Annotated in this window: 49 protein-coding genes and 3 pseudogenes (1 of these 52 running past the window's edge); 22 read left to right on the top strand and 30 right to left on the bottom strand. The window is 70.0% G+C overall.

Going from position 1 to position 54,534, the window contains the following annotated elements; translation table 11 throughout:
* Positions 1-51: 51 nt before the first annotated feature.
* From NON19_RS03260 to NON19_RS03225, 8 genes and pseudogenes are all read right to left on the bottom strand, one after another.
* Positions 52-363, bottom strand: a complete 312-nt coding sequence (locus NON19_RS03260; protein WP_255924994.1) for an SCO5918 family protein — start codon at positions 361-363, stop codon at positions 52-54.
* 59 nt (positions 364-422) lie between these two features.
* Complete coding sequence (locus tag NON19_RS03255) at positions 423-743, bottom strand: CBS domain-containing protein (protein WP_255925025.1); 321 nt, start codon at positions 741-743, stop codon at positions 423-425.
* 112 nt (positions 744-855) lie between these two features.
* Positions 856-2,331: a DEAD/DEAH box helicase gene (locus NON19_RS03250; protein ID WP_255924993.1), complete on the bottom strand. Its 1,476-nt coding sequence runs from the start codon at positions 2,329-2,331 to the stop codon at positions 856-858.
* A 180-nt stretch (positions 2,332-2,511) separates the two neighbouring features.
* Positions 2,512-2,715 (bottom strand): cold-shock protein, encoded by a 204-nt coding sequence (locus NON19_RS03245; protein WP_069815976.1) that lies wholly within the window; start codon positions 2,713-2,715, stop codon positions 2,512-2,514.
* Between the two features lie 332 nt (positions 2,716-3,047).
* A pseudogene (locus tag NON19_RS03240) lies at positions 3,048-3,197 on the bottom strand (MFS transporter); the annotation flags it as partial.
* 219 nt (positions 3,198-3,416) lie between these two features.
* Positions 3,417-3,710 (bottom strand): DUF1330 domain-containing protein, encoded by a 294-nt coding sequence (locus NON19_RS03235; protein ID WP_255924992.1) that lies wholly within the window; start codon positions 3,708-3,710, stop codon positions 3,417-3,419.
* A gap of 33 nt (positions 3,711-3,743) precedes the next feature.
* Positions 3,744-5,177 (bottom strand): MFS transporter, encoded by a 1,434-nt coding sequence (locus tag NON19_RS03230; protein WP_255924991.1) that lies wholly within the window; start codon positions 5,175-5,177, stop codon positions 3,744-3,746.
* Positions 5,174-5,536 (bottom strand): MarR family winged helix-turn-helix transcriptional regulator, encoded by a 363-nt coding sequence (locus tag NON19_RS03225; protein WP_308213646.1) that lies wholly within the window; start codon positions 5,534-5,536, stop codon positions 5,174-5,176. Before NON19_RS03225 ends, NON19_RS03230 begins: the two co-directional genes overlap by 4 nt.
* 185 nt (positions 5,537-5,721) lie before the next feature.
* Here NON19_RS03225 and NON19_RS03220 point away from each other — a divergent pair, with 185 nt between their 5' ends.
* Positions 5,722-5,997 carry a transposase gene (locus NON19_RS03220; protein ID WP_255924989.1) on the top strand — a complete coding sequence of 92 codons (276 nt, stop codon included), beginning with the start codon at positions 5,722-5,724 and terminating at the stop codon, positions 5,995-5,997.
* A gap of 128 nt (positions 5,998-6,125) precedes the next feature.
* Here NON19_RS03220 and NON19_RS03215 read toward each other — a convergent pair whose 3' ends face one another.
* Both NON19_RS03215 and NON19_RS03210 read right to left on the bottom strand, forming a co-directional pair.
* Positions 6,126-6,533, bottom strand: coding sequence for a (2Fe-2S) ferredoxin domain-containing protein (locus tag NON19_RS03215; protein ID WP_255924988.1), 408 nt, complete (start codon positions 6,531-6,533; stop codon positions 6,126-6,128).
* A complete protein-coding gene (locus tag NON19_RS03210) occupies positions 6,530-8,512 on the bottom strand; it encodes a heavy metal translocating P-type ATPase (protein WP_255924987.1) in 1,983 nt (660 codons plus the stop codon). Before NON19_RS03210 ends, NON19_RS03215 begins: the two co-directional genes overlap by 4 nt.
* A gap of 112 nt (positions 8,513-8,624) precedes the next feature.
* On the opposite strand from NON19_RS03210, the gene NON19_RS03205 reads away from it, so the two are divergent.
* The 5 genes and pseudogenes from NON19_RS03205 to NON19_RS03190 all read left to right on the top strand — a co-directional run bounded on the left by NON19_RS03205 (position 8,625) and on the right by NON19_RS03190 (position 15,331).
* Positions 8,625-9,047: an ArsR/SmtB family transcription factor gene (locus NON19_RS03205; RefSeq protein ID WP_255924986.1), complete on the top strand. Its 423-nt coding sequence runs from the start codon at positions 8,625-8,627 to the stop codon at positions 9,045-9,047.
* Between the two features lie 54 nt (positions 9,048-9,101).
* Positions 9,102-9,284: pseudogene (locus NON19_RS33890) on the top strand (hypothetical protein); the annotation flags it as partial.
* A gap of 500 nt (positions 9,285-9,784) precedes the next feature.
* Positions 9,785-12,580, top strand: a complete 2,796-nt coding sequence (locus NON19_RS03200) for a SpoIIE family protein phosphatase (RefSeq protein ID WP_372513977.1) — start codon at positions 9,785-9,787, stop codon at positions 12,578-12,580.
* Positions 12,581-12,744: 164 nt separating this feature from the next.
* Positions 12,745-13,701, top strand: coding sequence for a hypothetical protein (locus NON19_RS03195; protein WP_255924985.1), 957 nt, complete (start codon positions 12,745-12,747; stop codon positions 13,699-13,701).
* Between the two features lie 178 nt (positions 13,702-13,879).
* Positions 13,880-15,331, top strand: a complete 1,452-nt coding sequence (locus NON19_RS03190) for an amino acid permease (RefSeq protein ID WP_303653210.1) — start codon at positions 13,880-13,882, stop codon at positions 15,329-15,331.
* On the opposite strand, the gene NON19_RS03185 is transcribed toward NON19_RS03190, so the two are convergent.
* Positions 15,289-16,251 carry a helix-turn-helix domain-containing protein gene (locus tag NON19_RS03185; RefSeq protein WP_255924983.1) on the bottom strand — a complete coding sequence of 321 codons (963 nt, stop codon included), beginning with the start codon at positions 16,249-16,251 and terminating at the stop codon, positions 15,289-15,291. The two genes, NON19_RS03190 and NON19_RS03185, sit on opposite strands and share 43 nt — an antisense overlap.
* Positions 16,252-16,448: 197 nt before the next feature.
* Here NON19_RS03185 and NON19_RS03180 point away from each other — a divergent pair, with 197 nt between their 5' ends.
* Positions 16,449-16,901 carry a VOC family protein gene (locus NON19_RS03180; RefSeq protein ID WP_255924982.1) on the top strand — a complete coding sequence of 151 codons (453 nt, stop codon included), beginning with the start codon at positions 16,449-16,451 and terminating at the stop codon, positions 16,899-16,901.
* Positions 16,902-17,055: 154 nt separating this feature from the next.
* Here NON19_RS03180 and NON19_RS03175 read toward each other — a convergent pair whose 3' ends face one another.
* Together NON19_RS03175 and htpG are read right to left on the bottom strand one after the other, a co-directional pair.
* On the bottom strand, positions 17,056-17,838 hold the full coding sequence (locus tag NON19_RS03175; protein ID WP_255924981.1) for an Fpg/Nei family DNA glycosylase: 783 nt from the start codon (positions 17,836-17,838) through the stop codon (positions 17,056-17,058).
* Between the two features lie 128 nt (positions 17,839-17,966).
* Positions 17,967-19,892 carry a molecular chaperone HtpG gene (gene htpG, locus NON19_RS03170; RefSeq protein WP_255924980.1) on the bottom strand — a complete coding sequence of 642 codons (1,926 nt, stop codon included), beginning with the start codon at positions 19,890-19,892 and terminating at the stop codon, positions 17,967-17,969.
* A 278-nt stretch (positions 19,893-20,170) separates the two neighbouring features.
* Between htpG and NON19_RS03165 the strand changes: the two genes are divergently transcribed.
* The 4 genes and pseudogenes from NON19_RS03165 (at position 20,171) to NON19_RS03150 (ending at position 22,978) form a co-directional block, all read left to right on the top strand.
* A complete protein-coding gene (locus tag NON19_RS03165) occupies positions 20,171-21,184 on the top strand; it encodes an SMP-30/gluconolactonase/LRE family protein (RefSeq protein WP_255924979.1) in 1,014 nt (337 codons plus the stop codon).
* 249 nt (positions 21,185-21,433) lie between these two features.
* Positions 21,434-21,610 (top strand): annotated as a pseudogene (locus NON19_RS03160) (ArsR/SmtB family transcription factor); the annotation flags it as partial.
* Positions 21,611-21,761: 151 nt separating this feature from the next.
* Positions 21,762-22,169, top strand: coding sequence for a MerR family transcriptional regulator (locus NON19_RS03155; RefSeq protein WP_255924978.1), 408 nt, complete (start codon positions 21,762-21,764; stop codon positions 22,167-22,169).
* A gap of 104 nt (positions 22,170-22,273) precedes the next feature.
* Positions 22,274-22,978, top strand: coding sequence for a class I SAM-dependent methyltransferase (locus NON19_RS03150; RefSeq protein WP_255924977.1), 705 nt, complete (start codon positions 22,274-22,276; stop codon positions 22,976-22,978).
* A 69-nt stretch (positions 22,979-23,047) separates the two neighbouring features.
* Here NON19_RS03150 and NON19_RS03145 read toward each other — a convergent pair whose 3' ends face one another.
* From NON19_RS03145 to NON19_RS03135, 3 genes are all read right to left on the bottom strand, one after another.
* Positions 23,048-23,746, bottom strand: coding sequence for an SMI1/KNR4 family protein (locus NON19_RS03145; RefSeq protein ID WP_255924976.1), 699 nt, complete (start codon positions 23,744-23,746; stop codon positions 23,048-23,050).
* 76 nt (positions 23,747-23,822) lie between these two features.
* Positions 23,823-24,560: a class I SAM-dependent methyltransferase gene (locus NON19_RS03140; RefSeq protein ID WP_255924975.1), complete on the bottom strand. Its 738-nt coding sequence runs from the start codon at positions 24,558-24,560 to the stop codon at positions 23,823-23,825.
* A gap of 119 nt (positions 24,561-24,679) precedes the next feature.
* Positions 24,680-26,029: a glutamate-cysteine ligase family protein gene (locus tag NON19_RS03135; protein ID WP_255924974.1), complete on the bottom strand. Its 1,350-nt coding sequence runs from the start codon at positions 26,027-26,029 to the stop codon at positions 24,680-24,682.
* Between the two features lie 289 nt (positions 26,030-26,318).
* On the opposite strand from NON19_RS03135, the gene NON19_RS03130 reads away from it, so the two are divergent.
* The 5 genes from NON19_RS03130 (at position 26,319) to NON19_RS03105 (ending at position 29,129) form a co-directional block, all read left to right on the top strand.
* Positions 26,319-26,558, top strand: coding sequence for a helix-turn-helix domain-containing protein (locus NON19_RS03130; protein WP_255924973.1), 240 nt, complete (start codon positions 26,319-26,321; stop codon positions 26,556-26,558).
* Positions 26,559-26,560: 2 nt separating this feature from the next.
* Positions 26,561-27,106 (top strand): Clp protease N-terminal domain-containing protein, encoded by a 546-nt coding sequence (locus tag NON19_RS33060; RefSeq protein ID WP_372513976.1) that lies wholly within the window; start codon positions 26,561-26,563, stop codon positions 27,104-27,106.
* Between the two features lie 317 nt (positions 27,107-27,423).
* Positions 27,424-27,612 carry a hypothetical protein gene (locus NON19_RS03115; RefSeq protein WP_255924972.1) on the top strand — a complete coding sequence of 63 codons (189 nt, stop codon included), beginning with the start codon at positions 27,424-27,426 and terminating at the stop codon, positions 27,610-27,612.
* A gap of 433 nt (positions 27,613-28,045) precedes the next feature.
* Positions 28,046-28,459, top strand: a complete 414-nt coding sequence (locus NON19_RS03110) for a DUF3052 domain-containing protein (protein ID WP_255924971.1) — start codon at positions 28,046-28,048, stop codon at positions 28,457-28,459.
* A gap of 262 nt (positions 28,460-28,721) precedes the next feature.
* On the top strand, positions 28,722-29,129 hold the full coding sequence (locus NON19_RS03105; RefSeq protein WP_255924970.1) for an STAS domain-containing protein: 408 nt from the start codon (positions 28,722-28,724) through the stop codon (positions 29,127-29,129).
* A 79-nt stretch (positions 29,130-29,208) separates the two neighbouring features.
* Here NON19_RS03105 and NON19_RS03100 read toward each other — a convergent pair whose 3' ends face one another.
* The 4 genes from NON19_RS03100 to NON19_RS03085 form a co-directional block, all read right to left on the bottom strand.
* Positions 29,209-30,294: an ABC transporter ATP-binding protein gene (locus NON19_RS03100; protein WP_255924969.1), complete on the bottom strand. Its 1,086-nt coding sequence runs from the start codon at positions 30,292-30,294 to the stop codon at positions 29,209-29,211.
* Positions 30,291-31,871: an ABC transporter permease gene (locus NON19_RS03095; RefSeq protein WP_255924968.1), complete on the bottom strand. Its 1,581-nt coding sequence runs from the start codon at positions 31,869-31,871 to the stop codon at positions 30,291-30,293. Before NON19_RS03095 ends, NON19_RS03100 begins: the two co-directional genes overlap by 4 nt.
* On the bottom strand, positions 31,868-32,929 hold the full coding sequence (locus NON19_RS03090) for an iron ABC transporter substrate-binding protein (RefSeq protein WP_255924967.1): 1,062 nt from the start codon (positions 32,927-32,929) through the stop codon (positions 31,868-31,870). The genes NON19_RS03095 and NON19_RS03090 overlap by 4 nt, the downstream gene beginning before the upstream one ends.
* A gap of 307 nt (positions 32,930-33,236) precedes the next feature.
* Positions 33,237-34,490, bottom strand: a complete 1,254-nt coding sequence (locus tag NON19_RS03085; protein ID WP_255924966.1) for an MFS transporter — start codon at positions 34,488-34,490, stop codon at positions 33,237-33,239.
* 222 nt (positions 34,491-34,712) lie between these two features.
* Between NON19_RS03085 and pgm the strand changes: the two genes are divergently transcribed.
* A complete protein-coding gene (gene pgm, locus NON19_RS03080; RefSeq protein ID WP_255924964.1) occupies positions 34,713-36,359 on the top strand; it encodes a phosphoglucomutase (alpha-D-glucose-1,6-bisphosphate-dependent) in 1,647 nt (548 codons plus the stop codon).
* Positions 36,360-36,484: 125 nt separating this feature from the next.
* Here pgm and NON19_RS03075 read toward each other — a convergent pair whose 3' ends face one another.
* A complete protein-coding gene (locus NON19_RS03075) occupies positions 36,485-37,090 on the bottom strand; it encodes a GTP-binding protein (RefSeq protein WP_255924963.1) in 606 nt (201 codons plus the stop codon).
* A gap of 386 nt (positions 37,091-37,476) precedes the next feature.
* Between NON19_RS03075 and NON19_RS03070 the strand changes: the two genes are divergently transcribed.
* Complete coding sequence (locus NON19_RS03070) at positions 37,477-41,388, top strand: Pls/PosA family non-ribosomal peptide synthetase (RefSeq protein WP_255924962.1); 3,912 nt, start codon at positions 37,477-37,479, stop codon at positions 41,386-41,388.
* Positions 41,389-41,410: 22 nt separating this feature from the next.
* Here NON19_RS03070 and NON19_RS03065 read toward each other — a convergent pair whose 3' ends face one another.
* The 3 genes from NON19_RS03065 to NON19_RS03055 all read right to left on the bottom strand — a co-directional run bounded on the left by NON19_RS03065 (position 41,411) and on the right by NON19_RS03055 (position 44,170).
* Positions 41,411-42,586, bottom strand: coding sequence for a wax ester/triacylglycerol synthase domain-containing protein (locus NON19_RS03065; RefSeq protein WP_255924961.1), 1,176 nt, complete (start codon positions 42,584-42,586; stop codon positions 41,411-41,413).
* A gap of 338 nt (positions 42,587-42,924) precedes the next feature.
* Positions 42,925-43,368: a hypothetical protein gene (locus tag NON19_RS03060; RefSeq protein WP_255924960.1), complete on the bottom strand. Its 444-nt coding sequence runs from the start codon at positions 43,366-43,368 to the stop codon at positions 42,925-42,927.
* Positions 43,369-43,555: 187 nt separating this feature from the next.
* Complete coding sequence (locus tag NON19_RS03055) at positions 43,556-44,170, bottom strand: class I SAM-dependent methyltransferase (protein ID WP_255924959.1); 615 nt, start codon at positions 44,168-44,170, stop codon at positions 43,556-43,558.
* A 56-nt stretch (positions 44,171-44,226) separates the two neighbouring features.
* On the opposite strand from NON19_RS03055, the gene NON19_RS03050 reads away from it, so the two are divergent.
* A complete protein-coding gene (locus tag NON19_RS03050; protein WP_255924958.1) occupies positions 44,227-45,093 on the top strand; it encodes an AraC family transcriptional regulator in 867 nt (288 codons plus the stop codon).
* Here NON19_RS03050 and NON19_RS03045 read toward each other — a convergent pair.
* Positions 45,023-45,916 carry a sigma-70 family RNA polymerase sigma factor gene (locus NON19_RS03045; protein WP_255924957.1) on the bottom strand — a complete coding sequence of 298 codons (894 nt, stop codon included), beginning with the start codon at positions 45,914-45,916 and terminating at the stop codon, positions 45,023-45,025. The genes NON19_RS03050 and NON19_RS03045 overlap by 71 nt on opposite strands.
* A gap of 99 nt (positions 45,917-46,015) precedes the next feature.
* Here NON19_RS03045 and NON19_RS03040 point away from each other — a divergent pair, with 99 nt between their 5' ends.
* Positions 46,016-47,131 carry an alkene reductase gene (locus tag NON19_RS03040; protein ID WP_255924956.1) on the top strand — a complete coding sequence of 372 codons (1,116 nt, stop codon included), beginning with the start codon at positions 46,016-46,018 and terminating at the stop codon, positions 47,129-47,131.
* A 120-nt stretch (positions 47,132-47,251) separates the two neighbouring features.
* Here NON19_RS03040 and NON19_RS03035 read toward each other — a convergent pair whose 3' ends face one another.
* On the bottom strand, positions 47,252-48,784 hold the full coding sequence (locus tag NON19_RS03035) for an FAD-dependent monooxygenase (RefSeq protein ID WP_255924955.1): 1,533 nt from the start codon (positions 48,782-48,784) through the stop codon (positions 47,252-47,254).
* Between the two features lie 69 nt (positions 48,785-48,853).
* On the opposite strand from NON19_RS03035, the gene NON19_RS03030 reads away from it, so the two are divergent.
* Together NON19_RS03030 and NON19_RS03025 are read left to right on the top strand one after the other, a co-directional pair.
* The gene (locus NON19_RS03030; protein ID WP_255924954.1) at positions 48,854-49,609 is read left to right on the top strand and encodes a TetR/AcrR family transcriptional regulator; all 756 of its coding nucleotides are present in this window, start codon (positions 48,854-48,856) and stop codon (positions 49,607-49,609) included.
* Positions 49,606-50,547, top strand: a complete 942-nt coding sequence (locus NON19_RS03025; RefSeq protein ID WP_255924953.1) for an NAD-dependent epimerase/dehydratase family protein — start codon at positions 49,606-49,608, stop codon at positions 50,545-50,547. Before NON19_RS03030 ends, NON19_RS03025 begins: the two co-directional genes overlap by 4 nt.
* Before the next feature lie 76 nt (positions 50,548-50,623).
* Here NON19_RS03025 and NON19_RS03020 read toward each other — a convergent pair whose 3' ends face one another.
* The 4 genes from NON19_RS03020 to NON19_RS33055 form a co-directional block, all read right to left on the bottom strand.
* Entirely contained in the window at positions 50,624-51,868 is a 1,245-nt protein-coding gene (locus tag NON19_RS03020) for a cation:proton antiporter (RefSeq protein WP_255924952.1), read from the bottom strand.
* Positions 51,869-51,881: 13 nt separating this feature from the next.
* On the bottom strand, positions 51,882-53,624 hold the full coding sequence (locus tag NON19_RS03015) for an NAD(P)/FAD-dependent oxidoreductase (protein WP_255924951.1): 1,743 nt from the start codon (positions 53,622-53,624) through the stop codon (positions 51,882-51,884).
* 64 nt (positions 53,625-53,688) lie between these two features.
* Entirely contained in the window at positions 53,689-54,015 is a 327-nt protein-coding gene (locus NON19_RS03010) for an SCP2 sterol-binding domain-containing protein (protein WP_255924950.1), read from the bottom strand.
* Positions 54,016-54,456: 441 nt separating this feature from the next.
* On the bottom strand, positions 54,457-54,534 hold the end of the coding sequence (locus NON19_RS33055; RefSeq protein ID WP_303653209.1) for an Ig domain-containing protein. It continues 1,851 nt past the right edge of the window; only the last 78 of its 1,929 coding nucleotides appear in the window; its start codon lies beyond the right edge, outside the window — the gene reads right to left on this strand; its stop codon occupies positions 54,457-54,459.

The raw sequence follows: 54,534 nt of genomic DNA, 5'->3' as shown, positions 1-54,534 counted from the left end.
CTCGGCCCCACCGGGCTCCTGAGGGCGTTCACCTCGCCCGTCCTCACAGGATCAGGGGGCCGGTGCCGGCCGGCGGGGCTGGCGGGGTCCAGAGCGGATGGCACCACCCGCGTCTACCGGCGCGACCTCGGGACGGTCGTGACAGGTGAATCCCAGGCGCGTCATGGTTCGGGTGACTTCGCGGGTGGTGAAGTCACGCGGGTCCTGTCGCGTGATGACTTGGCCCACTTGCTTGACGGGGTAGCGGCGGCGGCCGATCGTCACGGACGCTCCCGTGACGAGCTCGGGCCTGACGCCCTTCATCGAGGCCAGCACCCCGGCCTTGGTCAGCTCGAATGGGTACTGGGCGATGACGCAGCGCATGATGCCTCCCAGGGGAGAAGTCGCGGGGGAAGGAAACCGGGCTGTCCGGGCGAGCCGGATCAGTGGGAGAGGACGAGGAGGCTCGGGACTCGGCCGTGCTCACCCACGCCGCCGGGGCGGGTGTCCGGCCTGGGGAGCGATCCGTCAAGGACGTCCCGCAGACGGATCCGGTCCGTGTACGTGGGGCTGTCGCGGAGGATCGCGAGCTGAGCGAAAGTGACCGAGTCCGTGCTCTGGTCATCCCCGTCGCACACGATCAGGTACTCGACACGGGCGCTCGCCATGACGGCCAGAGCCACCTCGACGGTCATGTCGTCGCATACCCGAGGTCCATCCGTCTCGCTGCCGCTGGTCACGGGCACGGGGGCAGGGTCCATCATGGGGTACTGCGTCTGGATCGACGTCAAGGGTGCCTCCTGCGGTGAGAGCTGTTCGGTTCGTTGACCATGGCGATCCCAGGGAGACCGCGGTTGTCCGGACGCCGCGCCAGAGCTAGGCGCCCGACTCGTTGCCGGGCCGCCGCTGCGCGCTGCGGCGCTTCCTCGCGCCGGCGGAGCGGCCCCGGCGGCTCCGCGATGGCGAAGAGGCGCGGCGGGCGCGTTCCACGGTGGACTCGGTGATGACCACCGGGACGCCGGAGGGCGACCGGGCGCCGGTGATGCGGCTCAGCTCCGCCTCGCCCGAGCGGACCGCGGTGATGTGCGGGGTGATGCCGGCCGAGGCCATCAGTCGGCTCATACCGCGCCGCTGGCCGGGAGTGACGAGGGTGACGACGCTCCCGGACTCGCCGGCGCGGGCCGTACGGCCGCCACGGTGCAGGTAGTCCTTGTGGTCGCTGGGCGGATCCACGTTGACGACCAGGTCGAGGTTGTCGACGTGGATGCCGCGGGCCGCGACGTTGGTGGCCACCAGGACCGTGACATGACCGTCCTTGAACTGCGCCAGGGTCCGGGTGCGCTGCGGCTGGGACCGGCCACCGTGCAGGGCCGCGGCACGGACACCGCTGTTCAGCAGGTGCCTGGTCAGCCGGTCCACGGCATGCTTGGTGTCCAGGAACATGATGACCCTGCCGTCCCTGGCCGCGATCTCGGTGGTCGTACGGTGCTTGTCCGCGTCGTGCACGTGAAGTATGTGGTGCTCCATCGTGGTGACCGCACCGGCCGGCGGGTCGACGGAGTGAACCACCGGGTCGGTGAGGTAGCGGCGGACCAGCAGGTCGACATTGCGGTCCAGGGTGGCCGAGAAGAGCAGCCGCTGTCCGGCAGGGCGCACCTGGTCGAGCAGGGCGGTGACCTGGGGCATGAAGCCCATGTCGGTCATCTGGTCGGCCTCGTCGAGAACCGTGATGCCGACGTCGGCGAGCCGGCACTCGCCCCGGTCGATGAGGTCCTTGAGCCGACCAGGCGTCGCGACGACCACCTCCGCGCCGGCGCGCAGCGCCCCGGCCTGCCTGCCGATGGAGGTTCCGCCGACGACGGTGGCCAGCCGCAGGCACGCGGCGCGGGCGTAGGGAGCGAGCGCGTCGGTGACCTGCTGGGCCAGCTCACGGGTGGGAACGAGGATCAGGGCCAGTGGGCGGCGCGGCTCGGCACGCTGGCCGGCCGTACGGGCCAGTACCGCCAGGCCGAAGGCGAGAGTCTTGCCCGAGCCGGTGCGGCCGCGGCCGAGTACGTCACGGCCGACCAGGGAGTTCGGCAAGGTTGCCGCCTGGATCGGGAACGGCACAGTCACGCCCTCACGGCCGAGCGTGGCCAGCAACGGAGCCGGCATGGCCAGGTCGGCGAACGACGCGGCAGCGGGCAACGCGGGCGTGACCGTCTTCGGCAAGGTGAACTCGCCCTGCGCGGACTGTCGGATTCCGGAACGGTTGGAGCGGCGCTGAACGCCGGAGCGGCCCGCAGCGGCACTCCCTCCGAAGCGGTCGAAGGGGCGATTGGTGCGTGCGCGAGTGGTACGTGTGTGGTTCATGCGGAACCTTCCTCGATGCGGGCGCGTATCAAGGAATTCCCGCAGCAGAACAAGCGGCGCTGAGAATCGCGAGAACGAGCCGGAAATCACAGGGTCGAATCACCCTGGGAATGATGCGAGCTGGGGCCCGCACCCCAAGGTGCGGGCCCCAGCTGCGGAGTATGCGTCAGTGCCGGTGTGTCAGGCCGGAACGATGTTCTCAGCCGTCGGGCCCTTCTGGCCCTGCGCGATGTCGAACGACACCTTCTGACCTTCCAGCAGCTCACGGAAGCCCTGGGCGACGATGTTCGAGTAGTGGGCGAAGACGTCGGCGCCGCCGCCGTCCTGCTCGATGAAGCCGAAGCCCTTTTCCGCGTTAAACCACTTCACAGTGCCAGTAGCCATTTTGTTTCTCCTCGGGGACGGTCTCAGGAAAACGCCCTGCGCGCATTCCATGTCGCCGTGATGATCAGCCGCCGGAAAAACCGTCTGGCAACCACACCTGCAACCGGTAACGACAGTAGCACGTCGACGCGGCCCGTGCCCGGTAAATAATCCAGCACGGCCTGTCACCCCAGGAATATTTCTCGCGCGCCGCGACGATTTCTCACGTGGCCACCACAGATATTTTTCCGCCGGATCGTGTTATAGCTGCCCGGCGGTTCCACTCACAGCCCTGCGACCTGCTTCGACGAGCGCCCAGGCGTCGATCCCGCTCGCGCAGGCGTGGGGCGGCCAACGGAGGTGACCCGGCCAAGATAGGCCGGGTCCGCCGCCGTCTGTATGAGGGCGTTGCCCAGACTGCCGAAGACTCCCGCACACAGTCCGATAACCGCAGCCAGCGCCACGGCGAGCCACAGGGTAGGCACCAGCGCGACGGCGATCGCGAGCAGCGCGGCGCTGGCCGCGGTGGGGTTGCTGGCGCGGGCGACCCGCGCGGTCAGCGGCGGGATCTCCGATCCGGGCTGGGGCTGGAGGGATATATCGGGCTCCCCGGGAACATGGGCATCATGTTCCTACGAGCCTGACGCAACGCCACGATCGTTAACTGCCCGTCCTCAAGACTCCCGACAGCGTCCTTCAGTGAAGATCCGACTGAACCTCGGTCAGTCGATGCCTTCGACGATGCGGAAGTCGCGCTCGACGCCGTCGGAGAGCGCGGCCAGCGCCTCCTGGTAGGCCGCACTCTCGCGTGCCGCGACGGCCTGTTCGAAGCTGTCGAACTCGATCAGGATGGTGCGCTCGGCGATTCCGGCGTCGTGTGCGGCGACCCGACCGTCACGGGCGAGGAGCCGCCCGCCCCCGGCCCGAACGGCCGGACCGGCCAGCTTGTTATAGGCAGCCAGCTTCTCAGGGTCCGAAATGGTGCGGTAGACGCTGACCCAGTAGCCCTTGGGCACGGAACCTCCAGTGTTGGGATGAGTGCATCTGACTTACGAGTTGGTCTCGGACGAGCGTCGGCGGGCGAGAGCGAGGCTTGTCAGCGTCGTGATCGCCATGGCGCCGATGCCGACCAGCGCCGCGGTGGTGTAGGCGCTGTCGTCGGGGAAGAGGTGGCCGGGGCCGGTGCCCGCGGCGAGGATCAGGCCGCCGATGGCGCTGCCCAGGGAGTACCCGACGCTGCGGACGACGTAGTTGAAGCTCATGGCGCTCGACGTCTCGCTCTTGGGGGTGACGGCCAGGATGACGCCGGGCATCGCGGCCGAGAAACCGCCGACGCCGAAGCCGAGCACGCCCATCGCCGCGAACAGTTCGGCCAGGTCCGACCGGGCCGCCGCGAACAGGGCGAACCCGCCGCCCACCACGACGGCGCTGCCGGCCAGGAGCAAGGGGTCGGCGATCCGCGTCCGGACCCGCGGGGTGAGCTTGCCGGCGACGAACCCCAGCACCGAGAACGGGATGAGGACCAGCCCGGCGACGAAGGTCGTCAGCCCGAAGCCGTAGCCGGCGCCGTGCGGCGTCTGCGCGTACCGGGTGATGAGCGTGAGCAGGAGGTACATGCCGATCCCGCCGACGAACATGGCGAGGTTCGCCCCGGCGACCGCCGGGTGCCGCACCGCCCGCACATCGACCAGGGGCGTCGTGCTGCGCAGCTCGATGACGGCCCAGACGCAGAGCAGCACCACCGCGACGACGGCGAGGCCCGCCGCCACGGCGAGGTGCCGGCTCCACAGATTCCGTTCGCCTGCGAGGAACAGCACCAGGAGCAGCGCAGCGGCCAGGACGACCGCGCCTGCCACGTCCACGTGGGCGGAGCGGCCTTCGGGGGCTTCGGGCATGGAGCGCCACGCGGTCAGGAGGGCGGCGGCGGTGACGACCAGGCCGAGGCCGTAGGCGGCTCGTACCCCGCCGAGCTCGGCGAGCAGTGCGGCCAGCGGGTAGCCGACGCCGGCCCCGATGATCGAGACCACCGAGATCAGGGCGATCACGGCCGCGCTGCGCTCCTCGGGGAGGTGGTCCCGGGCCACGCCCATCATCAGCGGCGTCAGCCCAAGCCCGACGCCCTGGGCCGCCCTGCCGGCCAGCAACCACGCGAACGGCAGCGGCAGCACGGTGAGCGCGCTGTCGGCGACGACGACCGCCAGAGTGGCGAGGATCGCGGCCCGTCGGTGCGGGCCGGCTCCGAACCGGCCCAGGACCGGCGTGGCGACGGCGCCGCTGAGCAGCGCGACGGTCAGCGTCCACTGCGCGCTGCCGAGCGAGACGTGGAACGAGGTCGCCACGCTGGTGATGAGCGGCGTCCCGAGGCTGGCGACCGCCGCCACGACCAGAGCGATGAACATCAGGGCGGGGACCAGCAGCCGCGCCTCGGAACGCGCCACCGGGAACGCCTTCACCGCGACCCCGCCGACCGGCTGCCCGGTCACTGCTTCGGCCCTTCGCGGCCCTGGCTTTCGAGCTCTGCCAGATGCTTCAGCGCCGGAAGGGCCGCCACCAGCGCCTCGACCTCGTCGCCGGTGAGCTCGCCGATCAACCGCTCGAACGCGTGGACGCCCGCCTGGCGCCGCGTCCGGACATAGGAGGCGCCGGCCTCGGTCAGGCACACCAGCGTGACCCGCTTGTCGGACGGGTCGCCCCGCCGCTCGACCAGGCCGGACTCCTCCATCACCCGGACCAGGGCGGTCATCGCGGGCTGGGTGACGCCCTCGACCGCGGCCAGATCGGTGATGCGCCGCGGGCCTGTCCGGTCCAGCGTGGCCAGGGTGGCGGCGGACGTCAGGCTCATGTCCCGGGGCAGGCGTCTGGCGGCCCTGGTGGCCAGGCCGTAGAGGGCTGCCCCGATGGCGGCGGACGCGCCAGGAGCGGTGTCTTGACGACTCACGCTCGAAGCATAGCATTTTTATATTTATAGTTTATGGAAATGGGTTCGGGCCCGGGTGCTCCTCGCGCCTGCGGGGGATGGTCCCGAGGATGAAACCCTCGTACTCCAGGTGGCCGAGTGCTCCCCGCGCCTGCGGGGGTAGGTCCCAAGATCGTGCGGCAGCTGCTGGAAGAGGCTGGACGATCGAGCCGGAGGAACTGACCCACATCTCGCCGTACCTGACCGAGCACATCAACCGGTTCGGCGAATACTCCACACACGAACTCGGCATCCAGCCCGAGGCACACGACCCCAAGCTGGACGGCGACTTCGCGCCGCTGCGCGAGCAGGATCTGGCCGCCGCCGACTTGAGCACGGCCGCCTGAACCAGGCCCAGGATTCAATGACGGCGCCGCCTGCTCAGCACCACCCGCAAGGACGGGCAACCGGGTCGTCTACGGCCTGCGCCACAGCCATCTGCACCTGTGGTGACGCGGTTACCGGATCGGTCGGGTCATGGTTCGACGGCTTGGCGGATGCGGCGGGACGGGGTGAAGGCGTACAGGTCGAGGACGCCGGGCGGGTCGGCAAGTCCCGGCCCGCCGGCTTCGACCCAGGCCGCGATGTCGTTGGCGGCGTCGCGGTCGTTGACCAGGCCGAGCCAGACGGGCCGACCGCCGGCCGCGCGTCCTGCGGCAGAGGGCTGGATGACGATGACGTTGGCGTGCTCGCAAGCGTCCAGGCAGCCGGTGATGCGTACCTGGGCGAGCTGTGCGAGGGATGAGCGGAGCTGGTCGAGCTGGGCGGGGTGGTCCAGGCCGGGGATTTTGGCCGTGCCGCAGCAGCAGCCGCGGCAGACGGTGACCGTGCAGCGGGCCGCCCCCGCATTCGCGGGGGCGGCTTTGCGGCCGCGGCGGCTCACTGGCCGTTCCCGCTGCGGGCACGGCGCCAGGCGCCGTCGGCCAGCAGGCGCAGGCCGTTCAGGCCCACGATGACGGTGGAGCCCTCGTGCCCGGCAACACCAAGCGGCAGCGGGAGGGTCCCGGCGAGGTCCCAGATGACCAGTCCGGTGATGAACACGGCGGCGATGGCCAGGTTCTGCACCACCAGGCGCCGGGCGCGGCGGGAGAGCGCGACGACGGTGGGGATGGTGGCGAGTTCGTCGCGGACCACGACGGCGTCGGCGGTCTCCAGGGCGAGGTCGGATCCGGCCCGGCCCATGGCGATGCCGGTGTGGGCGGCGGCGAGTGCGGGGGCGTCGTTGACGCCGTCGCCGACCACCAGCACCTTGCGTCCGGCCCGCTCCAGTTCCTGGACGGCGGTGACCTTGTCCTGCGGGAGAAGGCCGGCGCGGATGTCGGTGATGCCGACCTCTTCGGCGAGGCGGGCGGCGGCGCGCGGGTTGTCGCCGGTTACCAGCACCGGCGCGGTTCCGGTCAGGCCGGTGAGGGCGGTGACGGTGGCGGCGGTCTCCTCGCGCAGCCGGTCGGCGATACCCAGCACCCCGACCGGGGTGTTCTCGATCTCGACCAGGACAGCGGTACGGCCCTCGTCCTCCAGCCGGGCGGCCACCACGGCGGCCGCGTGCCCGGTACGCCCGTTCAGCAGCCGGGCGGGGCTGCCGACCGCTACCGCCTTGCCCTCGACGGTGGCCGTCACGCCGGTGCCGGGGGCGGAGGTGAAGTCCTCCACCAGCGGGATGGCCAGGCCGCGGGTGCGGGCGGCGTCCACGATCGCGCGGGCCAGCGGGTGCTCGCTGGGGTGCTCGGCCGTCGCCGCGATCCGCAGCAGCTCCTCCTCGCTCAGGCCGGAGGCGGCCATCGGGCGGATGTCGGTCACCCGCGGGGTGCCCTCGGTCAGGGTGCCGGTCTTGTCCAGCGCCACCGCGTCGATCCGGCCCAGCTGCTCCATCACCACGGCGGACTTCACCAGCACGCCGTGCCGTCCGGCATTCGCGATGGCGGACAGCAGCGGGGGCATGGTGGCCAGCACAACCGCACACGGGGAGGCCACGATCATGAACGTCATCGCCCGCAGCAGGGTGGGCTGTAGCGCGGCGCCGAAGAGCAGCGGCAGTGCGAACAGCGCGAGCGTGGCGGCGACCATGCCGAGGCTGTAGCGCTGTTCGATCTTTTCGATGAACAGCTGGGTGGGGGCCTTGGTCTCGGAGGCTTCCTCGACCATGGCCACGATTCGGGCGATCACCGAATCGGACGGGTCGCGCTCGACCTTCACCCGCAGCGCGCCGGTGCCGTTCAGGGTGCCGGCGAACACCTCGTCCCCGGCTTCCTTGGCTACCGGAAGCGGTTCGCCGGTGATGGTGGCCTGGTCCACCTCGCTCGCACCGTCCAGGACGCGGCCGTCGGCGCCGATCCGCTCACCCGGGCGCACCAGGATGGTGTCGCCCACGGCCAGCTGCTCGGTGGGGACCGTCTCCTCGGTGCCGTCGTCGGCCAGGCGGGTCGCGGTGGTGGGGGCGAGGTCGAGCAGGCCGCGCACCGAGTCGGCGGTGCGGGCGGTGGCGATCGCCTCCAGGGCGCCGGAAGTAGCGAAGATGACGATCAGCAGCGCGCCGTCCAACACCTGCCCGATCGCCGCCGCCCCCAGCGCCGCGACGACCATCAGCAGGTCCACATCCAGCGTCTTCTCCCGCAGGGCCTGCAAGCCGGCCCAGCCGGGCTCCCATCCGCCGGTGGCGTAGGTGAGGGCGAACAGCGGCCCCCACGCCCACGCCGGCGCCCCGAGCAGGTACAGCGGCAGTCCGATCAGGAATAGCGCCAGCGCCGCGGCGGCCCAGCGGGTTTCGGGCAGCGCGAAGACCTTCGTGCGCCGCCGCGGCGGCCCAGCGTCGCGCACGGCCGCGTCGCCAGCGGGCGCCGGGCGGGTGAGGGTGGAAGACATCGAAACAGGGGTCCTTTGCGCAGCCGTGAGCGGACAGCGTCCAACCCCACCACCGTAACAGGAACGCATGAACATTGATTCATGCGTTCATCCGGCCGCGTACGATGGGCGCATGGGTCATGGAGCTCCCCCCGCCGACCGGGTCCCGCGCACCCGCCTCACCGCTGACCACGCCGCGAAGGTGGCCGCCACGCTGCAGGCGCTGGCCACCCCCTCCCGGCTGCTGATCCTCGCCCGGCTGCGCGAGGGCCCGCTCCCGGCGACCGAGCTGGCCGCCGAGGTCGGCATGGAGCAGTCCGCCTGCTCCCACCAACTGCGCCTGCTGCGCAACCTTGACCTCGTGGTCGGCACCCGCAAAGGCCGCTCGGTGGTCTATTCCCTCTACGACAACCACGTCTGCGAACTACTCGACCAGGCCCTGTACCACGTCGAGCACCTCCGGATCGGCCTGAGCGACACCGCAACAGCCACTGCCGAGCTGGCACAGGAAGCGGTGGCTGCGCCGAGCGCCGCCGCCATCGAACAGTTCGGCTGACCCACCTGCTCCGCACCCGCCGGAAGCACCTGCCGCACCCGCGGCGGCAAGGTCGCCCCGAAGTACCGCACCCCGCGCTTCATGCTCGTCCCCCAGCTCCGCGCCGAACTCGAAACCGACAGGTCCGCGGCCGGGGCCACCAGAGGTGCCACCCAGGTGGGCACACCCAAGCGCAGCGCCAGCATCCGCACGTTCCCAAAGCCGAACAAGAACGTGAGGCCACCACAGCAGCCATGATCACCGTAACGGCGCGCAGAGTAGTCGCCTGCTCGAAGGAGGCTCCAGCGTCGCGAACGGTAGTCGGTGACCTCTTCGCAGCCGCCATCACCGGGCCCCGCCCCTCGTCGTGGGGTGGAACCGCCCCTCCACGATGAGCCGCCCAGCAGGAAGCCGCAGGCCAGCCCCTCGTCCTTCTGCATGCAGGTTTTCTCGGGGCACCAACCTGCGAGCGGTCCACCGGGGGCATGGCCCCGAACTGCTGTGGACGCCGACGGGCCCTGGACCCAGTGGCCCGGCCATCTACCCCACCACCAGGCGGGTTCGCCGCACGAGCGCGTGTGTGTAGTGGTCGTGTCGGACCGCCGAGATGCCAGACCGCCGCCGCGCTCCAAGATCACCCCGGCGCCCCCCTGACGGGGGAGAGAACGCCCGCATCGCGGCGTGGCCAGGGGTCGAGACAGGTCAACGCATGGCGCGTATCGTTCGCGGCGCCGGGAAGGTCGGGGTAGACATGGGGTATGGCCCGAAAGCGGGGCCGCTCTTGGGGGCCCTCGGGCCGCTGGTTCTCCGGTCGGCACCCAGGTAGCCGACGTGAGCGGCGAGAACGGCGCCGCGGCTCACGGGCGGCGTCGGCGCGACGTGTGTGGCCGGTGGCGAGCATCCGCAGTGTCGCCGGTCAGATGTTCGTGCTCCAGGTGCTGATCGTGGTGCTGCTGGTGGTGGCCGCGGTGGCGACGCTGCTGCTGCAGTCGCGCAGCGACAGGTTCCAGGCCGCGCGCGACCGTTCGCTGGCCGCTGCCGAGGCGTTCGCCTACTCCCCCGGCCTGGTGAACACCCTGCGCGGTCCCCATCCCTCGGCGGTGCTGCAGCCGCGTACCGAAGCGGCCCGCCTGCGGGGCGGGGTCGACTTCATCGTCGTGATGAACCGGCAGGGCATCCGCTACACGCACCCCAAGCCCGAGGAGATCGGGAAGAAGTTCGTCGGCACGATCGGGCCATCGCTGCAGGGCCGGACCACCACCGAGACCGTGCACGGTCCCCTCGGTGAGGAGGTCCAGGTCGTCGTCCCGATCTTCGACGCCCACGGCGGGGTCGTCGGCATGGTCTCGGCCGGGATGAAGGCCGCCAACGTCAGCAGCGCGGTCGACCGGCAGCTGCCGGTCGTGCTCGGCGCCGGAGCCGCCGCGCTGTTCCTGACGACGGCCGGAACAGCGCTGGTCAGCACGCGGCTGCGGCGGCAGACCCATGGCCTCGGCCCCGACGAGATGACCAGGATGTACGAGCACCACGACGCGGTGCTGCACGCGGTCCGCGAGGGCGTGGTGATCGTCAGCGGCGACGGCCGGATCCTGCTCACCAACGACGAGGCGCGTCGGCTCCTCGAGCTGCCACCGGACGTGGAGGGACACCGGGTCAGCAGCCTGGGCCTCGATCCCAGGATGGCGGACCTGCTGGCCTCCCGCCGTGTCGCCACCGATGAGCTGCTGCCCGTAGGAGACCGGCTACTGGCGGTGAACAACCGGCCGACGGACCGTCGCGGCGGCCCGCGCGGCAGCGTCGCGACGCTGCGGGACTCCACCGAACTGCGCGCGCTCGCCGGAAAGGCCGAGGTGGCCCGCAGCCGTCTGAACCTGCTGTACAACGCGAGCATGGCCATCGGCACGACCCTCGACATCAAGCGCACCGCCGAGGAACTCGTCTACGTGGCCGCCCCCCAGTTCACCGACTACGCCACCGTCGATCTCGCCGACCCCGTCCTGCGCGGCGAGGAGCCGCACGTACGGGTGGGCAGCGACGCGGCGCAGTTGCGCCGGGTCGCCCTGCATGGCGCCAGGGAGGACCATCCCCTGCACCGGGTGGGGGAGCTGGTCGCGTTCACCTCATCCGCTCCGCAGGCGGACGGCTTCCTGAGCGGGCACCCCGTGCTCGTACCGGACCTGCGGTCCGCCGAGGGCTGGCGCCTCCAGGAGCCGGAAGAGACCCAGGCGGTGCTCGACTACGGGCTCAGCTCGCTGATCACGGTTCCGCTCAAGGCCCGCGGCGTACTGATGGGGATCGTCAACTTCTGGCGGACGCGGGAGAGCGAGCCCTTCGAGGACGACGACCTGTCCCTCGCCGAAGAGCTGGCGGCCCGCGCCTCGGTGTGCATCGACAACGCACGCCGGTTCACGCGAGAGCACGCGATGGCCGTCACCTTGCAGCACAGTCTGCTGCCGCGGGCCCTGCCCAGCCAGGACGCGCTCGACATCGCCTACCGCTACCTGCCCGCCCAGGCGGGAGTGGGTGGTGACTGGTTCGATGTGATCTCCCTGCCGGGCGCCCGGGTCGCGCTGGTGGTCGGTGACGTGGTCGGCCATGGCCTGCACGCCGCGGCCACGATGGGGCGGCTGCGCACCGCCGTGCAGAACTTCTCCGCCCTCGACCTGTCGCCGGACGAACTCCTCGGGCACCTTGACGAACTCGTCGGCCGCATCGACCAGGAGGCGGCCGACGAGGACGGTGAGGCGGCGGTCGTCGGCGCCGCCTGTCTGTACGCGATCTACGATCCCGTGACCGGCAACTGCCAGCTGGCCCGGGCAGGCCATCCGCCGCCCGCGGTCGTCCGTCCCGACGGCAGCGTGGACTTCCCGGAAGTCCCCGTCGGGCCTCCGCTGGGAGTCGGCGGGCACCCGTACAAAGCCGCTGAACTGCACCTGCCCGCGGACAGCACCCTGGTCCTGTACACCGACGGCCTCATCGAGGACCGCACACGGGACATCGAGACGGGGTTGGAGATCCTGCGCGGCACGCTGGCGCGCCCCAACCGCACGCCGCAGGAGATCTGCGAGGCGGTGCTGGAGACGCTGCTGCCCGCCCGGCAGAGCGACGACATCGCCCTGCTGGTCGCCCGCACCAAGGTCCTGGACGCCGACCAGATCGCCAGTTGGGAACTGCCCTGCGACCCCACGGTCGTCTCGCGCGCCCGCGCCGAAGCCACCGAGCAACTGACGCGGTGGGGCATGGACGAGGAGACGGTCTTCACCACCGAGCTGATCCTCAGTGAGCTGGTCACCAACGCGATCCGCCATGCCTGCGGCCCGATCGGGGTGCGCCTGCTGCGTAATCGCAATCTGATCTGCGAGGTGTCCGACACCAGCAGCACCTCACCGCACCTGCGGTACGCGGCGGCCGAGGACGAAGGCGGTCGCGGCCTGTTCCTGGTCGCCCAACTCGCCGAGCGCTGGGGCACCCGGTACACCTCGGAGGGCAAGGTCATCTGGGCCGAACAGCCCCTCCCGGGGGCCGGACGCACACTCCGAGAGACGCCCAACTAGCCGCTCCACCTTAAGAATTCGTGCGTTGTTTCAGTTCCACTTGATGCTGAGTAGGGTGAGGCTGACGCCGGGGCCGCGGTGTGGTCCGGCGCAGTTCGACGCGGATGGGACGGGGTGCGTGTGGGCGAGGTCGGCGGCGAGGCCCGCCGGATGGGCGGCGGAACGTGACCGCGGGATCGTTCCCCGGACACTACGTGTGGCATCCGGCCGCCGACGACCGCGAGTTGGCGCGTGCCTGCGTGGATGTGCGGGCGGGCCGGCACTTCAGCGCGTACGAGGTGCTCACCGAAGCCCGGGCGGACTTCGCTACCCTGGCCCACCGCTCGTTGGTACTGGCGTCGGAGGCGGCCGACTCCGATCTGGCGGAACGCTGGCTGGCCGAGGAGCCGAGCCCGCAGGCCGCGCTACTGTGGGCACGGGTGGCTACGCTACGCGCGTTACGTGCGGCCGACGCCCACGACCGGCGGGCTCCCGCCCTGCTGCGCATCGCGGTCGCGGCCGGTGAACGGGCGGTTCGGATGTCACCGGAGGACCCCACCCCGTGGGTGGCACGGCTTTCGCTGACTCGCCTTCAGCGCTGGTGTGATCCCGCGCCGCGGGGGCTGCTCACCGCTGCCCCCGGTCCCTGGTCCCTGTTCGCCCGAATCCTGCGGCTCGATCCCTGGCACCGCGAAGCGCACCACCGCTTCCTGGCCTTCTTCTTCGCCCGCAACGGCGGTGCGGCCAACGCGGCCTGGGATGTCGCCGCGTTCCTGGCGCAGCGCGCCCCGGCCACCTCCGCGCTGCGTCTGCTGCCACTGGTGGCCCTGGTCGACGACCACGACCCGTCCTCTCCGCTGGCCAACAGCGTCTGGGAGCAACCCCAGTGGCGGGCAACGGCGTTGGCCGTCTACCAGCACTGGTTCCCGCACGTCGCGGATCACCGTTTCACCCCGGTGCTGGACCTGTCGTACCTGGCGCACGCGCTGTTCATGGCCAAACGTGACCGGGAGGCACGGGCCGTCTTCGCGGCCATGGGCCCGTACGCGTCCCGCATGCCCTGGAGCGCTTTCGGCGACCCCCAGGAGCAACTGACCAGAGCCAGACGCCTGTGCGGGCTGCCGGTACCAGGTGCCGCCTGATATCGGGCACGCCGCAGCCGAATTCGCCAGCCGCCCTCGCGGCGCGAATCCTTGACAACGCCTTCTGCCCCCACCAGAAAGGTCAACAGCTGTGTCCGAACCCGTGAATCCCGCTCGTTCCAGAACCCGGCGGCATGCCACACCACTCCCGCTCGACGATGACGCGACGCTGCACGCGATGGGATACCCCCGCAAACTCACCCGCCGCTTCCAGGCGTTCGACAACTTCGCGATCTCGTTCACGATCATCAACATCATCTCCGGGATCTTCTCGTCGTTCGGATTCGGGATGAAAGCGGGCGGGCCACGGATCCTGGTCTTCGGCTGGATCGGTGTTTCGGTCATGGTGCTGTTCGTCGGGGCCGCGATGGGAGAAATCGCCTCGGCCTATCCGACGAGCGGCGCCCTGTACTTCTCGGCGGGAAAGCTCGCCAAACGGCACCGCGGTGCCTGGTCCTGGTACACGGGCTGGTTGAACTTCGCCGGTCAGGTCGGCGGAACGGCCGCCACCGACTACGCCGCCGCCACCTTCATCCAGGCGTTCATCGCCCTGCAGTGGCCGTCCTACCAGGTGACACCGCAGCACACGGTCGCCATCACGGCGGCGATCCTGCTTGTGCAGGCGCTCGCCAACACCTACACGGTGCAACTGGTCGCCGTGCTGAACCGGATATCCGTGTGGTGGCTGCTGATCGGCATGGTGGTGCTCGTCACCGCCTTGGTCGTGCTGCCCGCACACCATCAACCGCCGTCGTTCGCAACGCATTTCGCCAACGACACCGGATTCACCAACGGCTTCTACGGCGCGATGCTCGGCCTGCTCGTCACGAGTTGGACCTTCACCGGGTTCGACGGCAGCTTCCATATGTCCGAGGAAACCGTGCGGGCCACCGTCAACGCCCCGAAGGGCATCATGCGGGCCATCGCCTGCTCGGCGCTCACCGGGCTCATTCTCATGCTGGCCCTGATCTACGCGATCCGCGACTACACCGCCGAGGCGGGCGCCTCCGCGCCGCCCGTCCAGGTCCTCATCGACGCGCTCGGCACCGGCACCGCGAAAGTCCTTATGCTGATCGTCATCGGCGCCATGCTGTTCTGCGGTCTGGCCAACATGACCAGCAACACCCGGCAGATCTTCGCCTTCTCCCGTGACGGGGCGATGCCCGGCTCGCGTTGGTGGCATTCGGTATCGCCGCGTACCCGCACCCCGGTCAAGGCGGTATGGCTGGCCGCCGCCTGCTCCCTGGTGCTGGTCGCTCCCGGCTGGTGGTCCGACACCGCCTTCACCGCGGTCGTCAGCATCAACGTCGTCGGCCTGTTCCTCGCCTACGGCGTGCCGATCTTCCTGCGGCTACGCCTGGACAGCTTCCAACCCGGCCCATGGAACCTGGGGCGCCACGGCAAGCTGGTCGCCGCAGTCGCGGTGACGTGGATCGTGATCAGCAATGTGCTGTTCATGCTGCCGCAGTCCGCCCCGATCAGTGCCAAGACCTTCAACTACGCGCCGATCGCGCTGGCGGTGGTGCTGCTCATCGCCACCGCATGGTGGTTCACCACGGCCCGGCGCCGCTTCCAGGGGCCGGTCAGCTACGGCAGTCCCGACGAGGTGGCCGCCATGGACCTGATCTGACCGGGCCCACGTGGCCCGACGAGGCGGGTGGGCGTGCATCCCGCGAGGATCCGGAAGTCCCGGTTGAGGTGAGCTTGGTCGGTGTACCCGCACACATGCGCCACCTGCGCGATGGACTGCTCCGGGGCCGTCAACAGCAGATGTGCCGCCCGCTGGAACCGCCAGATCCGTGCCACCGTCTTGGGCGGCAGACCCGTCTGTTCGCCGAACTTCTTCTCCAGGTGCCTGGGGCTGCAGCCGATCTCGTCCACCAACTGCCCGATGCGCAGCCTGCCGTGGGTCCGTGCGATCCGCTGCCACGCCAGCACCAGGCTCTTGTCCGGGGTACGGCCGTGGGTGCAGCCCGGGACCAACACCTCGTCGAGGACCGCGAACCGCTCGTGCCAGGTGCGGGCACCGGCGAGTCGCTCGGCGAGCCGGTCGGCCCGCCTGCCCATCAGGTCGGACAGCGCCACGTGCGTGTTGGCCAGGGCGTGCATGGCGACGCCGAACAGCGCGTAGGCGCCAGGAGGGGTGAGCGCCACCAGCAGCGTCGACCCGGAGGTGGCGCGGCGGTCCACCACGTAGAAGCTGTCGTGCAGGCCGGTGACACCAACCACCGGCAGCGCGGCCGGACCCTGCGCCGCGTTGACCCGGCCCGGGGAGGCTCCGGAGAGTGAAACGGTCAGCATGACACCGCATTCGGGCGGAACCCGCTGTGCGTACGGCGCGTCGGGTCCGGCGTTGCGAATGCCCGTGTAGCTCAGTACGTAACCGCGTAACCGGGGGTCCGGCTCACCGAAGACCAGCGCGTGTGACCGCCCCTTGACGACGTCGCGCCCACGCGGGTCGGCGAGGCTGGGCCACCACTGCTCCGGTGCAGCGGCCGTCGACAGCAAGCGGTGCGCGGTCGACGGCTGCGGCCCCTCTTCGATGAACATCTGCGTTCACTCCGATCCGGTCGAGACGGCTACGCCCATCATCTCCAAACCGCCGTCCAGTTGGCATCGCCGTTCAACGCGTACCCGCCCGGGCCGCATGCTCCTGTGGCCGCCACACCGACGGCCAGCCCGTGGACCGGGCCGACGAAACCCGCGAGCCCCTTCACCTTTGGGGTCCAGGGCCTGATCATGGGCGGATGACTGCCTTCTACCATCTGTGCTTCGCGGTCCCGGACATCGAGCGGGCGATGGCGGACTTCGAGCGCTCGGCTGGGGTCAAGTGGAACGCTCCCCTGTCCGACCGGCTCGGCGAGTGGGACTTCCGCATCGTCTTCTCGGCGGACGGCCCTGCGTTCATCGAGCTCATCGAGGGGCCCGCGGGCAGCCCCTGGGACGCCTCGCAGGGCGCCAGGTTCGATCACATCGGCTTCTGGTCCAGCGATGTCCGGCAAGGCTCCCGGCGCCTGGAGCAGCAGGGCCTTCCCCTGGACTTCTCCGGCTGCCCCTATGGCAGGCCGTTCGCCTACCACCGCATGGACAGCATCGGGGCCCGCATCGAACTCGTCGACGTCAGCCGACAGCCCGGGTTCCTCAGCCGGTGGCATCCGGACGGCACCGCGATGCCTGCCATCGAGGAGCCCGACTGCTGAGCCCCACCGCGGTTCCCAGGTCGCCGCCCGAGGAGTCGCCGCGGCTGTTGCCGCGGTTCGGAAGCGGTCTGAAGGGGCGCGGGGAACTGCGCGACCCGCCACAATGGCGCCGCGGACGACCTACGGCACATCGCCGCACTCCCAGCGGAAGCGCCTAACACCCGCCCGGCTGGCATCGCGGGCACCACACCGTCCCCCGTCCGGCGACCCGTCCCGTGCACAAGGGGCTTGCGCACCGCGGGCAGTGCGGATCCTGCTCGTACCGCCGCCCGGTGAGCCAGGAGGGCCGCCCGGGTACGTGCCCCACCCGTACCGACGCCCGGAGCACCTGCCGCATCTGCGTGTGCAACCGGCGCAGTCGCGCACCCTCAACCTCGCGGACCGGACAAGCCGGATGCACCCCGGCGCGCCACAGGATCTCGTCGGCGAGGAGGTTGCCCAGCCCGGCGATCAGCGACTGGTCCAGCAGTGCCGCCTTGATCCGGCCTCGCCGCCGGGACATCGACCGCTCGAACTCATCACGCCCCACGGCCATCGCGTCCGGCCCCTGCGTCGCGAGCACCCGCTTGGCCTCCGCTTCGTCGCCGAGCCGAATGCCCTGAAGTTTGCGCTGGTCACGGAAGCGAAGCTCACCGTCGTCCAGGACGAAGACCACACGGTCGTGGGGGTCCGGCGGATCATCGGGTGTGCCCGGGACCAGCGCGCCGGTCATCCCGAAGTGCATGAGGAGCACGGGACCGTCGGTGCGGGCGATCAGCCACTTGCCGTGGCGTTCCGGCGTGTCGAACCGCTTCCCCACCAGCTCACGCCGCAGTCCGCGCGCCGACACGCCACGCAGCACACCCGGGTCCGCCACTGTGACGTCCGCTATGCGCCGCCCCTGCCCGTGGGCGGCCAGCACCCTGCGAAACCCCTCGACGTCCGGCAACTCGGGCATACCTCTACGGTACGCACCTCGGCGGCATCAGGGCATGACGGTGATCTCCCGGGCACGACACGGAGACACGCTGTGCGACATCTTGGCCGCACAGCGTGTCGAAACTCAGTCGTGCCGCCGCTGTGCGATCACAGCGTGCGCTCCAGGCGGTCGGCCATCAGTTTGACGAAGCGTGAGCGGTCGCTCAGCTCGCCGCCCTCGGCCAACAGGGCCATGCCGTAGAGGAGTTCGGCGGTCTCCTGCAGGCCGGTGTCGCCCGCGCGCTCGGAGTGTGCCCGGTTCAGGCCGCTGACCAGCGGGTGGCTCGGGTTGAGTTCGAGGATGCGTTTGACGTGCGGAACGGCCTGGCCCATGGCGCGGTAGATGTTCTCCAGGGCCGGGGTCGCGTCGTGGGTGTCCGAGACGATGCAGGCGGGCGAGACGGTGAGGCGTGAGGAGAGCCGTACGTCCTTGACGTTCTCGCTCAACTGGTCCTTCATCCAGGTCAGTAGGCCCGCGAACTCCTGCTGGTGCTTCTCGCGCTCGGTCTCCGCCTCCTTCTTCTCGTCCTCGGTACCGAGGTCGACCTCGCCCTTGGCCACCGACCGCAGTTGCCTGCCGTCGAACTCGGGCACCGAGTCGACCCACACCTCGTCGACGGGGTCGGTCAGCAGCAGCACCTCGATGCCCTTGGCTCGGAACGCCTCCATGTGCGGTGAGTTCTCGATGGCCTGCCGGGACTCACCGGTGAGGTAGAAGATGTGTTCCTGGCCGTCCTTCATCCGCTCCACGTACTCGCGCAGCGTGGTCGGCTTGTCCGCGTCGTGGGTCGTGGCGAACGAGCAGACCTCGAGGATGGCGTCGCGGTTCTCGAAGTCGCTCAGCAGCCCCTCCTTGAGGACGCGGCCGAACTCCCGCCAGAAGGTGGCGTAGCGCTCCGGGTTCTTGGCCATCATGTCCTTGACCGTCGACAGCACCTTCTTCGCCAGACGGCGGTGCATCAACTGGATCTGGCGGTCCTGCTGGAGGATCTCACGGGACACGTTGAGCGACAGGTCCTGTGCGTCCACCACACCCTTGACGAAGCGCAGGTATGGCGGCATCAGCGCTTCACAGTCGTCCATGATGAAGACGCGCTTGACGTACAGCTGCACACCGCGCTTGTGGCCCTGGAGGAACAGGTCCTGGGAGGCATGGGCCGGGACGAACAACAGCGCCTGGTACTCGAAGGTGCCTTCCGCCTGGAGGCGGATGGTCTCCAGGGGGTCGTTCCAGTCGTGGCTGATGTGCTTGTACAGCTCGTGGTACTCGTCGTCCGTGACCTCCTCACGCGGGCGCGCCCACAACGCCTTCATCGAGTTCAGCGTCTCGGGCTCGCGCGGCGCGTCGTCGGACGCCGACTCGGAGGTGCCTTCGGCCGCGGGCTGCGCGGCCATCCTGATGGGCCAGGTGATGAAGTCCGAGTACCGCTTGACGATCTCCTTGATCTTCCACGGCGAGGTGTAGTCGTACAGCCGGTCCTCGGTGTCCACCGGCTTGAGCCGCAGTGTGACCGCGGTGCCCTGCGGGGCGTCGGCGACGGTCTCGATGGTGTACGTGCCCTCGCCGGTCGACGTCCAGCGGGTGCCTTCGGTCTCGCCGGCGCGCCGGGTCAGCAAGGTGACCTCGTCGGCCACCATGAAGCTGGAGTAGAAGCCGACGCCGAACTGCCCGATCAGCCCCTCCGCCGCGGCCGTGCTGTCGGCCTCCTTGAGCTGCTGCAGGAACTTGGCGGTACCCGAGTTGGCGATGGTCCCGATGAGCTCCACCACCTCATCGCGCGACATGCCGACGCCGTTGTCCCGCACGGTGAGCGTACGGGCGTCCTTGTCCGTCTCGATCTCGATGTGGAGGTCGGACACATCCGCGCCGAGCGAGTCGTCGCGCAGCGCTTCGACACGAAGCTTGTCCAGCGCGTCGGAGGCGTTGGAGACGAGTTCGCGCAGGAACACGTCCTTGTTCGAGTAGATCGAGTGAATCATCATCTGCAGAAGCTGGCGTGCTTCCACCTGAAACTCGAACGTCTCAGTCGACATACTCCGTGATTCCTTCTCAGGTCACCAAGTGACGGGCACTGACCACGGGCACTGTAAACCAGCTGGTCACTCCGTCAATCCCCTACCCCGGCACTATCCGGGCCACCCGGGACAACGTCACGACGGCGCTGTGGGTTCCGCGTAGCGCCAAGCCACTGCCGCGCGCCTTCGCCGCAACACAGTTGACTCTCCCTTGGGCGAAATCTACGCCGAAACACGTTACGTGCCCCGCTCCCCGCCCTACTCTGCCGCGAGGAGCACGTCCGTACGGAGGCATCATGACGTCGACCGACAAACCCGACCTACGGCCCGTGGCCTGGCGTCCGCCGGTTCGGCCGGGTCGCTCGCGTGGGCAGCGGGTGCCCGTGGCCGCCCCACGGATGATCCCGCTCGACGGGGTCGGGCCCGAGCACGTGGTCTTCGACGCTTCGGGGCAGCTGCTGACCGGCGTCGCCGACGGCAGGATCCTGCGCGTCGATCCGCACACCGGCCAGGTGGCCACCATCGCTGACACGGCAGGACGGCCCCTTGGCCTGCAACTCATGCCCGACGGTGGGCTGTTGGTGTGTGACGCGCGACGCGGACTGCTGCGCGTCGCGCTCGACACGGGGAAGTGCGAGGTGCTGCTGGAGTCGGCGGGCCACGAGCGGCTTGGCTTCTGCAGCAATGTCGCGGTCACTCGCGACGGCACGATCTACGTCAGTGATTCCAGCCGACGCTTCGGCATCGACCACTGGTTGGGCGATCTGCTCGAACACTCCGGCACCGGACGCCTCATCCGCATCACGCCTGGCGCCGCCGAGCCCGAAGTCGTCCTGGATGGACTGTACTTCGCCAACGGTGTGGCGCTCCCGGCCGACGAATCGTTCGTCCTCGTCGCGGAGACCGGGGCATACCGATTGACCCGGCTCTGGCTGTCCGGCCCGCAGGCCGGGCACCGGGACACCTTCCTGCAGGGCCTGCCAGGCTTCCCCGACAACCTCACCACCAGCCCGGACGGCCTGATCTGGATCGCCTACGCCGCACCGCGTGATCCGTTGCTGGACTGGCTGCACCGCACTCCCCCGGTACTGCGCCGTGCGCTGTGGCGGCTGCCGGAGTCGCTGCAGCCGGGTCCGCGCCGAACGGTCCGGGTCACCGCGGTCGACAGCGCGGGACGCACCGTTCACGACCTGCGCTGGCCTCGTGCCAGCTACCGGATGGCCACCAGCGCGTGCGAACACGATGGGCGGCTCTACATCGGCAGCCTCGTGGAGAGTGCCGTCACCGTCATCGACCTACCGCGGGACTGACGAACCACGCCGTCGTGACCGCATACCAACCCACTACGGCCCGGCGGCGCGGTCGGTCTCCGGCAGGAGGCGTTCGCCCAACGTGGAAAGTCCGGTCCCGATGGTCGGCCACTGGCACAACCTGTCGGCGCTCAGAGACCTTGCTGGTGGAGGCTCTCCAAGGTGGCCAACTCGTCCTCGGACAAACGCAACGCGCCAGCCGCCACGTTGGCGGCCAATGGATTCAGGCATGGGTGAATTGATCGGGGAAGCCCGGCCTCCACCACCGAACTGGCCCACCGCACAGGCCTCTCCCCCGCCGGGGTCTCCCAGAACCTGACCGCGCTGCGCACCGCGGGCCTGGTCAGCGCCCACCGCGTCGGCCGCTCGGTGCTGTACGCACGTACCTCCATCGCGGAGTCCGCCCTGGCCGCCGCCTGTCCATAGGCCGGAGGGTCAGCGGAAGTCACTCGGGACGTACGCCCTGGTCCAGTGCGAGTAGGCGGCACGGTCAGACGCAGCTCCGGGCCTTTTGGGAGGACCGACGACGGCCCCCAACTCTTGCCCGCGCAGCCTCGGTTGGGGTCAAGTTGAGTCCATGAACGATCTCACCGGGATCCGCGAAGTGGCCGACGAACACGGCTTGGCGCTGTCCACCTTGCACTACTGGGAGCGCCGTGGACTGATCACCGCCCATCGCAGGTCCGGGCAGCGCTACTACGACGCCGACCAGCGGTACCGCATCGCACTCATCCGACTGTGGCAGTCAACCGGGTTGATGAGCCTGGACGAGATCGACACCGTGCTACGCGGACGGACCAGAGCCACCGACTGGCGCGAAGCCGTCTCCCATCGCATCACGGCGATAGACAGCCAAGTGGAACAACTGCGCACCGCCCGCGGCTACCTCGACCATCTGCTGTCCTGCCCTCGTGACAACCCCGCAGCGGAATGCCCTGAACTGCGTCGGGAGATCACCGGGGCCGCCAACACCGTGAGCCGCTGACTTCTCACCTCATGAAGGCACTCCCGACGCACGGTGTTGCGCTCAACTCGGGTTGAGCCGCTGCAATGGGCGCCACGTCTCATACCCCACGACGAGGAGCGTCCATGACCGGGAACGTCAAAACCCAACACGACTGGCAGTCAGCGGAGTACGTCAAGCAGTGGATCGACTTCGCCGCTTCGGCCGGGGAGCAACGCCAACTCCGGTTGCGGCGCGCCGCATCGCTGCTACCGCTGTCGCGCTCGCACCATGTCCGCGTACTTGACCTGGGCGGCGGCTATGGTGAGTTCGCTCGCCAGGTGCTCACCGAGTTCCCGGCGGCCACCGTGTGCCTCCAGGACTACTCGGCACCCATGATCGACCGTGCCAGGGAAGTTCTCGCCGAGTTCGGGCAGCGGGTGGTGTACCGGCACTGTGATCTGCGTGATCCCTCATGGGTCAAGGAAGTGGACGGGCCGTTCGACGCGGTGGTGTCCTCGCTCGCGGCCCACAATCTGGGTGATCCGGTGACTGTCCGCAAGGTCTACGGTCAGGTGCACTCGCTGCTGCGTCCCGGCGGCTGGTTCTTCAACCTCGACCTGGTGCTGGATGTGGTGATGTCACCGCCCAACTCCCCACTCGCGGCGCTCTACGCCCGGGGACACGGCCAGCGGCGCGACGCCCACGAGGACACGCACAGCCGTGAGCGGTTCACCGAACTGACACTGGAGGGGAATCTGGGCTGGTTGCGCGAGGCGGGATTCGACGATGTCGACTGCGTGCGCAAGGAATTCGACCATGTCTTCCTCGCCGCACACCGGCGTACGTGATCGGTGCTCCCCCGAACCGCGCAGCAAGGCTCCCTGGGCCTTGACGGATTGGCCGATGGCCTTGTGAGTTCAGAGCTTGCCGGCCGGTGTCCGGCTTGAGGTGAACCCGACCCGTGGCGGAGGTTCGGTCGTCGTGTCCCAGGCGCGGCGCTCCGCGTGGTCGAGCCAGTCCAGATACCACTGCGTGAACGACACGTGCCCGGTTCGGCCCGCGCGTGGTTCGACGGGAACCACGCCTTCACCGATGGCGCGTACATCGTTCCACATGGTTCCGCGCAGCGGGCCGGTGACGGCGAGGAGCGAGTAGTATCCGCACCCTTGATGGTTGATGCAGAGGGTGCCTTCCGTGAAGGCGTCGTGCAGTTCGTCGCGGCGGACGTCCCAGGCCGCGTAGGCGGCGAAGAAGGCGTCGTCATCCGGGTAGTAGGCCCGCTGGGGCTCCTCACGTTCGAGCTCGGCCGTGAGCTCGGAGCGAAACGGCAGCGCGCAGTGATCGGTGACGGGCGGGGCATCGGGTTCCGGGGGCCTGATCGGGAACAGTCCGTAGTCAGGCCCCGCGCCGCCCGCACCCACCTCCAGGAGGAACGCGCGGTACTCCTCGGGCAGTTCGGTTCCCAACCGCCGTTCCACCGCCCGCAGTTGCTCCTCGGTGAGGGCGGGCAGCAGCTCGAAGCCGTGCCCGCCCTCCGCCCCGAACACCGCCCACCACCGTGGCGCCTCCCGCAGCGCGAGCACCCGCTCCCGCACCCCAGCCCACGTCACACCCATCACTCGCCCTCCGGGAAATCGTCCCGCCACCACGCTATGCGGCGAGCTCCAGCCGCCAGCCCACCGAGCCAACCCGTCAAGTGCCCACCCATCCGCGTCGGAACAGGGCCGCCCACAGGAAGGGTTCTCCGAAGCACTCGGATTCGGCGGGCTCGTCGTGCATCCGGCGAAGTTCGATCTCAGTCAGCTCGGCGAAGATCCAGCGCAGGGACTCCGGCGAGTAGCCGAGTCCGCCGTGCAGGCGGAACTCGCGGTAGAGGTCCGCGTCGGGCAGTTCGCACCCCATTCTCCCGGCTGCGAAACACGTGAGCGCGAGGTGGCCGCCGGGGGCGAGGGTGCGGTCGAGCAGGGCGCGGTAGCTGATGCGGCGGTGCGGCGGCAGATGGTGGAAGCAACCCGAGTCGACGATCAGGTCGTACGGTCCGGTCAGTTCGCTGGTGAGCGCGAAGGCGTCAGCGCAGTGGAAGCGGATGTCGGCACCGGCTTCGCGGGCGCGCTCCTCGGCCCAGGCGACGGCTGTGGGCGACAGGTCTACGGCGTCCACCTGGAAGCCTCGGGCGGCCAGGTGTACGGCGTTGCGACCGGGGCCGCATCCCAGGTCCAGGGCGCGGCCGGGACCGATCAACCCTCGGTCGAGGTAGGAGACCAGGCTCTCGTCCGGCTTCGCCACGAAGAACGGCACGGACTTGGAGCGGTCGGCGTAGAAGTCGTCCCACCACGTCGCGGCGCCGTCCGTCCAACGGTCGGTTTCGGGGACGAACAGGCTGTCCAGGAGCTTGAGCAAGTCATCCACCGAGCGGACGTCACGGTCCATGAGCCCCCCTCAACATGAGGAGATCCTATCGGCGAACACCGCCAAACCGACGCCAAGTTCGGTGGCGCAGACCGTATCCCACTTCCCCACCGGGAGCCCGACTCGGCTCAGGCCTCGGCTCAGACACGGAACGCCGCGACGTAGCGGCGCGGATCGCGTCCCATGTCCGTCTCCCAGCGCCGGGCGCACTGCTCGGCGAAGGTCCTTCCCGTCTGCAGCACCTCGTCGATCGGATCGAGGTACTCCAACACCTTGGGGTGCTCCAGGCCTGCGTCCACCCGTGCCCGCAGCCCCTTGCGGGCCAACCTCACCAACTCACCGGCGAGTTCGTCGATCCGGTCCCCGCCGAGCGCGGTGCGCAGCCCTTCGACCGGCAGCTTGAGCATCGCCGAGCGCTGTTCCTCCACGCTGTAGTGCCCCAGCAGTTCCCATGCCGCCTCGCAGGACGGCGGGTGGTAGCTGAGCCCCACCCACAGCGCGGGGACAGCGGGAATGTACTGGTGGTGCGGCCCGTCCGCAGCGCGCAGTTCCAGGGTGCGACGGGGCCTGACATGCGTCCAGGTCTGCGTCAGATGGGAGACCCAGTCCGCGAAGGTCGGCATCGAGCCGTCCTCGTAACCCCGCTCCAGGATCACGGCGAACGGCCGGTCGGGAGCGGGCCGGTACCGCCCGTCAGGCCCCAAGCGGTAGATCATGCGGAGCCCCAGCGCCCAGTCGATGACATCATCGGCGCTCACCTCGCCCCGCAGCGCTGGCCCGAGCAGACCGCAGCGCCGCGGGTCCGTTCGCAGCCAGTCATGGGACCTGTGTGACAGCAGCCCGGTCAACCGGCCGTTTTGCAAGGGCGAGTTGACGAACAGCGCGGCGACCACCGGCGAGGCGGCTGCCTGCATCCGCAGCTTTCGTGTGAAGTCCTCGTCGGACAGGAAGTCCAGATGCACCTGCGTACACAACGACATCGACAGGACCTTCGGCGCGTCACGGCCCGCGTCGCCGATACCGGCGAAGAAGTCACGCATGACCCTGGCACGACTCATCGGCACCCACGGGATGGTCTCGATCCGGTCGAACGGCAAGTACGCACCGGGCACCAGCGCCCAGCCGAAGTGCTCGGCGATCTCGGAGAGCCGCTCAAGAGCGGCCCGCGTCTCGTCCACCACCGTGGCCAGATCGGCGGCCGGAGCGGACGAGTACTCCACCTGGCCGCCGGGTTCGAGCCCGATCAGCACACCGTCCGCCAGCTTGACGCCGATCAGCTCTCCGGCGTCGTGCTGGGCCTGCCCTCCCCACTCGGCGAGCAGCGTCTCCAGAACGGCCTTGACGCCCTTGTCTCCCGCGTAGGGGGCGGCCAGCCCGGTCTCGGGGTCGACGATGCCGCTCTCGATCTCCAGCCCGATCCTCTCCGAGGGGACGGCCGCCGGGGCGAACAGCGATCTGAGCTCGTCGCGCCGTAGCCGGGTGGTGTTCACAGGCGGGCCTCCTTGCCTCCCCTTAACCTCCGCTTACCTCCTCGCCGACGGCTGCGCCCACCCATACACCGCGTCCCGCCCGATGGATCGTCGGACCTGGGCACCTCACGCCGTCTCGTCGCCAGCCTGGATCAGCACGCCACCGCGAGCAACCAAGCCACGCCGGTGCGGGAGCTTGCGGACATGTGACGGGGGGCGGCGTCCATGCGCCTTTGCTGGTTTCCGTCGTCCCGCCCCAGCCTCTGTCAGGAAACCTTGACACGGGCATCTGTCAGGCTAACCTGACAGCATGGATGAGGACACACCGGCCTCGCTGGCCGGAAAAGTCACCAACAAGGACCCCGCCGTGGGGTTGCAGGCCGTGGTGGCGCTGCGCCGCCTGCTGGAGGAACTGGAACGTCTACACGTCGACAACGCCCGTGACCAGGGCTGGACGTGGCAGAGCATCGCGACGGCACTGCAGGTCAGTCGACAGACGGTGCACGAGAAGCACGCGGGCAGGCGCAAGGCCATGGGCAAGGAGGACTGAGGGTGTTCGAGTATTTCACCGACCGCGCCAAGCGGGCCGTGGTCGCGTCGCAGGACGAGGCGCTTGCCTTCCGCCATGACTTCATCGGCACGGAGCACTTGCTGCTCGGACTGGCGGCCAGCGGCGACAGTACGGCCCAGGAGGTACTGACTGACCACGGTGTCGACGTGTCACGAGCACGCGACGAGACCGTACGGTTGTGGGACGAAGCAGGCATCGTCGGAACCGGCGGCCAGGCCGCGAAGGACGCGCTGTCCTCGATCGGCATCGACGTCGAGGCGATCCGGCGGCGGGCCGACAGCACCTTCGGGCCCGGTGCCTTCCAGTACCCGCGGCCCGCCTACACACCGCGCGCCAAGAAGGCCCTCGAACTCTGCGTTCGCGAGGCCCGAGCGCTCGGGCAGGAGAACATCGGCACCGAGCACATGCTTCTTGGCCTCCTCGCGGAGGGGGAAGGCGTCGCCATCAAGGTGCTGGGCGCACTGGAAGTCGAGCCCGCGGCGCTGCGCGAGGCGGTACTGGCCCGTGTGGCGCCGCAGGCTTCGTAGGCTGGTGCTGTACAACTCGCCGTTCGCCCCGTGCTGTTGAGTCATCCGTTGGCGTGGGGGCGGTGGCGGGTGCTCGCTGCCGCCCGTGCGTCAGGGCCGCCAGACCACGGGTGTCGGCGCAGTCCTCGCGCCCGAGTCCCATCTGTATCACTAGGCACGCAGGCCTCGCCTGTCACGCTTACGACGTTCGTCATTGGCTGGAATTCCGGCCCGCTCACAGGGGCCCGACAGGAGATGCGTGGGGTTCGGGCGCGTGCCACGCTGGTCCCGGGTGGGGACGCCTTCCATACGTCACCTCACCGAGGAGTGAGACCGGCATGGCCAACAGGGATCGCGACCCGTACAGCAGCGATACGGACTTCATAGAAGACATGACCGAAGAGACGCTGGCGGCCCAAGAGCAGGAGCGGCAGCAGCGGCAGCACCAGCAGGAGCATCAGCGCGCCCGGCTGGCGGACGAAGACGCAACATACTTCGACCAGGATGACCTGGAGGATCTTCAGTAAGCGGGGACCTACTGACTTGGTTGCACTGCGTCGTATGTCACTTCAGCTGGACGCGGCGTAGCGGTGCGCACCGCGCGGCTGGGACGCCGCGCCTCCACTGATCGGGAGGGAATCGCGCGCCTGGCAGGGGTCGAGCATCGGGGAGGCGGTCATCCCTTGAGGGGAATCACGGTTGGAGAGACGCTCGCATTGCCGTGACGGCTGACAGGATCGCCCAGCAGTTGTCATGAGCTGGGGGTGTTGCCGTTGAACTGGGTTGCGGTGAAGGCGCATTGGACCATACGCGCGGCGGTGGGGCGCGTTGCCACGGTGGAGGCGTTGACGGCGGGCGCGCCGTTGGGGTTGGCGGGGGTCACGGGATGATCTGCGCGGTACCTGATTGGCTATCAGGAAGGCGGACCGCGGCAGGCGCGTTCCGCGCGAAGGGACTGTGATGGCGGCAGCAGAGGACGAGCGGCCCAATCCCGCGGGCCGGTTGGGGTTGGAACCGGGCCAGGTGGTCCAGGAGATCGGGTACGGCGACGATGTCGACCAGGACCTCCGTGCGGGGATCGAGGCGGTCATCGGCCAGGATCTGGTCGACGAGGACTACGGTGATGTCGCCGATGTCGTGCTGTTGTGGTTCCGTGACGAGGACGGCGACCTCACCGACGCGCTGGTGGACTCAAGCGGCTACCTCGCCGAGGGCGGCATGGTCTGGCTGCTCACCCCGAAGACGGGACGTGACGGCTACATCGAGCCCAGCGATATCAGCGAAGCCGCCCAGACCGCGGGCCTCTCCCCGGCCAGATCCGTCAGCGTCGGCAAGGACTGGTCCGGCACCCGCCTCGTCAGCCCCAGGCGGTAGCGGGACGCCCCCACCGCGCGGGTCCTCGGGGCCGGTCCGCACCGCCCACGCGCTCGTCGAACCGGACGGGGTGGCAGCCCTCGTCGCCTGCCTCGCCCGCCGATCTGATCGAAGTAGCTGACGCCCGCGTGGCCGTCTTGCGCATGTCGTGGATGTCCACTATCGATGCCAGCGGCGCTCTTGTCCTCAAGACCGCCGTCGACGAACTGGGCAGGCGCGGCATCCGGCAACTCCCAGCGGCGAAAGGGCATGTGAGACGCGTATGACGATCCAGTGGCGCTACACCAACCGCGATGATCTGGGCATCCTGTCCCTGTCCGGCTACCTCGGCACGGAAGCGGTCGCCCGTTTCGCGGGCGCCGTCGGGTGGGCGCTGGCACGCGGCAAGGGGCCGGTGATCCTGGACCTGACCGCGTTGCACGGCTGGTCGCCCGCCGGTCAGGTCGCCGTGCTCGACGCCGCCCGCCGCCTCGCCGAGCATGACCGGGCACTGGAACTGGCCGCCATCCCCGCCGACGGATCGATCGTGCCCGCCGGTGAGCAGCCGCCCATCGCCGTGCACTGCGACCTGGCCACCGCGCTCACCGCCCACCAACCGCTGCGCGGCCGAAGTCATCAGGAGTGGCGCACCGCCGACTGGGCCGGGGAGGGCGCACCACCAGTGGTTTGACGCGCATCCGCATGGCGCACACCAACGGCTCGCGCCCCCGCGACGCCGAGGGCGACGAGCGCCGGGCCCGTGCGCCGGGCTACGCCGTGGCGGAGTTGGGCACCTGGTCAGGAGGCACCTGGTCAGGAGCAAGCGGATGCACGGTGCCGTGTGCCGCTATGTGCAGCGTCTCGCCGGTGGGCGGTGGGGCGTCGGCGGGTGTGTAGGCGATGAGTGGGGTGGCGAGTTCGTGCCGGGGATCGGGGGCCAGTTCCAGGCGGTAGTCGTGGCCGCGGAAGCCGGAGTTGACGACGCGGGCTTCGACGGTGTGGGGGCCGGAGGTGGTGGACAGCCGGAGTTGGTGGGGGCGGAGCAGGACGACGGCGTCCTCGTCGGTGTCGGAAGCGCCGTCGGTGAGCGGGAGCTCGCCGAACGCGGTGATGGCGTGGTCGGCGGCGAGTTTGGCCGGGACGAGATTGGCCTCGCCGAGGGTGCGGGCCACGCCGGTGTCGGCGGGGCGGTGGTAGAGGGCGTGCGGGGCGTCGCACTGGACGATGCGGCCGTCCCGCATCACGGCGATGAGGTCGGCGAAGGCGAGTGCCTCGTCCACGTCGTGGGTGACCAGGACGGCGGTTGCGCCCGCACGGCGCAGGGTGGTGGCGACCTCGGTGCGCAGTTCGGCGCGCAGGGCCGCGTCCAGCGCGGCGAACGGCTCGTCCAGCAGCAGAAGTTCGGGCCTGGGGGCGAGCGCACGGGCGAGCGCGATGCGTTGCTGCTGGCCTCCGGAGAGCTGGTGGGGGTGCCGGTCGGCCAGGCCGTTCAGCCCCACGAGGTCGAGCATCTCGGCCACCCGTTCCCGACGTTCGGCGCGCGGCAGCCCGAAGCCGACATTGGCGGCGACGCTCAGATGGGGGAAGAGGGCGCCGTCCTGCGGTACGCAGCCGATGCGCCGCCGTTCGGCGGGGACCTGGGTGTGGTCGTCATTGAGGGTACGGCCGCCTACGGTGACCGTACCGCTGGCAGGCCGGTGGAAGCCCGCGATGATCCGCAGCAGGGTGCTCTTGCCGCATCCGGAGGGTCCGAGTACGCAGGCCAACGCGCCGTTGGGGACGCGCAGTTCGAGGTCGCGCAGCACGGTGGTGTGGCCGTGCGCCGCGTGCAGGGCGCTGATCGACAGGCCGCTCATCTCACGCCTTTCGGGGTTCGCGGGGTGCCGAGGGTGCGTCGGGTGAGCAGTACGACGGCCGGGATGGACAAGGCGGTCATCACGGCGGCGTACGGAGCGGCGGCGCCCCAGGACAGGTCGGTGGTGTAGGCCCAGAACTGGGTGGCCAGGGTCTCGGTTCCGGTCGGGCGCAGCAGCAGCGTGGCGGTGAGTTCCGTGCTGGCGGTGAGCGCGACCATGGCGAAGGCGGCGCCGAGGCCGGGCAGGATCAGCGGCAGCGTCACCCGGGCCAGTACCGCCAGCGGGCGCACCCCCAGCGAACGGGCGGCGTCCTCGACGCCGTGCGGCACCTGGGCGAGCGAGGCCCGTACCGCGGTCAGCGCCAGCGGGAAGAACAGCACCGCGTATCCGACCACCAGCATCGGCGGCTGTTGGTAGGCGGCCGGCGCGTAGCGGATCGCGAAGAAGACCACGGCCAGCGCGACCGCGATGCCGGGCAGCGCCCTGGTGAGGAAGACGGCGCGTTCCACGGCCCGGGCCAGTCGGGTCGCCCGCCGCCAGGCGTACAGCGCCACGGGCACCGCGGCGGCGGTGGCGAGGGTCGCCGCGGCCAGCGCGTAGCCGAGCGTCGCGGCGGTGGCGGACAGGATCGAAGTCGACGGCAGAGTGGAGGAGTTGCCGCGCGCCGTCCAGTAGACCAGCGCGTACACCGGCACGCCGAGCGTCACTGCGGTGACCGAGGCCAGTGCCGCCGTCGCGAGTGCCTTCCAACGCCCCAGCGGCTGCGGGGCGCAGGGGCGTGCGGTGCCGCCCTCGCGTACCACGCGGCCGCGGCGTGCGGCGCGGGCGTCAAGGCAGACCACCAGCAGCGCGAGGGCGACCAGGACGAGGGTCAGTACGCTCGCGGACTCGGTGTCGAAGGCGGTCTCGTACTCGGTGTAGATGGCGGTGGCGAAGGTGGTGAACCGCAGCATCGCGAACGCCCCGTACTCGCCCAGCAGATACAGCGACACCAGCAGTGCGCCACCGGCCAGCGCGGGTCTGGTCTGGGGCAGCGTCACCCGCCACAGTGTCGCCCACCGGCCGTGCCCCAGGCTGCGTGCCACCTCCTCGGCGGCGGCGTCACTGCGTCGCAGCGTGGCGGCGACGGGGAGGAACACCAGCGGGTACAGCGAGGAGGTCATCACCAGCACCGCACCCCAGTAGCCCTGTACCGAGGGGAACAGCGAGACCCAGCAGTAGCCGTGCACGAACTCCGGTACGGCCAGCGGCATCGCCAGTGCCACGGTCCAGGCGCGGCGGGCGGGGATGTCGGCGCGCTCCACCAGGTAGGCGGCGCCGAAGCCGAGTACCAGCGTGGCGGCGGTGACCATCACCGTCAGCGAGACGGTGTGCCACAGCAGGGTGCCGATGAGCGGGCGTCGCAGCAGGCGGGCGGCGGTGGCCCAGCCGGACTGACCGGCCTGCAGGCCGAGGAACACCAACGGGCAGGCCACCAGCAGCGCGACAAGACCGGCCGCCAGCGGCAGCATGCGACCGGCCCGCCACCGCAGTACCGGTGGCAGGCTCGGCCGGGTGAGCGGACGCGGAGTGGTCACGACAACAGGCCCACGCTCTGCAGGAGTTGCAGTGCCTGCTTGCCGTCGCCGAGGTCGCTGGCCGGGACCACCGCGCCGGCGTCCTTGAGCGGACGGCTGACCTTGGTGTTCTGCACCCCGGCGGCCAGCGGGTACTCGTAGCTGTGCGAGGTGGCGATGATCGTCTGGGCGGGCTTGCTGGTCAGATAGGTGAGGAACGCCTGGGCCGCCGCCTGGTGCTTGCTCTTGGCCAGGATTCCGGCGCCGGAGACGTCCACCAGCGAGCCGGGGTCGCCTGGCTTGAAGTAGGCCAGTGCGCTGTGGATGCCGGACGCGCCCTGTTCGTCGCGGAGCCGGTACCAGTAGTAGTGGTCGATCAGTCCGCCTTCGACCTCACCCCGGTTGATGGCGGCGACCAGGTCCTCGTTGCTGTCGTAGACCTTGCCATTGGCCTTCAGGCCCGCCAGCCAGGACTTGGTGGCGGCCTCGCCGTCGGACTTGATCATCCTGGTGACGATCGGGGCGAAGTCGGTCTCGCTGGGGGCGATGCCCAACTTGCCCTTCCATGCCGCCGAGGCCAGGTCCTTCACCGAGGCGGGGGCCTGTGCGGCGGACAGCTTGCCGTTGTTGTAGGCCAACACCGCCTCGCGGGCGGAGACGCCCACCCAGTCGCCCTTGGCCGAGCTGTCACCGGACGGTACGGCCGCCAGGGTGCTGGAGCCGACCTTGGCCAGCAGGCCCTTCTCCTCCAGCGTGGTGAGCGCGGGCGGGTTCTCCGCGAAGAACACGTCGGCCGGTGAGGCGGGGCCTTCCTGGAGGATCTGGTTGGCCAGCTCCGCCTCGTCGCCGGAGCGGACGTTGACCTCGATGCCGGTGCGCGACTGGAAGTCCTTCACCAGTGTGGCCACGGTCTGCTGGTGCTGGCCGCTGTAGAGCGTTATCGACTGCCCCTTGAGCGAACCGCCGCCCGACCCGGATGCGGTGCTACCCGATCCGCAAGCCGTCAGCACCAGCGATGACGCCGCAGCGCTCGCCAGTACCGCCATGATCCGCCGCACCGACCGTGGAACAACAGACAAGGGACCCTCCGAATGAGACACAAACGGGCCGTCAAGACGGCACCGCCTGGGTCTGCGCCGCGACCCCCACCGCTTTCACGGACTTCGCCCGTCCGCCCGGCACACACCCGACCAATGAAGCAAGGCGTACCTTACTTAGGTAAGGCTTGGTTCCACACCAGTCCGCGCAGCGATTTCCCGCCACCCATCAACGCGAATGCGCCAGTTCGCCCGGTTATGGGCGCTGATTTTTGACCGTCTCATGACCCGACGAACACCCCCACCGCCCCCAACCGTGACCGAAGCGTGATCGGTTCACGGCGGCCGGTCAGGCCGGATCGCCCGCCTGTTCCGGGCGCGGCACGCGGACCGGGGTGAACAGCGCCAGTACCGCGGTGAGCAGACAACAGGCGCCCGCGACCAGGCAGACGACCGCCGTACCGCAGCGCTGCGCGGCCCAGGTGAGGACGGCCGCGCCCACCGGTGCCGCCGAGTAGTGGATGGTCCAGAACGCCGAGGTGACCCGGCCCAGCAGATGGTCCGGGGTCACCTCCTGCCGCAGGGACATCGAGCACGTACCGGCCACGCTGACGCACCCCAGGAACGCGGCGGCCAGCGCACCGATGACCGGCACGCTGCCGGCCGAGCCGATGCCCGCCAGGGCGAGCCCGCCCACCGCCACCCCACCGATCCACGCCACCCCGAATCCCATGGTGCGGCGGATCGGGGCGACGAGCAGCGCGCCGGTGACGGTGCCCAGCGCGCCGATCGCGAAGACGGTGCCGACCGTGCCGTCGCCCTGGCCGAGATCGTGCTTGAGGTGGTAGACGATCAGGTCGTCCAGGCCGAGGGTGAGGAAGCAGAACACCGACAGCAGCACCGTCAGCGTCCGCAGCACCGGCTGCCGCCGCAGGAACGCCACCCCGGCGAGCAGTTCACGCCAGCCGTCGCTGCGCTGCTCCGTCCGCGTCCGGCCCCGGAACCGTACGAAGCTCACGCAGGCCGCCGACACCGCGAAGCTCGCCGCGTCCACGCCGACCGCCGCGGCCGGGCCGAACCGCCCGGCCACCGCCCCCGCCAGCACCGGTCCGATGACCCCGGCCGCCGCGGCCGTGGCGTTCAGCCTGCCGTTGGCCTGCGTGATGCGGTCCCCGGGAACCAGCGCCCGTACGGCGGTCACATATGTGACGGAGAACAGCATCCCGACCGCCTCGCCCAGCGGCAGGACCATGTACAGCAGCCAGACGTGCGGGCCGAACGCCCAGGTCAGCGGGACCAGCCCGTACAGCACCATGCGGGCGAGGTCACAGGCGACCAGCAGCATCCTGCGGTCCAGCCGGTCGACCACGACTCCGGCGAAGACCCCGGCGACAACCGACGCCACAGCCGCCACAGCCGTGAGCAGTCCCATCTGCGCCACGGATCCCGTCGCCCGGAACACCAGGAGCGGCAGGGCGATCAGCGCGAACGAGTCGCCGACCACCGAGAGGGTCTGCGCGGCCCAGAAGACGCTGAAGTCCCGATCACGCCACAGCGGGCGCGGTCGGCCCAACGCGGGCGTCTCATCGGCGAGTTCGGCCATGGCCGGAGGCTAGTGCAGCCGCCTGACGAGCCGCTCGGCATTTTCCGGCGGCCCCCGGTGCGGGCACGCGCCCGGGCCGGTGGCCGTGGCTTCCCGGTGGCCGTCCGGGGGTGGGCGGGCGGCCGGAATCCGCCTCTCGCCCGCACCCCGTGTCGGAGCGGACCCTACGGTCAGGCGTCCGGAAAAATGACATGTCCGGACCGGATCTGCGAGGAGCGCTGGATGCCGCACGAACGAGCGGGACGGCCCGCACAGCCGTCCGACCTGGTCGACGTCGCCCGGCTGGTGACCGCGTACTACGCGCTGCGTCCCGACCCCGCCGACCCCGCCCAACGCGTTGCGTTCGGCACCTCAGGGCACCGGGGCTCGTCGCTGGCCACGGCGTTCAACGAGGACCACATCTCGGCCACCAGCCAGGCGATCTGTGACTACCGGAAGTCAGCAGGCACCGACGGCCCACTGTTCCTCGGCGCCGACACCCACGCGCTGTCCGAACCGGCACGGGTGACCGCACTTGAGGTCTTCGCCGCCAACGACGTTGCCGTGCTGGTGGACAGCGCCGACGGCTACACCCCCACTCCCGCCGTCTCGCACGCCATCCTCACCCACAACTCGGGTCGTTCCAGCGGCCTTTCGGACGGAGTGGTGGTCACCCCGTCCCACAACCCGCCCGCCGACGGCGGCTTCAAGTACAACCCGCCGAACGGCGGCCCCGCGGACTCGGCCGCCACCGCGTGGATCCAGGACCGCGCCAACGAACTCATCGCCGACGGCCTCAGGAACGTGCGGCGGATGCCGTACGCCCGCGCGCTGTCGGCGCCGAGCACCGGGCGGTATGACTTCCTGGGGCGCTACGTCGAGGACCTGCCCGGCGTGGTCGACCTGGACGCGGTGCGTTCGGCGGGAGTGCGCATCGGCGCCGATCCGATGGGCGGTGCGTCGGTGGCGTACTGGGAGCGGATCGCCGAGCGGCACCGGCTCGAGCTGACCGTGGTCAATCCGCTGACCGATCCCACCTGGCGGTTCATGACGCTGGACTGGGACGGCAGGATCCGCATGGACTGCTCCTCGCCCCACGCGATGGCCTCCCTGATCGCGCAGCGCGAGAAGTACCAGGTGGCCACCGCCAACGACGCCGACGCGGACCGGCACGGCATCGTCACGCCGGACGGGGGACTGATGAATCCCAACCACTATCTCGCGGTGGCCATTTCCTACCTGTACGCACACCGCGACCAGTGGCCGCGCACCACCGGTGTCGGCAAGACGCTGGTGTCCTCCGGCATGATCGACCGGGTGGCGGCGGAGTTGGGACGCCAACTGGTGGAGGTGCCGGTCGGTTTCAAGTGGTTCGTGGACGGACTGCTGGCCGGGACACTGGGATTCGGCGGCGAGGAGTCGGCCGGGGCGTCCTTCCTTCGGCGGGACGGTTCGGTCTGGACGACCGACAAGGACGGCATCGTCCTCGCGCTGCTCGCCGCCGAGATCATCGCCGTGACCGGTAGGTCTCCGTCCTGGCACTACTACGCCCTCACCGACCGCTTCGGGGAGCCTGCCTACGCGCGCATCGACGCGCCCGCCACCAAGGCCGAGAAGGCGGTGCTCGCCAAGCTGTCGCCGGAACAGGTCACCACGGACAGCCTCGCGGGCGAGCGGATCACCGCCGTCCTCACCGAGGCCCCCGGTAACCGGGCCCCGATCGGCGGCATCAAGGTGTGCACGCACAACGCCTGGTTCGCGGCCCGCCCTTCGGGCACCGAGGACGTGTACAAGGTCTACGCCGAGTCCTTCCTCGGCCCCGACCACCTCGCCCAGGTGCAGCAGGAGGCCAGGTCCGTGGTGTCGACCGCCCTCGCCAGCGCTCGGTAGCGACCTGTCCGGCGAGGGTGAACTCGGCGGAGAATACTAGGAGTTCGGGTCGGCACCGAGGATTTCGGTGCCGAGAACGCGGCACTGGGGATTCGGCACTGGGGATTCGGCACTGAGGTTGCGGTCTACCGCAACCGTGCCAGCAGCGCGTGCTCCATCAACGCGATGAGCGTGTTCCTCGCCTCCTGGCGCAGTCGCGCGTCGGTGCTCACGATGGGCGCCTCGGGGCCGATCTGCAGCGCCTCTCGTACCTCGTCGGGTGCGTACGGCTGGTGGCCGTCGAATCCGTTCAGTGCGATGACGAACGGCAGCCCTGAGTTCTCGAAGTAGTCGATCGCCGGGAAGCAGTCGGCCAGCCGCCGGGTGTCCACCAGCACCACCGCACCGATCGCACCACGCATCAGGTCGTCCCACATGAACCAGAAGCGGTCCTGACCAGGCGTACCGAACAGGTACAGGACCAGATCGTCGTCGAGGCTGAGGCGGCCGAAGTCCATCGCCACGGTCGTCGTGCTCTTCTCCGGCGCGTGCGTGAGGTCGTCGATCCCCGCGGAGGCGGAGGTCAGCACCGCCTCGGTGCGCAGCGGACTGATCTCCGATACGGCACCCACGAACGTGGTCTTGCCCACGCCGAAGCCACCGGCCACCACGATCTTCGCGGAGGTGGTGGAGTGCAGTACCGCATCGCTGGAGATCGCCAGGTCCACTGAGTGCCTTTCGAGCAGTGTCATGTCTGGTCAGCCGCCTACACGGAGCCGTAGTGAGGTGGCGCCGGGGCGGTCTCCCACCGATGGCGATCACCGCCCCTTGGCCACAGGAATCGAATGGAAGCGCACAGCACGTGTGACCGATGCGGTGCGCCAGGGCAGTAGTCGTACCAACCCTGCGTCGTGCGTCCACGCGAGAGCCGCAATATGGCGGAAAGTGCAAACGGGTGGAACGTGGGTGTCGTTACTTCTCCGGTTCGCCGCCGATTCCGTCCGGCCTTTGTCCGTGACTACTCGTGCGACTCGCACCTCCTACTCGTACGACTCGTGCCTCGACGGGACCGGAATCCGCGGGACAATGGGAACGGCAGGGATGCGCGATACCGCTGCGAAGGATCGTCGGACGACCGATGAACTACGTCCTTCCGGCTGGCCGGACGCCGGTCTCGCTGGGTGTGCCGACCAAGCCCGCGCCGACCGCGGCGCGGTGGTCGGCGGTGCCCGCGGCTGCACCCCGCACGCTGGTGGACGTGCTGGAGGCGACGGCGCGTGCGCATCCGCACGCCCCGGCGCTGGACGCCGGGTCCGGCGCCGTTGACTACCAGGCACTGCTCGCCGAGGTGAACGCGTACGCCGGGACCCTGCGCGAGATGGGCATCGGCCACGGCGACCGCGTAGGGGTCCGCGTCCCGTCCGGTACCGCCGAGTTGTACGTCGCGATCCTGGCCGTGCTGTGGACCGGCGCGGCCTACGTACCGGTGGACGCCGACGACCCCGAGGAGCGGGCGGAGACGATCTGGTCCGAGGCCACGGTATGCGCGGTGATCGGTCCCGGCCTGTCGGTGCGCCGCCGGATCCGTACCCGGCCTCCACGAAGGCGCCCACACCGCCCGTCGCCGCAGGACGACGCGTGGATCATCTTCACCTCCGGAACCACCGGGCGGCCCAAGGGCGTGGCGGTCAGCCACCGGTCGGCGGCGGCCTTCGTGGACGCCGAGGCACGGCTGTTCCTGCGGGACCGGCCGCTCGGGCCGGGAGACCGGGTGCTCGCCGGGCTGTCCGTGGCGTTCGACGCCTCCTGCGAGGAGATGTGGCTGGCCTGGCGGCACGGCGCCTGCCTGGTCCCGGCGCCGCGCTCACTTGTGCGCGCGGGCGCCGAACTGGCTCCGTGGCTGGTGGAGCGCCGCATCACCGCGGTCTCCACCGTTCCGGGCCTGTTGGCACTGTGGCCAGTCGCGGCGCTGGACCGGGTACGGCTGCTCGTGGTCGGCGGCGAGGACTGTCCGGGCGAGTTGGTCGAGCGGCTGGCGGCGGGCCGGGAGATGTGGAACACCTACGGCCCGACCGAGACCGCGGTGGTCGCCTGCGCCGCCCGGCTGCGCCCCGGCGAGCCGGTGCGCATCGGCCGCCCACTGGACGGCTGGACGGTCGCCGTGGTGGACCCCGAGGGCCGCCCGGTGCCATGGGGCGCGACCGGCGAACTGCTGATCGCCGGAGTGGGCACCGCCCGCTACCTCGACGCGGCCCGGGACGCGGAGGCGTTCGGCGCGCACCCCGCACTGGCCGGGCGGCGGGCCTACCGCACCGGCGATCTGGTGCGGGCCGAACCGCAGGGCCTGGTGTTCCTCGGCCGCACCGATGACCAGGTCAAACTCGCCGGGCGGCGGGTGGAGCTCGGTGAGATCGACGGCGCCTTGCGGGAACTGCCGGGGGTACGGGCCGCAGCCGCTGCCGTACGCACCACCGCGGGCGCCGGACAGGTGCTGGTCGGATACGTCGTCCCCGCTGGCGGTGCGGCCCGCTTCGACCCGGCCTCGGCCCGTGACCGGCTGCGCGCCCGGCTCCCGGCGCCGCTGCTGCCCAGGATCGTGGTCGTCGACGAACTGCCCAGGCACACCTCGGGCAAGATCGACCGCATGGCGCTGCCCTGGCCGCCGACGAGGGGTGAGGGCAGCCCCCGGCAAGAGGAGTTGCCGGGAACCGCGGCCTGGCTCGCGGCGCAGTGGCGGCGGCTGCTGGGCGCAGCATCCGTGACCGGCGATTCCGACTTCTTCGCCATCGGCGGCACCAGTTTGACCGCGGCACGGTTGGTGTCGACGCTGCGTGAGCGGTATCCGGACGTCTCCGTCACCGACGTCTACCACCATCCGACGCTGCGTGACCTGGCCGACAGGCTTGACATGCGGGCACGGCGCAGCGAGCCACGCCATGTCGTACGACCCACACCGCGCCGCGCCGGGGTGGTCCAATGCGCGTTCCTTGTCGCTTTGTTGACCTTCGTCGGGCTGCGCTGGCTTCTGGTGCTGGCCAGCCTCAACAACCTGGCAGGGCCGCTGGCGGGCACCGCGCGACTGTCCTGGTGGCTGATCGTCGGCGGCTGGCTGGCGCTCTACGCCGCACCGGCCCGCGTCGGCATCAGCGCGGCGGCGGCGCGCCTGCTCACGGTGGGGATCCGGCCCGGAACCCATCAACGGGGAGGCTCGGTGCACCTGCGGGTGTGGGCGGCGGAGCGCACCGCTGCCACGCTGGGCATCCCAACACTGCTCGGCACACCATGGGCGCCCCTGTTCGCCCGGGCCGTGGGGTGCTCGGTGGGCCGCGATGTGGCGCTGCACGCGATGCCGCCGGTCACCGGGCTGGGCGAGTTCGGCGACGGGTGCGCGGTGGAACCGGAAGCAGACATCAGCGGCTGGTGGCTGGACGGCGACGCGTTCCACCTCGGCACGGTCCGCATCGGCGCACACGCCCGCGTGGCGGCCCGCGCGATGCTGCTGCCCGGCGCGAGCGTCGGGCGCGGGGCCAACGTCGCCCCGGGCGCCTGCGTCACCGGCGATGTGCCTGCGGGCCGGGTATGCGGCGGCAGCCCGGCGCGGCCGGTGCCGGACGACAACGGGGTGGACGGATACCGGCGCTCCGGGCGGACACGAGGCGTCTGGTGGCCCACCGCCTACGCCCTGGCCGGGCTCGGATTCGACGCCGTCCCGCTGCTCGCCCTGCTCCCCACCGTGGTCCTCCTCGATAGCGCCGCGGGAGACGCCCTGACGCCGACCGCTCTCATCCATCAACTGCCGTGGGCGGTACCCGTCGGAACGGTGCTGACCACGGTCAGTTACGCCCTGCTGGTGGCGCTGGTCGTACGCGTCGCCGGTGGTGCGCTGACGCCGGGTTCGCATCCCGTGTACGGCTCGGTGGCGTGGTGTGCGTGGGTCACCTCACGATTGATGGATCAGGCCCGCAAGCTGCTTTTCCCCTTCTACGCCAGCTTGTTCACCCCGCTGTGGCTGAGGTTGTGCGGTGCGAAGGTGGGTCGCCGGGCGGAGATCTCCACCGTGCTGACGCTGCCACCGCTGACCCGGATCGAGCACGGTGCGTTCCTGGCGGACGACGCGTTGGTCGCGCCGTTCGAACTCCGCGGCCGGTGGCTGCGGTTGGGCAGGTCACACGTCGGACGGCGGGCTTTCGTCGGCAACTCGGGCATCGTCGGAGCGGACCGAACGCTGCCGGACCGGGCCCTGGTCGGCGTGTTGTCCGACGCGCCCGCACACCTGGATCCCGGCGCGTCCTGGCTGGGGCGCCCGGGCTTCACCGTGCCGCGGCGCCCGGAAGCCGTTGATCCACGGCGGACGTTCCACCCGCCGAGGCCGCTGGTGCTGATGCGCGCCGCGGTCGAGGTCTGCCGTCTCATCCCGCTGTTGTGCGTGGCCGTCCTGGCCGACGCGTTCTTCCTGGCGCTGGCCGAACTGGCTGACAGGGCCGGTTGGTTGGCGGCGGTCGCTCTGGTCGGCCCGCTGTTCACGGCCACGGGTGTGCTCGCGCTGCTGATCACGACCGTGGCGAAGTGGCTGCTGGTCGGGCGGTTCGCCACCGGCCAACACCCGCTGTGGAGTTCCTTCGTGTGGCGCAACGAGCTGTACGACACCTTCGTTGAGACCCTCGCCATGCCCTGGCTGGGCCACTACCTGGTCGGCACACCGCTGCTGAACGCCTGGCTGCGCACCCTCGGCGCGCGCATCGGCCGGGGCGTGTGGTGTGACACCCACTGGCTACCGGAGACCGATCTGGTGCGGTTGGAGGAGGGGGCGAGCGTCAACCGGGGTTGCGTACTGCAGACCCACCTGTTCCACGACCGCCTGATGCGCATCGACACCGTCCACCTGGGCCGGGGCGCCACCCTGGGACCGCACTCGATCGTCCTGCCCGGCGCGACGATCGGCGACGGCACGGTGATCGGCCCCTCGTCCCTGGTCATGCGCGGTGAACAAGTCCCCGCGGGCAGCCGGTGGCTCGGCAATCCGGTGGTGCGGTGGAACACGGACGCATGACACCCCGGTGACCGCCGACGCGTCAGACGGCGGCGGCCAGTTCGACGACCGCCTCCTGCCACAGCGCGGGAAGCCGCCGTATCTCCTGGTGTGCGATCTGGGTGGTGAACGAGACCGCGGCACCGGTGTCGTGGGTGCACAGCATGCTGGTGAGCAGATGGCCCCCGACCAGCGGTGGAACGGCTGCGGCCGTGACGACCGGTGCGCCTGCCACGGTCAGTGGTTGGCGGATGCGCAGCGAGGTCGCGCACAGCAGCGAGTCCACGGGGGAGACTGGTTCGGGGATGCGGCGCAACAGTTGTTGTTCGGGCACCCGTGCCAGTCGGCCGCGGGTGCGTTCGCGGTGCGCGGGGGTCTTGACCGCGGACATCTGCCGGGTGACCTCCGCCAGTCGCCGCGCGGGATCGGGCTCGGTCACGGGCAGCAGCAGTCGGGCGTTGCCGACGTGATTGCCCAGCGCGGGATCGTCGTCGGGCTGCCGGATGGAGAACGGCACCCGCACCGGAACGTCATGGCTGCTGTCGGCGGGCGGCAGCCACCAGCGCAGCGCACCGGCGAGTGCGGCCAGATAGGCATCGTGCACGGTGCTGGGGCCCGAGCCGGCGGCGGCGCGCAGCAGGTCGAGCGGCACGGCCGCGGTGACGAGACTGCGCTGACCGGTGGTGGCCAGGCTCGGCACGCCGGAGCCGACGAGCGGTTCAGGTTGCCCGTCGGACTCGGCTATGCCGTCTTCGGCACCGTCGCCGCATGTGTCGCCGAAGAGCCGTTCCAACGCGTGTGCGGCGCCGACGCCGTCCTGTGCCGCCTGGTGCACCAGGTAGCCGAGCAGGTACGTGTCGGGCTGGTCACCGTCCAGTGCCCACAGCCCCCACAACGGCCCTGCGCCGGGCACCTGTTGGTTGGCGAGTACGGTCAACGCCCGGGTGTGGGGGTCCGGTCCGGGCGGCAACTCAAGGCGGTGTATGTGCGCACCGGCGTCGAAGCCCTGGTACGGCTGCCAGGTCTCCTCGCGGGGCGGCCCGGTCAGGTGCCAGGACAGGCAGGGCACGTCCGCCGCGCGTCGCTGGACCAGGGCGGCGAGTCGCGGCAGCGGTGGCATGGGGCCGCCCACGCCCATGAGCACCCCGAAGGTGTACCCGTCGCCGGGTCGGCGCCGCGACCACTCCAGCATCGCCCGGTCCATGGCGAGACTGCTCACCACGTCGCCGCCTTCCGCCTGCTCCGCGCTCGATGTCGATTCCGGGTGGACACGCCCACTCCCGCTTGCCACTTGTTCGATGTCCTCTCCCCCACCGTTTCGGGTCAACGGCTGCAACGATCCCTGGCTTTACGGGTAACGGGTCGTGACCTTAACCGGATTGAAACCTGACGCGCCCGCGGTGGACGACGCTTGATGAGCCTGCCTGCCCGTCGTTTCGCGCGAAACCTCACGGAACCACCGGTACGGTCAGCTCGTCCCGCTCACGAGACTTCAGGCAGATCGCACGGCACTGGACCGTACCGTCCCATGTGACCAGGCGGGACGGTACGGCCAGTTCACTTGGTGGCGAACAGCGACCGCAGGTGGCTGCCGTTGACGATCAGCACGACGCCCAACAGGCAGAGCCCGCAGAGCCCTTGTTCGATCTTCATCCACAGCGGAAAGGCTCCGGGCAGCGTGACGATCGCGGCGATGGCCACCGTCATGACGGCTGAGATGATCCGCAGTCGCCGGTACGCGCCGTGCGAGCCACGGGTCATGCGGGTGGCGAGTATGTACGTCAGCAGGGCGCTGGCGACGACCACGCTGCCGCGCACCCAGACGGCCTGGTTCACCACGGAGGTGTCGCCGCGCAGCAGCACGATGGCCACCAGGGTGAGCACGCTGATGCCGAGGTATGCGCCCACCAGCCGCTTCGCGCTGCGGAACGCCGCCTGACTGCGCGGGTGGTTCAGGGCTTCGTCGGATATCGCGGCGGGGCGTGGACTCGGGGCGTTCATGAGATCCCTTTTCTTCTGGTCAACGGAGGTGCTGGTTACGGCTCACGTTCCGCGAGCCATGCTCCGCCGAGCTCCGCCACCTCTCATCGCCCACGCGGACGAGCCAGTCCCCGGTCGCTGTCGGGGTCAGCAGGGGCCCATCCCGTACGGGCGGCCCCTTGTTGACGGCTCTACCGCAGCGGAAGCATCAACTCGCCGCTGACACCGCCGCGTTGCCGGTCGGCTCCGGCCCGTCGGCGGTGCGCGGTTTGTGGGCGACGAACTTCAGCCGGTCGTCGACGCTGAGGGTGATGCGCTCGAAACCCAGTGTCTGCAAACGCACCAGGAAGGCAGCGGGCTCCACCGGGTTGTAGGTGTCGCCTTCATGGACATGGTGCAGGGCGTCCCCCGGCAGCGCGTCCGAGCCCAGCAGCGCACCGCCGGGCCGCAGCACCCGCATCGCCTCCGCCAGGAGCCGGTTCTGCAGTGCCACGGTGGGGATGTGGTGCAGCATGGTGAACGAGGCCACGGCGTCGAACGACTCGTGGGGGAAGGTCAGATCCGTGGCGTCGCCGTGCACGACCTCGACGTTGGTGCCGGTGAACCGCTTCGTGAGGGCGGCGGCAGCCTCGGCCTCGTACTCGACCGCGACCAGCCTGCGGACCCGGTGCCGCAGCCAGTCCGTGGCGGCGCCCGGACCGGGGCCCAACTCCAGTAGGTCCGCTCCGAGTTCGGTCCACGATGCCACCTGCGGCAGCACGCTGGTCTGCAACATCTCGGCCCATTCCGGGCTGGGACACACTTGCATGTGGTGGTTGTTCATGGGATTCAGGCTAGGAACGGCAAGAGGGCCGAATCCACCGCGTATGCTTCCACTTCATGTCGCGATCCGGACATCCCGCCGCCGCGGACACGGTGGAGGACTCCGCCGCGATCGTGGTGCGCACCGTCAACATGGCACCGCGCAGCTTCTTCCCCGTCCACACACACGACGAGCACCAACTCGCCTGGGCGCGCAGTGGGGTTCTCGTGGTGACGACGCGGGGCGGCGAGTGGATCCTGCCGCCGAGCCGCGCGCTGTGGATCCCCGCTGGCGCACCGCATCAGACGGCGGCCTCGGGCAGTGCGACCACGTTGCGGTCCCTGTATCTCGAACCACGGCGCGCGATGCCGGACTGGCCGGACCCGCAACCGGTCGCCGTGAGCCCACTGGTCGCCGCGCTGATCGACCACCTGGCCGACGCCGTTCTCGACCCGCCGCGGCGGGCGCGCGCCCAGGCGGTGCTCATCGACACCCTGGAACCCGTTCCCGCGACGACGATCACCGTGCCCATGCCCAAGGACAGCCGGGCGCTGGCCGTAGCCCGGGCCCTCGTCGCCGATCCGTCGGATCCGCGCAACCTGGACCAGTGGGGCCGCCACGTCGGCGCCAGCGCCCGCACGCTCGCCCGTGCCTTCGTCGCCGACACCGGGATCCCCTTCGCCCGCTGGCGCACCGCGGTCCGGCTCAGGGCGGCCCTCACCCGCCTCTCCGAGGGCGAACCGGTCGTCACGGTCGCGCGGCGCGTCGGATACGCGACCCCAAGTGCCTTCGTCGCCGCCTTCGTCCGCGAAACAGGCATCACCCCCGGAAGCTACTTCCGCTCCGGACCCGGCCCGGGCGGTCGCGGCGACGTCACTCGCCGAGAACGGCCAGGTCCAGCCGCCGCAGGCGAGCGGGGTCGGCGATCACCTCGTACCCGGTGATCCGCTCCCCCTCGATGGTGAACGTCAGCACCGCAAGCAGCCGCCCACGCGGTGCCACCACGGCGCCCACCGTGCCGTTGACCAGGGCGGGCTCGGCGAAGCGGGCCCGGCGGCCGAACACAACGGTCTGTTCCGCGACGGTACGAGCGCCGGTGGCCGTCGTCTCGACGCCGGGCGGCAGGGCGGCCCGGTCGGCGCGGCGCACCACATCCGGGGCCAGCACCGTGAGCAGCGCGTCCAGATCACCGGCCCGCGCGGCGGCCAGGAAGGCATCGACCACGCGCCGCTGCCGGGCGACATCGGCGACGGAGCCCATCGCGCTGCCGCGCACCTTCTGACGTGCCCGGCTGGCGAGCTTCTTGGCCGTCACCGGTGTGCGCTCCACGATCGGCGCGATCTCGTCGAACGGTACGGCGAAGGTGTCATGCAGCACGAAGGCGATCCGCTCGGCCGGGGCCAGCCGGTCCAGCACCACCAGGAGCGCGCGCCCAACGGATTCGGCGAGCAGTGCCTGCTGTTCGGGGTCGCCGCCTTCGTCGGTGCCGCGCTCGTCCCACGCCTCGTCCGGCAGATGCTGCGCTACCGGTTCCTCCCGTCGTGCCGTGCGGGCGCGCAGCATGTCCAGGCACACTCGGGAGACGACCGTGCGAAGCCAGGCGGGCAGGTTCTCGATGCCGCTCGCGTCGGTGCGGCTGAGCCGTAGCCACGCCTCCTGCACGGCGTCGTCGGCCTCACTGAGTGAGCCGAGCATCCGGTAGGCGACCGTCCGTAGCTGGGTTCGCTGTGTCTCGAACCGTTCCGCCAGCCGGTCCTGCTCTTCCATCGGTCACCTTTCGCCATCGGGCTCCGTCACCTTTATGACGCATGCGAACCGGCCGAGGTGACGGCAACGCGCCCTGGCCCCGACGAGGAGACACACCACATGAGCACCACGGTGCCGACCGGCCTCGACCAGCCCCTGCTGCGGCGAGTGGACTTCGGAGACTTCCAGTTGCCCAACCGGGTGGTGATGGCGCCCACCACACGTGCGCGCGCGGTCAACGACTCACTGGTGCCCACACGGTTGCACGTCACCCACTACGCCCAGCGTGCCAGCGCTGGGTTGATCATCACCGAGTCGACCTGGGTCAGTGAACGGGCTGTCGGCTTCGTCAACGTACCCGGCATCTACAGCGAACAACAGGTGAGCGCTTGGCGGCAGGTCACCGACACCGTGCACGCCCTCGGCGGTCGCATCGTGATGCAACTGTGGCACACCGGTGCCGCCTCCCATCCCGACCATCTCGGCGGGCGGTTGCCTGCGGGACCGTCGGCGGTCAACCCGCGGGTCATGTCGTTCACCGCCAGCGGATTCAAGGAGACCGTCACCCCGCGGGAGATGACCGCGCGGGACATCGCGACGGCGGTCGCTGACTTCCGTTCCGCCGCGGCCAACGCCCGGCGCGCGGGGTTCGACGGGGTGGAGATCGCCGCCCACGGCTCCTTCCTGATCGCGCAGTTCCTCAACCCGCGGCTGAACCACCGCACTGACGCGTACGGCGGCGACCGCGAGCGGCGGGGACGGCTGCTGCTCGACATCGTCGACGCGGTCGCGGAGCCGTGGGAAGGACGGTGTGTGGGGGTGCGTCTGGCGCCGTATCTGTCCCCAGGAGAACTGTTCCGTGTGGACGACGACATGCTGGCGGACTACGACGCGCTGGTGGCGCGGCTGAACGAACACCCCGTGGCGTACCTGCATCTGCGCGGCCGGGACATCACAACTCCCGGCGCCGGTCCCGACTTCGAGGCGATCGCACGCTACCGGCGGGCGTTCCACGGGCCGTTGATGGCGAACAACGGCTTCGACCGCGAGTCGGCGAACGCCGCCATCGAGGCGGGCATCGCCGACGCGGTGTCGTTCGCCACCCACTTCATCGCCAACCCCGACCTCGTCACCCGCTTCGCCACAGGGCATGACCTTGCGGTCGCGGACCGGGAGACGTACTACTCCGGCGGAGCCCGGGGCTATGTCGACCATCCCGGCATCAGCACACCGTGATCGCTCAGCGGATCGACAGCGCCCTGAAGGGGTGCGGGGAACCGCGCGACCAGCCACGACGGCGCCGCAGCCGATCGACGGCCGCTAGACGGCACATCACCGCACTCCCAGCGGAGCAGCTCAGCGGCCGGTGACCGAAGCCAGCACCTTGTCCAGCACGGTGGCATCCGCGGCCTGGCGGGAGCGCCACGCTATGAACCCGTCCGGCCGCAGCAGCATCACCCCGTCGTCCTCAAGCCGGACCGCCGCTGCCCCTCGCGCGTCGAGCCGAACGGCGCGCAGGTCGATCCCCCGCGCCGCGCCGACCGTCCGTGCCGCACCGCACCAGTCCCCACCTGCCGGACCGGTCAGCACCGCGAAGCGCGATGCGCCCAGGTCCACGGTGGACACCTTCGTGCCGTCCAACCAGGCGTGGGGGATCCGCGACCCGGCCGCGCCGTTGAGGCTCTCGGCGAGGTCCTCGGTGGAGGGAAGGTCCACGACCGGGTCGATGACCGCCGACGAGGCATAGCGGTAGCCCATCGTCACCAGCGGGCCGTTCCACGCGCCGACGGCACGGCGTTCCGCCACGGCCGCCGGGTCCCAGTGCAGTCGTGGGTTCTCCCACCGCAACCGTGCCTGCCGGGTGACGAGTTCGGCGACGGCGTGGCGCTCCTCGTGGTAGGTGTCGAGCAACCGGTCGCCCGCCTGCCCGGCCAGTACCATGGCCAACTTCCAGGCCAGGTTGTGCGCGTCGGCCACGCCGGTGTTCAGGCCGAAGGCACCGAGCGGTGACACGGCCCGCGCGGCATCGCCGACGAGGAACGCCCGTCCGGAGCGGAACCTCTCGGCCATCTGCACGGTCGCCCGCCACGGCAGTACGCTGACGATCTCCACCGGTACGTCGGCACCCATCGCCGTACGGACCGCTTGTGCGCAGCGCTCCTGCGACGGGGTCTCGTCGGCGGGGATGCGGACGTGCAGCACCCAACGCCGCTCCCCCACGGCGAGCAGGATGCCCGCCGCGTCCGGGTGGAGGATCTGGGTCATGGTCGGCATGGAGCCGAAGTGGCCGACCAGGTCGGCGTTGAAGAGGATGTTGAGCGTGACATCACCGATGGCACCTGGCCCGGTGGTTCCTATCCCCAGCGCGGTGCGCACCGTACTGCGCACACCGTCAGCGCCCACCAGGTAGTCGGCATCCACAACACGCCCATCGGACAGGGATACTGACATGCTGTCAGTGCCCTGCTCGACGCCCATCACCTCGACGCCAAACTCGATGGTCGCACCACGTTCGCGTGCCGCGGGTACCAGCACCGCGTCGATGCGGTCCTGCGGATAGTGGCCACTCGGCGTCTCCGGCGACACGGCGGCGGAGGCGAACAGCATGGGCGCGGACGGGGTTCGGCTGCGGTCGACCTCGGCGACCGTGCGCGCCTGCGCCCGCCACAGATCGGCCGACCGCACGGCCACGGTGGCCAGTTCCTCGCGCAGACCCACCTCGCGGAAGATCTCCAACGTGCGCGGGCTCAGCCCGAGGGCGCGCGGATGGTTCGACGGTGCCGGGCGGCGCTCGACGACGAGTGACGGCACGCCGTGGTGGCCGAGGAACACGGCGGTGGCCAGACCGACGGTGCCCCCGCCAGCGATCAGAACCGGTGTCCGAGACATGTAATCCCCCTTGTATGCAACGGTGTTCCCGCGTTCGGGAACACCGTACCCCACGCGTACACTGTGCCCATGTCATCCCGTCCACAGCCCCCGAACCTGATCTGGATGCGCGACCGTGAGCGGGCCGCCCGTCCGATGCTCAGCGAGGACAGGATCGTGCGCTGCGCCGTCGAACTCGCCGACACGGAAGGCATCGACGCGTTGTCCATGCGCCGCATCGCCGCCAAGTTGGGAACCGGCACCACGTCGTTGTACCGCCACATCACCAGCAAGGACGAGCTGATCGAGCTGATGGTCGACGCGGTGTACGGCGAACGGACGCCATCTGGGCGGCCCGATGACGACTGGCGCGCCCAACTGGCCGAAGTCGCCCGCGACTTCCGCACGGCACTGCTGCGCCACCCGTGGCTGGCCCAGCAGGCCTCGCGGCGCCCGACCCTTGGCCCCAACGTCATCAAGGGCTTGGACCACGCCCTCGGGGTCGTGGCGAAGGCAACCGATGACGCGACCCTCTCCGGGATGGTGGTCAACGCGCTCAACACCTACGTGCTTGGCTCCGTCGCCACGGAACTGGCCGAGTTGGAGGCGCAACGCAGCACGGGCATGACCGAGGAGGAATGGCGGAGCTCGGTTGGGGCGTATGTCCAACAGGTCGTCGATTCCGGCCAGTACCCGCACTTCAACCGCCGCATCCTGGAAGCCGAGGATCCCGACGCCGAGGCCCGCTTCGAGTTCGGGCTGACCTGTCTGCTGGACGGCATCGCGAACGCGGTTGACACCGCCGGCCAGTCAACCGGCGGCGATCGCGCTAGTGTGCGGACGTGAGCCGTTACGTCGTCATCGGATTCGGACCCGCCGGAGAGGCCACCGCGCGGCTGCTGGCCGAAGAGGGTCATTCGGTACGGGTCATCACCAGGTCGGGTCGAGGCCCCGAGCCGGGTATCGAACATGTCGCGTTGGACGCTGCGGACAGCGAGCGGCTGATCGAGGCCGCACAGGGCGCGGCAGCGATCTACAGCTGTGCCGCACCGCCCTACCACCGCTGGACGAGTAACTGGCCCCCGCTGGCCTCGTCGGTCTGCGCGGCGGCCGAGGCGACTGGGGCCGTGCTGGTCATGCTGGGCAACCTCTACGGCTACGGACCGGTGGACGGTCCGCTGACCGAGCAGTTGCCGCTGGCCGCGACCGGCCCCAAGGGGCGGGTGCGCGCGGCCGTTTGGCAGCAGGCGCGGAGACTGCATGAGCAGGGCCGCATCAAGGCGGTCGAGGTGCGGGCGTCGGACTTCTTCGGGCCGGGTGTGACCGACGGCGGACATCTGGCCGCGCGGGTCATGCCGCGACTGCTGCGCGGCAAGCCGGTCTCCACGCTCGGGGATCCGGACGTCCCGCACAGTTGGAGCTATCTCCCCGATGTGGCCAGGGCCCTGGTCGAGGTCGCGGGCGAGGAACGGGCCTGGGGACGCCCCTGGCACGTGCCGACGCAGCCCGCGCTGTCCATCCGGGAGATGGTCGACCGACTTGCCGCCCAGTCGAAGACGGGACCGGTCGCGGTGCGCAGGCTGCCACCGGCCGTGCTGGGGGTCGCATCGGTCTTCTCCCCGCTGGTCCGCGAACTGAAGGAGATTCGTCACCAGTTCGACCGGCCGTTCGTGGTTGATTCGAGCGCTTACGAAGCCGAGTTCGCGGTACGTGCCACCCCCGTGGACGAGCAGGTCAAGGCGACGGTGGACTGGTGGCGTGAACGACTGGCCACCGCGGGGTGACATCGCCGCGCTGTGCAACACATGCGAGGGTCCAGCCGCACCGCCGCCATCACGGCGGCGGTGCGAGCCGGTGCCCTCAACCCGCCACCGCCTCCAACGGTTCGCTGTGCTCGGCGACCCCTGGCCCGGCCGACCGCCGCTCGACAAGCCGCAGCAGCGGCGGCGCCATCAGCGTGGTGACCAGGGCCATCAACACCATCACAGTGAACACGGCGGAGCTGATGATGCCGAGCTGGAGACCGACGGAGAGGACGACAAGTTCGGTGAGCCCGCGGGTGTTCATCAGCACCCCGAGGGTGAAGGCGTCCGCCCACCGCTCGCCGACGGCGCGCGCGGTCAGCGCGGTGCCACCCAGCTTCCCCGCGGTGGCGACCGCGATCACCAGGACGACGACACCCCAGACCCCGGCCGTGCGCAGCCCCTCCACATGAGTTGACAGGCCGGTGAGCACGAAGAACACCGGCAGCAGGAGCTGGGTCACGACCATGTCGAGCCGCTCGTGCACCGCGCGCTGCCACTTGGGCCGCCGTGGCATCACGGCACCGGCCATGAACCCGCCGAAGATGACATGGATGCCTGCCCGGTCGGCGAACCAGGCGGCGAGCAGCGCGATCACCAGCGCCAGCCAGACCGGCACATGGTCCAGCCGGGCGAGCAACGGCCGGACCACACCGAGCATGACGCCCACGTACACGACCGCCAGAACCAACGTCCGCAACCCGTCGGCCGCGCCGGTGGCCCGGCTGAGCGCGATGACGAACGTCAGCAGGCACCAGGCCACCACATCGTTGACCGCGGCCGAGACCAGGCTCAGCGTGCCGACCCTGGTGTCGGCCAGCCCGGACTCCTGTAGCAGCCGGGCCAGGACGGGAAAGGCGGTGATCGCCATCGCGGCGCCGATGAACAGGCAGAAGACCACCTCGTTCACCCCGCCCCCGTAACCGGGGTACAGCACAACGGCGAGTCCGACGGCCAGTGCGAGCGGCACCGCGATCGACGCCGCGGCGACGGACGCGAGCCGGGTACCGTGCCCGCGCAGCCGCCCGAAGTCCAGCTCAAGCCCGATCATGAACATGAACAGCACCAGGCCGACCTGGGCCAGCACGCCGAGGGCCGTGACCACGGGGGCGGGGAAGAGGTACCTGCTGGCCGATGGCGCGAGCAAGCCCAACAGGCTGGGTCCGAGCAGGATCCCGGCGATGATCTCGCCGATGACCGGCGGCTGGCCGAACCGGCTGACGAACCTTCCGACGGCCCAGACGACCAGCATGATGACGCCGAGCGCGAGCAGCGTCCAGACCTTGGGGTCAACGGTGTTCATTGCTGACGCTTCGTCAGTTCTGAGCCGTCTTGGTGGCGGGGATCCAGTCGTCGTCGAGGATGCCGGCGGCGCGGTCCTTCTCGTAGACCTCGACGAAGCGCATCAACTCGTCATCGCCGCGCCACCGTTCGACCTGGGCACGCATCGGCTCGTTGCCCTCCTCGGCATCGCCTTCGTCGAGGATCCGCTTGATCAGCTGGCCGGAAATCCGCTCGACCAGGCGCACGTTCTCCTCGAACTGGGCCTCGAACTCCTCGTCGTTCATCTCCGCCACCAGGCCGATGTGGACCCGCTTCATGAAATCGAAGTGGTAGAAGCTGGCGAACGAGTCCTTCAGCTGCGACCGGTCGACGGCGTCCCACTCGCGGAAGAACCGCTGGACGTGGTTGATTGCGGCGTGGAAGCGGGCCAGTCCCCACACCAGTTGCGGATGGTCGACCAGGCGGCGGATCTTGTCGTGGAAGTACAGCAGCGCCGGTACGGCCCAGTAGACGGCCGTGTCCCAGATGACCTTTGACTGCATCACCCGGGCGTTGCCCATCAGCGGGTACTGGTGGGTGTAGATCTTGAACCAGCCCTCGCCGATGGTGAGGTACATCTGGTTGTGGATCGCCGCCAGCTCGGTGATGTCCTCGCCGTCCAGGTCGCGAGTGACCAGGTCGGTGATGAGCCCGTTGCTGATCGAGATCATGTCGAAGCCGGGCGAGTAGAACGGGTCGAGGAACAGCCCCGCCTCTCCGGTCAGCGCCCAGCGGTCGGCGGAGTACACCTGCTCGACGCTGTAGGGGTAGTTCCGCAGCACCTTGAAGTCCTGCAGCTTGTCCTTGTGCTCCTCGACGACACGGGCGCACTGCGGCTCGTGTTCGCGCAGCCAGTCCAGCGCCCGCTCGAAGCGGTTCATCGTGTCGAACGGATGCAGATCGGGGTCGGCGACGATGCCGATGCTGATCGAGTCGGAGGCCAGCCGAATCAGCCAGACCCAGTAGCCGCGGCCCAGCAGGTGATTGGTGGACAGCTCGCGGCGGCCCGACTGGATGCGGCCCTGCCACTGCGGGTCGTCGGACCAGTCGTTGATGTCGATCGGGTGGCCGATCCGGAACCAGACCGCCTCGGCCCGGTGTTCGGAATCCCTGGTCAGCCCGAGCTTGCGCTTGAGCAGCGAGTACCGTCCGGTGGCGTCCAGCGCCCAACGTGTCTCGACCTGCTGCCTGCCGCCGTCCGTACCGACTATCGTGACGCGGTGCGGCTGGTCGGACCGAAGGTCGACATCCTCCACCTTGCCGTACACGAAGCGGACGCCGCGTTCGACCAGGTCGCTGGCGAGGTAGTTCTCCAGCCGTCCTCGGTCGAGCTGGAAGCTGCTGACGTCGTACGGCGGCAGCACCGCGTGCCCGACCTCCGCCCGGCGGGTGATGTCCTCGTTGCCCTCGGCGCTGAAGAACATCCGGATGCCGAACTTGTCGAGCTGCTGCTCCCGCAGGTGTTCCGTCAGGCCCAGGACATCGCGCAGATAGCGGCCACCGATCTCGACCGTCGACTCACCCACCTTGTGGGCCGCTTCGGGAACCGGATGCTGCTGGCGCTCGACCACCAGCATGCTGATGTCCGGCCGTGCCTGCTTGAGCTGGAGGGCCAGCGTCAGACCAGCCGCACCGCCACCCAGGATGACCACGTCATACCGCTCGGGCTGCGACGGGGTCGGCCGCGCGTGACCACCGGCCTCGACGGCGTCCTGCGGCATGGGTCTTCCCTTCATCGTGCCGATCTCCTTTGAAATTCCGGGCGTTGGGCGCAGCGGAGGATGGAAGTTCGCGGCCGGACTAGGCCGTCTGCGGTTCGAAGAGCTCGGAGGACTTCATGGCGAGCATCGTGTCGCCCACGACCTTGAGCCGGCCGGTCATGAACGCCCGCATCGCGTCCTGTCGGCCCTCCGCGATTGCGATCCAGGTCTCGGCGTCGGTGGTGAAGGTGGTGTCTGGCTCCGCGACACCACCAGGAACCAGCCGTCCCTCGCCGTTGACGATCTCGAAGGCCCAGACTCCGGGGTCAGCGTCCGTGATGTGCCACTGGATGGTCTTGGTCAGGCCCGCCGCGGCGGACGGGTTGTAGCAAGCTGGCAGGGCTTCGAAGAACTGGTCGACGTTCATCGCACAACGTTCCTTCTACTGATCCGCCTCCGGGGCCGCGCCACCGGGGGCTACCCACGTGGCCGCGCACAGGCCACGGAACGCGACGTTGGCCGGAATGCCACCCTCGCTGGCTGGATTCCAACCTCCCTCGCGTACCGCCGGACGTTAGCCGCAGCGCGCGGTGGCCAGAACCCCTAAGCAGCCCCTATGCAGCCCTTGCCTTTTCCCGTCGGCCAGACGGTCACCGAACGTGTCACCCAGATTTACGCCAGCCGCCCCATGGGCTGGAGACCCCGGAGGCAGTGGCGGCACTGATCGCCGCATACGTCCAGGGCCTGCCCGGCGGAAACCGACGCGGGAGAGCCACACGGCTCCCGCCTGCTACGCGGTCGGCAGCGTCGGCGCCAGGTGGCCGACGCCGCCGACTGGCAGCCCCATACCTTCAGAGCTGACGAAGCGTCATGCGAGTCGGAACGAGGTGTCGTCCAGCAGGAAGGCGGTGGCGGCGTTCCCCGTCTCGTGCGCGGTGAACTTCAC

This window comes from Streptantibioticus rubrisoli, from assembly GCF_024436055.1.
GTDB classification, from domain to species: domain Bacteria; phylum Actinomycetota; class Actinomycetes; order Streptomycetales; family Streptomycetaceae; genus Streptantibioticus_A; species Streptantibioticus_A rubrisoli.
Note: the sequence above shows the minus strand (reverse complement) of the source record. Positions and strands in the feature narration are given on the sequence as shown.

Coding starts and splice junctions, on each gene's coding strand:
- NON19_RS03015 (WP_255924951.1), bottom strand. CDS start 53,624: ATGAAGGGAAGACCCATGCCGCAGGACGCCGTCGAGGCCGGTGGTCAC.
- NON19_RS03055 (WP_255924959.1), bottom strand. CDS start 44,170: ATGAACAACCACCACATGCAAGTGTGTCCCAGCCCGGAATGGGCCGAG.
- NON19_RS03245 (WP_069815976.1), bottom strand. CDS start 2,715: ATGGCTACTGGCACTGTGAAGTGGTTTAACGCGGAAAAGGGCTTCGGC.
- NON19_RS03040 (WP_255924956.1), top strand. CDS start 46,016: ATGAGCACCACGGTGCCGACCGGCCTCGACCAGCCCCTGCTGCGGCGA.
- NON19_RS03035 (WP_255924955.1), bottom strand. CDS start 48,784: ATGTCTCGGACACCGGTTCTGATCGCTGGCGGGGGCACCGTCGGTCTG.
- NON19_RS03050 (WP_255924958.1), top strand. CDS start 44,227: ATGTCGCGATCCGGACATCCCGCCGCCGCGGACACGGTGGAGGACTCC.
- NON19_RS03150 (WP_255924977.1), top strand. CDS start 22,274: ATGACCGGGAACGTCAAAACCCAACACGACTGGCAGTCAGCGGAGTAC.
- NON19_RS03185 (WP_255924983.1), bottom strand. CDS start 16,251: ATGTTCATCGAAGAGGGGCCGCAGCCGTCGACCGCGCACCGCTTGCTG.
- NON19_RS03250 (WP_255924993.1), bottom strand. CDS start 2,331: ATGAACCACACACGTACCACTCGCGCACGCACCAATCGCCCCTTCGAC.
- NON19_RS03180 (WP_255924982.1), top strand. CDS start 16,449: ATGACTGCCTTCTACCATCTGTGCTTCGCGGTCCCGGACATCGAGCGG.
- NON19_RS03030 (WP_255924954.1), top strand. CDS start 48,854: ATGTCATCCCGTCCACAGCCCCCGAACCTGATCTGGATGCGCGACCGT.
- NON19_RS03260 (WP_255924994.1), bottom strand. CDS start 363: ATGCGCTGCGTCATCGCCCAGTACCCATTCGAGCTGACCAAGGCCGGG.
- NON19_RS03205 (WP_255924986.1), top strand. CDS start 8,625: ATGGGTCATGGAGCTCCCCCCGCCGACCGGGTCCCGCGCACCCGCCTC.
- NON19_RS03210 (WP_255924987.1), bottom strand. CDS start 8,512: ATGTCTTCCACCCTCACCCGCCCGGCGCCCGCTGGCGACGCGGCCGTG.
- NON19_RS03200 (WP_372513977.1), top strand. CDS start 9,785: ATGGCCCGAAAGCGGGGCCGCTCTTGGGGGCCCTCGGGCCGCTGGTTC.
- NON19_RS03085 (WP_255924966.1), bottom strand. CDS start 34,490: ATGGCCGAACTCGCCGATGAGACGCCCGCGTTGGGCCGACCGCGCCCG.
- NON19_RS03010 (WP_255924950.1), bottom strand. CDS start 54,015: ATGAACGTCGACCAGTTCTTCGAAGCCCTGCCAGCTTGCTACAACCCG.
- pgm (WP_255924964.1), top strand. CDS start 34,713: ATGCCGCACGAACGAGCGGGACGGCCCGCACAGCCGTCCGACCTGGTC.
- NON19_RS03130 (WP_255924973.1), top strand. CDS start 26,319: ATGGATGAGGACACACCGGCCTCGCTGGCCGGAAAAGTCACCAACAAG.
- NON19_RS03255 (WP_255925025.1), bottom strand. CDS start 743: ATGATGGACCCTGCCCCCGTGCCCGTGACCAGCGGCAGCGAGACGGAT.
- NON19_RS03140 (WP_255924975.1), bottom strand. CDS start 24,560: ATGGACCGTGACGTCCGCTCGGTGGATGACTTGCTCAAGCTCCTGGAC.
- NON19_RS03115 (WP_255924972.1), top strand. CDS start 27,424: ATGGCCAACAGGGATCGCGACCCGTACAGCAGCGATACGGACTTCATA.
- NON19_RS03100 (WP_255924969.1), bottom strand. CDS start 30,294: ATGAGCGGCCTGTCGATCAGCGCCCTGCACGCGGCGCACGGCCACACC.
- NON19_RS03190 (WP_303653210.1), top strand. CDS start 13,880: ATGGGATACCCCCGCAAACTCACCCGCCGCTTCCAGGCGTTCGACAAC.
- NON19_RS03225 (WP_308213646.1), bottom strand. CDS start 5,536: ATGAGCCTGACGTCCGCCGCCACCCTGGCCACGCTGGACCGGACAGGC.
- NON19_RS03155 (WP_255924978.1), top strand. CDS start 21,762: ATGAACGATCTCACCGGGATCCGCGAAGTGGCCGACGAACACGGCTTG.
- NON19_RS03165 (WP_255924979.1), top strand. CDS start 20,171: ATGACGTCGACCGACAAACCCGACCTACGGCCCGTGGCCTGGCGTCCG.
- NON19_RS03145 (WP_255924976.1), bottom strand. CDS start 23,746: ATGGGTGTGACGTGGGCTGGGGTGCGGGAGCGGGTGCTCGCGCTGCGG.
- NON19_RS03220 (WP_255924989.1), top strand. CDS start 5,722: ATGAAACCCTCGTACTCCAGGTGGCCGAGTGCTCCCCGCGCCTGCGGG.
- NON19_RS03070 (WP_255924962.1), top strand. CDS start 37,477: ATGAACTACGTCCTTCCGGCTGGCCGGACGCCGGTCTCGCTGGGTGTG.
- NON19_RS03060 (WP_255924960.1), bottom strand. CDS start 43,368: ATGAACGCCCCGAGTCCACGCCCCGCCGCGATATCCGACGAAGCCCTG.
- NON19_RS03075 (WP_255924963.1), bottom strand. CDS start 37,090: ATGACACTGCTCGAAAGGCACTCAGTGGACCTGGCGATCTCCAGCGAT.
- NON19_RS03110 (WP_255924971.1), top strand. CDS start 28,046: ATGGCGGCAGCAGAGGACGAGCGGCCCAATCCCGCGGGCCGGTTGGGG.
- NON19_RS03020 (WP_255924952.1), bottom strand. CDS start 51,868: ATGAACACCGTTGACCCCAAGGTCTGGACGCTGCTCGCGCTCGGCGTC.
- NON19_RS03175 (WP_255924981.1), bottom strand. CDS start 17,838: ATGCCCGAGTTGCCGGACGTCGAGGGGTTTCGCAGGGTGCTGGCCGCC.
- NON19_RS03045 (WP_255924957.1), bottom strand. CDS start 45,916: ATGGAAGAGCAGGACCGGCTGGCGGAACGGTTCGAGACACAGCGAACC.
- NON19_RS03105 (WP_255924970.1), top strand. CDS start 28,722: ATGACGATCCAGTGGCGCTACACCAACCGCGATGATCTGGGCATCCTG.
- htpG (WP_255924980.1), bottom strand. CDS start 19,892: ATGTCGACTGAGACGTTCGAGTTTCAGGTGGAAGCACGCCAGCTTCTG.